This is a genomic window from Novosphingobium sp. AAP1, from assembly GCF_001295765.1.
In the GTDB taxonomy this organism is placed as follows: domain Bacteria; phylum Pseudomonadota; class Alphaproteobacteria; order Sphingomonadales; family Sphingomonadaceae; genus Novosphingobium; species Novosphingobium capsulatum.
The window spans coordinates 227,613-283,291 of record NZ_LJHO01000004.1 but is presented as its reverse complement, the minus strand read 5'-3'; the positions used below and the strand labels follow the sequence as shown (position 1 = coordinate 283,291).

The 55,679-nt window shown below is 67.3% G+C and carries 55 protein-coding genes, 2 tRNA genes and 1 pseudogene (2 of these 58 cut by a window edge); 32 read left to right on the top strand and 26 right to left on the bottom strand.

The genetic code is table 11. From position 1 onward, the window contains the following. The 9 genes from IP65_RS11020 to IP65_RS10980 form a co-directional block, all read left to right on the top strand. Positions 1-691, top strand: the 3' portion of a protein-coding gene (locus tag IP65_RS11020) for a glutamate-5-semialdehyde dehydrogenase (RefSeq protein WP_054131745.1). It extends 590 nt beyond the left edge of the window; only the last 691 of its 1,281 coding nucleotides appear in the window; the start codon falls outside the window, past its left edge; its stop codon occupies positions 689-691. Next, positions 655-1,422, top strand: coding sequence for a nicotinate-nucleotide adenylyltransferase (locus tag IP65_RS11015; RefSeq protein WP_082350087.1), 768 nt, complete (start codon positions 655-657; stop codon positions 1,420-1,422). The genes IP65_RS11020 and IP65_RS11015 overlap by 37 nt, the downstream gene beginning before the upstream one ends. Positions 1,423-1,579: 157 nt before the next feature. Then, the gene (gene rsfS / locus IP65_RS11010) at positions 1,580-1,978 is read left to right on the top strand and encodes a ribosome silencing factor (protein WP_022675756.1); all 399 of its coding nucleotides are present in this window, start codon (positions 1,580-1,582) and stop codon (positions 1,976-1,978) included. An 81-nt stretch (positions 1,979-2,059) separates the two neighbouring features. After that, the gene (locus IP65_RS11005) at positions 2,060-2,485 is read left to right on the top strand and encodes a 23S rRNA (pseudouridine(1915)-N(3))-methyltransferase RlmH (RefSeq protein ID WP_054131744.1); all 426 of its coding nucleotides are present in this window, start codon (positions 2,060-2,062) and stop codon (positions 2,483-2,485) included. Beyond that, positions 2,482-3,699 carry a murein hydrolase activator EnvC gene (locus IP65_RS11000; protein ID WP_054131743.1) on the top strand — a complete coding sequence of 406 codons (1,218 nt, stop codon included), beginning with the start codon at positions 2,482-2,484 and terminating at the stop codon, positions 3,697-3,699. Before IP65_RS11005 ends, IP65_RS11000 begins: the two co-directional genes overlap by 4 nt. Positions 3,700-3,856: 157 nt before the next feature. Then, the gene (locus IP65_RS10995; protein ID WP_043609469.1) at positions 3,857-5,191 is read left to right on the top strand and encodes a S41 family peptidase; all 1,335 of its coding nucleotides are present in this window, start codon (positions 3,857-3,859) and stop codon (positions 5,189-5,191) included. A 22-nt stretch (positions 5,192-5,213) separates the two neighbouring features. Further along, positions 5,214-5,711, top strand: a complete 498-nt coding sequence (locus tag IP65_RS10990) for a disulfide bond formation protein B (RefSeq protein WP_022676694.1) — start codon at positions 5,214-5,216, stop codon at positions 5,709-5,711. A 4-nt stretch (positions 5,712-5,715) separates the two neighbouring features. Further along, a complete protein-coding gene (locus IP65_RS10985; RefSeq protein ID WP_054131742.1) occupies positions 5,716-6,246 on the top strand; it encodes a demethoxyubiquinone hydroxylase family protein in 531 nt (176 codons plus the stop codon). 171 nt (positions 6,247-6,417) lie between these two features. Continuing rightward, complete coding sequence (locus tag IP65_RS10980) at positions 6,418-7,056, top strand: hypothetical protein (RefSeq protein WP_054131741.1); 639 nt, start codon at positions 6,418-6,420, stop codon at positions 7,054-7,056. Between the two features lie 107 nt (positions 7,057-7,163). On the opposite strand, the gene fabI is transcribed toward IP65_RS10980, so the two are convergent. The 3 genes from fabI to IP65_RS10965 form a co-directional block, all read right to left on the bottom strand. Then, on the bottom strand, positions 7,164-7,967 hold the full coding sequence (gene fabI, locus IP65_RS10975; RefSeq protein ID WP_022676699.1) for an enoyl-ACP reductase FabI: 804 nt from the start codon (positions 7,965-7,967) through the stop codon (positions 7,164-7,166). 91 nt (positions 7,968-8,058) lie between these two features. Continuing rightward, entirely contained in the window at positions 8,059-9,114 is a 1,056-nt protein-coding gene (locus IP65_RS10970) for a YihY/virulence factor BrkB family protein (RefSeq protein ID WP_082350085.1), read from the bottom strand. A gap of 68 nt (positions 9,115-9,182) precedes the next feature. Beyond that, on the bottom strand, positions 9,183-10,142 hold the full coding sequence (locus IP65_RS10965; RefSeq protein ID WP_054131740.1) for a DnaJ C-terminal domain-containing protein: 960 nt from the start codon (positions 10,140-10,142) through the stop codon (positions 9,183-9,185). A 153-nt stretch (positions 10,143-10,295) separates the two neighbouring features. Here IP65_RS10965 and pdxH point away from each other — a divergent pair, with 153 nt between their 5' ends. Together pdxH and IP65_RS10955 are read left to right on the top strand one after the other, a co-directional pair. After that, a complete protein-coding gene (gene pdxH, locus IP65_RS10960) occupies positions 10,296-10,946 on the top strand; it encodes a pyridoxamine 5'-phosphate oxidase (RefSeq protein ID WP_231627653.1) in 651 nt (216 codons plus the stop codon). Positions 10,947-10,955: 9 nt separating this feature from the next. After that, on the top strand, positions 10,956-11,966 hold the full coding sequence (locus tag IP65_RS10955; RefSeq protein WP_054131738.1) for a cation diffusion facilitator family transporter: 1,011 nt from the start codon (positions 10,956-10,958) through the stop codon (positions 11,964-11,966). Positions 11,967-12,004: 38 nt separating this feature from the next. On the opposite strand, the gene IP65_RS21320 is transcribed toward IP65_RS10955, so the two are convergent. Continuing rightward, the gene (locus tag IP65_RS21320) at positions 12,005-12,175 is read right to left on the bottom strand and encodes a hypothetical protein (RefSeq protein ID WP_156306531.1); all 171 of its coding nucleotides are present in this window, start codon (positions 12,173-12,175) and stop codon (positions 12,005-12,007) included. On the opposite strand from IP65_RS21320, the gene IP65_RS10950 reads away from it, so the two are divergent. Then, positions 12,174-13,463: a glycosyltransferase family 39 protein gene (locus IP65_RS10950; protein WP_054131737.1), complete on the top strand. Its 1,290-nt coding sequence runs from the start codon at positions 12,174-12,176 to the stop codon at positions 13,461-13,463. The two genes, IP65_RS21320 and IP65_RS10950, sit on opposite strands and share 2 nt — an antisense overlap. Before the next feature lie 230 nt (positions 13,464-13,693). Then, entirely contained in the window at positions 13,694-15,685 is a 1,992-nt protein-coding gene (gene thrS, locus IP65_RS10945; protein WP_054131736.1) for a threonine--tRNA ligase, read from the top strand. An 81-nt stretch (positions 15,686-15,766) separates the two neighbouring features. On the opposite strand, the gene IP65_RS10940 is transcribed toward thrS, so the two are convergent. Beyond that, on the bottom strand, positions 15,767-16,393 hold the full coding sequence (locus IP65_RS10940) for an LON peptidase substrate-binding domain-containing protein (protein ID WP_028657962.1): 627 nt from the start codon (positions 16,391-16,393) through the stop codon (positions 15,767-15,769). A gap of 5 nt (positions 16,394-16,398) precedes the next feature. Continuing rightward, positions 16,399-17,316 carry a tetratricopeptide repeat protein gene (locus tag IP65_RS10935; protein ID WP_082350107.1) on the bottom strand — a complete coding sequence of 306 codons (918 nt, stop codon included), beginning with the start codon at positions 17,314-17,316 and terminating at the stop codon, positions 16,399-16,401. 284 nt (positions 17,317-17,600) lie between these two features. Between IP65_RS10935 and IP65_RS10930 the strand changes: the two genes are divergently transcribed. From IP65_RS10930 to IP65_RS10880, 11 genes are all read left to right on the top strand, one after another. Further along, positions 17,601-17,675: transfer RNA gene (locus tag IP65_RS10930), tRNA-Gly, on the top strand. A gap of 46 nt (positions 17,676-17,721) precedes the next feature. Next, positions 17,722-17,796, top strand: a tRNA-Gly gene (locus IP65_RS10925). A gap of 356 nt (positions 17,797-18,152) precedes the next feature. Continuing rightward, complete coding sequence (locus tag IP65_RS10920) at positions 18,153-19,070, top strand: LysR family transcriptional regulator (RefSeq protein ID WP_054131735.1); 918 nt, start codon at positions 18,153-18,155, stop codon at positions 19,068-19,070. A gap of 103 nt (positions 19,071-19,173) precedes the next feature. Further along, entirely contained in the window at positions 19,174-20,406 is a 1,233-nt protein-coding gene (locus IP65_RS10915; protein WP_054131734.1) for an amidohydrolase family protein, read from the top strand. Then, the gene (locus IP65_RS10910; RefSeq protein ID WP_054131733.1) at positions 20,407-21,933 is read left to right on the top strand and encodes a bifunctional 3-(3-hydroxy-phenyl)propionate/3-hydroxycinnamic acid hydroxylase; all 1,527 of its coding nucleotides are present in this window, start codon (positions 20,407-20,409) and stop codon (positions 21,931-21,933) included. After that, the gene (locus tag IP65_RS10905) at positions 21,933-22,367 is read left to right on the top strand and encodes a heme-binding protein (RefSeq protein ID WP_054131732.1); all 435 of its coding nucleotides are present in this window, start codon (positions 21,933-21,935) and stop codon (positions 22,365-22,367) included. The genes IP65_RS10910 and IP65_RS10905 overlap by 1 nt, the downstream gene beginning before the upstream one ends. Further along, a complete protein-coding gene (locus IP65_RS10900; RefSeq protein WP_054131731.1) occupies positions 22,364-23,257 on the top strand; it encodes a VOC family protein in 894 nt (297 codons plus the stop codon). The genes IP65_RS10905 and IP65_RS10900 overlap by 4 nt, the downstream gene beginning before the upstream one ends. A 35-nt stretch (positions 23,258-23,292) precedes the next feature. Next, entirely contained in the window at positions 23,293-24,126 is an 834-nt protein-coding gene (locus IP65_RS10895; RefSeq protein ID WP_054131730.1) for a fumarylacetoacetate hydrolase family protein, read from the top strand. 89 nt (positions 24,127-24,215) lie between these two features. Further along, a complete protein-coding gene (locus IP65_RS10890) occupies positions 24,216-26,492 on the top strand; it encodes a TonB-dependent receptor (protein ID WP_054131729.1) in 2,277 nt (758 codons plus the stop codon). Between the two features lie 81 nt (positions 26,493-26,573). Next, positions 26,574-27,434, top strand: a complete 861-nt coding sequence (locus IP65_RS10885) for an alpha/beta hydrolase (RefSeq protein WP_054131728.1) — start codon at positions 26,574-26,576, stop codon at positions 27,432-27,434. 28 nt (positions 27,435-27,462) lie between these two features. Beyond that, on the top strand, positions 27,463-28,782 hold the full coding sequence (locus IP65_RS10880; protein ID WP_054131727.1) for a family 1 glycosylhydrolase: 1,320 nt from the start codon (positions 27,463-27,465) through the stop codon (positions 28,780-28,782). Here IP65_RS10880 and IP65_RS10875 read toward each other — a convergent pair whose 3' ends face one another. Beyond that, positions 28,783-29,241: a nucleoside deaminase gene (locus tag IP65_RS10875; protein ID WP_022676717.1), complete on the bottom strand. Its 459-nt coding sequence runs from the start codon at positions 29,239-29,241 to the stop codon at positions 28,783-28,785. Between the two features lie 132 nt (positions 29,242-29,373). Here IP65_RS10875 and rpmB point away from each other — a divergent pair, with 132 nt between their 5' ends. Beyond that, positions 29,374-29,664 carry a 50S ribosomal protein L28 gene (rpmB, locus tag IP65_RS10870; protein ID WP_022676718.1) on the top strand — a complete coding sequence of 97 codons (291 nt, stop codon included), beginning with the start codon at positions 29,374-29,376 and terminating at the stop codon, positions 29,662-29,664. Positions 29,665-29,760: 96 nt separating this feature from the next. On the opposite strand, the gene IP65_RS10865 is transcribed toward rpmB, so the two are convergent. The 4 genes from IP65_RS10865 to IP65_RS10850 all read right to left on the bottom strand — a co-directional run bounded on the left by IP65_RS10865 (position 29,761) and on the right by IP65_RS10850 (position 33,666). Beyond that, positions 29,761-30,747, bottom strand: coding sequence for an esterase-like activity of phytase family protein (locus IP65_RS10865; RefSeq protein ID WP_054131726.1), 987 nt, complete (start codon positions 30,745-30,747; stop codon positions 29,761-29,763). Between the two features lie 49 nt (positions 30,748-30,796). Further along, positions 30,797-31,318, bottom strand: a complete 522-nt coding sequence (gene msrB / locus IP65_RS10860; protein ID WP_022676720.1) for a peptide-methionine (R)-S-oxide reductase MsrB — start codon at positions 31,316-31,318, stop codon at positions 30,797-30,799. 99 nt (positions 31,319-31,417) lie between these two features. Further along, entirely contained in the window at positions 31,418-32,710 is a 1,293-nt protein-coding gene (locus IP65_RS10855) for an ABC transporter permease (protein WP_054131725.1), read from the bottom strand. Next, complete coding sequence (locus IP65_RS10850) at positions 32,707-33,666, bottom strand: ABC transporter ATP-binding protein (protein WP_054131861.1); 960 nt, start codon at positions 33,664-33,666, stop codon at positions 32,707-32,709. Before IP65_RS10850 ends, IP65_RS10855 begins: the two co-directional genes overlap by 4 nt. Before the next feature lie 61 nt (positions 33,667-33,727). On the opposite strand from IP65_RS10850, the gene queG reads away from it, so the two are divergent. After that, a complete protein-coding gene (queG, locus tag IP65_RS10845; RefSeq protein ID WP_369801277.1) occupies positions 33,728-34,777 on the top strand; it encodes a tRNA epoxyqueuosine(34) reductase QueG in 1,050 nt (349 codons plus the stop codon). A gap of 16 nt (positions 34,778-34,793) precedes the next feature. Here the strand turns inward: queG and IP65_RS10840 are convergent, their stop codons facing one another. The 8 genes from IP65_RS10840 to IP65_RS10805 are packed head-to-tail and all read right to left on the bottom strand — an operon-like array spanning position 34,794 to position 40,705. Then, positions 34,794-35,156 carry an iron-sulfur cluster assembly accessory protein gene (locus IP65_RS10840; protein WP_054131724.1) on the bottom strand — a complete coding sequence of 121 codons (363 nt, stop codon included), beginning with the start codon at positions 35,154-35,156 and terminating at the stop codon, positions 34,794-34,796. Between the two features lie 3 nt (positions 35,157-35,159). Beyond that, positions 35,160-35,657, bottom strand: coding sequence for an SUF system Fe-S cluster assembly protein (locus IP65_RS10835; protein WP_022676725.1), 498 nt, complete (start codon positions 35,655-35,657; stop codon positions 35,160-35,162). Beyond that, complete coding sequence (locus IP65_RS10830) at positions 35,654-36,874, bottom strand: cysteine desulfurase (RefSeq protein WP_054131723.1); 1,221 nt, start codon at positions 36,872-36,874, stop codon at positions 35,654-35,656. The genes IP65_RS10835 and IP65_RS10830 overlap by 4 nt, the downstream gene beginning before the upstream one ends. After that, positions 36,871-37,608 carry a SufD family Fe-S cluster assembly protein gene (locus IP65_RS10825; protein ID WP_054131722.1) on the bottom strand — a complete coding sequence of 246 codons (738 nt, stop codon included), beginning with the start codon at positions 37,606-37,608 and terminating at the stop codon, positions 36,871-36,873. The genes IP65_RS10830 and IP65_RS10825 overlap by 4 nt, the downstream gene beginning before the upstream one ends. Beyond that, positions 37,605-38,345, bottom strand: coding sequence for a Fe-S cluster assembly ATPase SufC (sufC, locus tag IP65_RS10820; protein ID WP_054131721.1), 741 nt, complete (start codon positions 38,343-38,345; stop codon positions 37,605-37,607). Before sufC ends, IP65_RS10825 begins: the two co-directional genes overlap by 4 nt. Further along, positions 38,329-38,721, bottom strand: a complete 393-nt coding sequence (locus tag IP65_RS10815; protein ID WP_022676728.1) for a hypothetical protein — start codon at positions 38,719-38,721, stop codon at positions 38,329-38,331. The genes sufC and IP65_RS10815 overlap by 17 nt, the downstream gene beginning before the upstream one ends. Next, complete coding sequence (gene sufB, locus IP65_RS10810; protein WP_022676729.1) at positions 38,718-40,211, bottom strand: Fe-S cluster assembly protein SufB; 1,494 nt, start codon at positions 40,209-40,211, stop codon at positions 38,718-38,720. The genes IP65_RS10815 and sufB overlap by 4 nt, the downstream gene beginning before the upstream one ends. Further along, a complete protein-coding gene (locus IP65_RS10805) occupies positions 40,208-40,705 on the bottom strand; it encodes an Rrf2 family transcriptional regulator (protein ID WP_054131720.1) in 498 nt (165 codons plus the stop codon). Before IP65_RS10805 ends, sufB begins: the two co-directional genes overlap by 4 nt. 215 nt (positions 40,706-40,920) lie before the next feature. Between IP65_RS10805 and IP65_RS10800 the strand changes: the two genes are divergently transcribed. The 5 genes from IP65_RS10800 to IP65_RS10780 all read left to right on the top strand — a co-directional run bounded on the left by IP65_RS10800 (position 40,921) and on the right by IP65_RS10780 (position 45,984). Then, complete coding sequence (locus IP65_RS10800) at positions 40,921-41,664, top strand: sterol desaturase family protein (RefSeq protein ID WP_022676216.1); 744 nt, start codon at positions 40,921-40,923, stop codon at positions 41,662-41,664. Continuing rightward, positions 41,661-42,122, top strand: a complete 462-nt coding sequence (locus IP65_RS10795) for a DUF2141 domain-containing protein (RefSeq protein WP_231627652.1) — start codon at positions 41,661-41,663, stop codon at positions 42,120-42,122. The genes IP65_RS10800 and IP65_RS10795 overlap by 4 nt, the downstream gene beginning before the upstream one ends. After that, positions 42,119-43,423: an MFS transporter gene (locus IP65_RS10790; protein WP_231627651.1), complete on the top strand. Its 1,305-nt coding sequence runs from the start codon at positions 42,119-42,121 to the stop codon at positions 43,421-43,423. The genes IP65_RS10795 and IP65_RS10790 overlap by 4 nt, the downstream gene beginning before the upstream one ends. 4 nt (positions 43,424-43,427) lie before the next feature. Continuing rightward, complete coding sequence (locus tag IP65_RS10785) at positions 43,428-44,303, top strand: CoA ester lyase (protein ID WP_255352186.1); 876 nt, start codon at positions 43,428-43,430, stop codon at positions 44,301-44,303. Positions 44,304-44,415: 112 nt separating this feature from the next. Further along, entirely contained in the window at positions 44,416-45,984 is a 1,569-nt protein-coding gene (locus IP65_RS10780; protein ID WP_054131719.1) for a hypothetical protein, read from the top strand. A gap of 30 nt (positions 45,985-46,014) precedes the next feature. On the opposite strand, the gene metK is transcribed toward IP65_RS10780, so the two are convergent. The 7 genes and pseudogenes from metK to hisS all read right to left on the bottom strand — a co-directional run bounded on the left by metK (position 46,015) and on the right by hisS (position 54,029). Next, positions 46,015-47,232, bottom strand: a complete 1,218-nt coding sequence (metK, locus tag IP65_RS10775) for a methionine adenosyltransferase (protein WP_054131718.1) — start codon at positions 47,230-47,232, stop codon at positions 46,015-46,017. Between the two features lie 41 nt (positions 47,233-47,273). Then, positions 47,274-48,908, bottom strand: coding sequence for an apolipoprotein N-acyltransferase (lnt, locus tag IP65_RS10770; RefSeq protein ID WP_171794919.1), 1,635 nt, complete (start codon positions 48,906-48,908; stop codon positions 47,274-47,276). A 130-nt stretch (positions 48,909-49,038) separates the two neighbouring features. After that, positions 49,039-50,043 carry a DUF4167 domain-containing protein gene (locus IP65_RS10765; RefSeq protein ID WP_369801276.1) on the bottom strand — a complete coding sequence of 335 codons (1,005 nt, stop codon included), beginning with the start codon at positions 50,041-50,043 and terminating at the stop codon, positions 49,039-49,041. 200 nt (positions 50,044-50,243) lie between these two features. Further along, a complete protein-coding gene (gene prmC, locus IP65_RS21695) occupies positions 50,244-51,107 on the bottom strand; it encodes a peptide chain release factor N(5)-glutamine methyltransferase (protein WP_255352197.1) in 864 nt (287 codons plus the stop codon). 159 nt (positions 51,108-51,266) lie between these two features. Then, positions 51,267-51,704, bottom strand: a pseudogene (locus tag IP65_RS22110) (endonuclease domain-containing protein); the annotation flags it as partial. Next, a complete protein-coding gene (gene prfA, locus IP65_RS10755; protein ID WP_054131716.1) occupies positions 51,697-52,767 on the bottom strand; it encodes a peptide chain release factor 1 in 1,071 nt (356 codons plus the stop codon). The pseudogene IP65_RS22110 and the gene prfA, both read right to left, overlap by 8 nt. Further along, a complete protein-coding gene (gene hisS / locus IP65_RS10750; RefSeq protein ID WP_054131715.1) occupies positions 52,767-54,029 on the bottom strand; it encodes a histidine--tRNA ligase in 1,263 nt (420 codons plus the stop codon). The genes prfA and hisS overlap by 1 nt, the downstream gene beginning before the upstream one ends. A gap of 114 nt (positions 54,030-54,143) precedes the next feature. On the opposite strand from hisS, the gene IP65_RS10745 reads away from it, so the two are divergent. Continuing rightward, a protein-coding gene (locus IP65_RS10745; RefSeq protein ID WP_054131854.1) for a M61 family metallopeptidase crosses the window boundary here: on the top strand, positions 54,144-55,679 show its 5' portion. The gene runs 486 nt beyond the window's last position; 1,536 of the gene's 2,022 nt are visible here — the first part of the coding sequence; the start codon lies at positions 54,144-54,146; the stop codon falls past the right edge of the window.

Genomic DNA, 55,679 nt, shown 5'->3' with positions numbered 1-55,679 from the left:
CGCCGTGGGCGCGATGCTGACGGCAGCCGGCCTGATCGACATGATCGTGCCCCGCGGCGGCAAGAGCCTGGTCGCCCGCGTCCAGGCCGATGCCCGCGTGCCGGTGCTCGCCCACCTCGATGGCATCTGCCACACCTTCGTCCACGCGGCGGCAGATCCGGCCATGGCCCAGGCCATCGTGCTCAACGCCAAGATGCGCCGCACGGGCATCTGCGGGGCGATGGAAACCCTGCTGATCGACGCGACCTATCCGGCGGCGGCAGCGCTGATCACCCCGCTGATCGAAGCCGGTTGCGAAGTGCGCGGCGATGCCCGCGCCCGCGCCATCGATCCGCGCATCGTGCCGGCGGCCGACAACGATTGGGACACCGAATACCTCGATGCCGTGCTCTCGGTGGCGGTGGTCGATGGCCTCGACGCAGCGCTCGCGCATATCGCCCGGCATTCCTCGGGCCATACCGATGCGATCATCACTGCCGATGCCGCAGCCGCCGCGCAGTTCCTGGCCCAGGTCGACAGCGCGATCGTCATGCACAATGCCTCCAGCCAGTTTGCCGATGGCGGCGAATTTGGCCTGGGCGCGGAAATCGGCATTGCCACCGGCCGCCTGCACGCGCGCGGCCCGGTCGCGCTGGAAGGGCTGACCACCTACAAGTGGCTGGTCCACGGCAGCGGGCAGGTTCGCCCCTGACACGCGGTGCTCCCCGGCTGACCGGCCTTCTGGGCGGCAGCTTCAATCCGGCACACGGCGGGCACCGCCGGGTGAGCCTGTTTGCGCAGGCCGCATTGGGGCTGGACGAGGTGTGGTGGCTGGTTTCGCCCGGTAACGTGCTCAAGCCCGCCAAGGGCATGGCGCCATTGCCGGCGCGGGTGGCCTCGGCGCGGGCAATGGCCCGCCGCGCCCCGATTCGAGTGACCGCGATCGAGCGCGAACTGGGCACCCGTTTTACCATCGACAGCCTGCGCGCGCTGGTGCGGCGATACCCGCGCCGGCGCTTTATCTGGTTGATGGGAAGCGATAATCTGGCCCAGTTCCACCGCTGGAAAAACTGGCGCGGCATTGCCCGCACCATGCCGATTGCGGTTATCGCCCGTCCGGGCTATGATGCAGCTGCGATGGCGAGCCCCGCCATGGTATGGCTGCGCCGATGGCGCCGGCGGTGCAGGCAGGAATGTGATGGCGCTCTTTGGTCCGATACGGGGCCAACCGGGGGTGCCGCCCTGATCGCCAGTTTCCCGCATGATCCGATGCAGGGCGTCCCAGCGCTCTCCATCCTGCGGTTCGATCCCGATCCCCGTTCCGCCACGGCCCAGCGCCTGGCAGAGCCTGATTGGGCGGACCGTATTTCCGTGACCGGCCTGCGCGATGGTGTCACCCACCGCCGCATTGTACCGGACCTGCGCGGAAGGAGCGGACGCTGAGCGTCTTGGCCGCCATCCCTGCTTCCCGGCACGCTTTTCCGGTTTTTCGGCTCTCCCGCCGTGCGCCCTGGCGCAAGGCGGCTTTGCCGTTGGATCGGGATGCGCGACCGGGCGTTGCGACCTTAGCCATCTTTCGATCGGAGTTTACCGCAAGCCAATGACCAGTGCCCAACCCCAGCCGGCAGATGCCGGCGCCGCTACCCCGGCCCCTTCTGCCGGCGCTCCTGCCAGCCTGTTCGAACTCGTCCTGCAATCTCTGGATGACGACCAGGCCCAGGACGTGGTGTCGATCCCCCTGGAAGGCAAAAGCTCGATCGCCGATTACATGGTGATCGGTTCGGGCCGCTCCACCCGCCAGGTCGCCGCCATGGCGCAGAAGCTGGCCGAGCGCGTCAAGCAGGCCGGTTATGGCCATGTGCGCATCGAAGGCCTGCCCGCGGCCGACTGGGTGCTGATCGATGCCGGCGACGTGGTCGTCCATCTGTTCCGCCCGGAAGTGCGCAGCTTCTACAACCTCGAGCGCATGTGGGGCTTCGGCGACGCCGGCTCTGCCTGACATCGTCCTTCCCCTCCTCTCCAGAGGAGGGGTGAGGAGGGTGGCGGACGCCACCACCACCAACGCCTGAACCGGACGCTCATGCTCCTCCACATCATCGCCCGGGGAAAGATCGGCCGCTCGCCCGAGGCAGAGCTGGTCGATCGCTATGGCAAGCGGGTGACGTGGGGTTTCAAGGTGACCGAGCTTCCCGATCGGGGCGGCGCCTTGCCGCCGGTCACGGCCAATCCCACCCGCACCGTGGTCATGGACGAGCGCGGCAAGCAGCTGACCTCGGCCGAATTTGCCAAGGTGCTGGGCCGCTGGCGCGACGATGGCGTGCGCGAGGCACGCTTCCTGATCGGCGCGGCCGATGGCCATGACGATAGCCTGCGCGACGGGGCCGATCTGCTGATCGCCTTTGGCGCGGCCACCTGGCCACACATGATGGCCCGCGCCATGCTGGCCGAACAGCTGTGGCGCGCCACCAGCATCATTGCCGGCCACCCCTATCACCGCGAGGGATGATGGACGCGCGCCGCTCCCTGCTGCTGGCCACCGCCTTGCTGCTGCCGCTGGCTGCCTGGCAGATCGCCGGGGCCGGCGCCGCGCCCACCTATCAGACCGCCGGCGAAGCCGCTGCCGCCCTCGCCCAGGCGCAGACCGCCCTGGCCCAGGCCCGTGCCCGCGGTGAAAAGCTCGAAGCCCAGGCCCAGGCCGCCACGGCCGCTGCCGACAAGACCGCGCAGGAAGCCGCCGCGATCGCCGCGCGCATCCAGCAATCCGAGGCCGAGATCCGCATCGGCGAGGCGCGCATCGCCCTGATCGACAAGGAACGCGCCGACTTGCGCCTGCGCATGGCCGCGCGGCAGGAGCCGCTAGTGCGGCTGACCGCCGCGCTGCAGTTGTTTGCCCGCCGGCCGCTGGCCTTCAGCCTGCTGCGCGCCGAATCCCTGCGCGATACGGTCTATCTGCGCGCCGTGCTGGAAACCATGGTGCCCGAAGTGCGCCGCCGCACCGCCAGCCTGCGCAGCGCGATCGTGCGTGGCCGGCTGTTGCAGGAACAAGCACGCAGCGAGGCCGCCCGCCTGCGCGCCAGCCAATCGGGCCTGGCCGAGCGGCGCCAGCAACTGGCCGCGCTGGAAAGCCGCCAGCGCATCGCCAGCCGCGCCGCCAACGGCACCGCCGGGCGCGAGGCCGACCATGCCCTGGCCCTGGCCGAACAGACGCGCGACCTGGCCGCGCTGATGCAGCAACTGGGCCGCGACGGGCAGATGCGCGATGTCCTGGCCGGGCTGCCCGGCCCGCTGCAACGCCCCGATCGCCCCGGCGCCGTGCTGATGGTCGAAGATGTCGACCCGCTGCTGCGCACCAGCAGCACGCTGATGTGGATCATGCCCGTTTCCGGGCGGGTGGTCTCGGGCTTTGGCGAAGCGGGGCAGACCGGGCCCAACCAGGGGCTGACCATCGCGCCCGTTCCCTCGGCCCAGATCGTGGCGCCGGCCGCCGGGCGCGTGGCGTTTGCCGGGTCTTATCGCGGCTATGGCCAGATCGTGATCGTCGAGCACGCTGGCGGGTGGACCTCGCTGATCACCGGCCTGGGCCGGATCGACGTGGCCGTGGGCGATCGCGTGGTGCAGGGTTCGCCGCTGGGCATCGCTGCCCCGGCCAGCCCGGTGGTGAGCGTGGAACTGCGCAAGGACGGCGTGCCGGTCAACCCCTTGGCGGCCTTGCGCAATTGATCGCTTGGTGCGGCCCACGCGGCCTGTAACACGCCGCCCACGCACAAACGGGAATCGGGTGCGCTCCATCTGGCATTCAGGCTTGCGGGGCTATACAAGCGGGCTGTCTAGCCCGCGCCGCGGCGCTTGGTTCTTTATCGAAGGTTCGATTGCAAACATGGCAAAACCGCTTGCTTCCCTGCTGCGTGCAACGGCCCTGGTCACGGCCGTGGCGGTTCTGCCCGTGGCCACGGCCGGCCTGGCAGCGGTGGATTCCCGCACCGCGCCGCAGTTCCAGAAGCTCGAGATGATCTATGCCAAGATCAAGGAGAACTATGTCGAGCCGGTGAACGACGACACGCTGATCAAGGGCGCGATCGACGGCATGCTGGCCACGCTCGATCCGCACAGCGCCTATCTCGAAGCGCGCGATTTCGAAAATCTGCGCACCCAGACCGAAGGCGCTTATGGCGGCCTGGGCCTGTCGGTCACGCTCGATGATGGCGCGGTCAAGGTGATCGCCCCGATGAAGGGCACGCCGGGCGACCTCGGCGGGATCAAGGCCGGCGACTATATCACCCACCTCGATGGCAAGCTGATCTATGGCGGCTCGCTTGACGATGCGGTGGACCAGATGCGCGGTGCACCGGGCACCAAGATCAAGCTTACCGTCTATCGCCCCGGCCGCGACGAGCCGCTGGACTTCACCCTGACCCGCGAGGTGATCAAGCTGCGTCCGGTGGAATGGAAGGTGAAGGACAACATCGGCGTCATCGCCGTGTCGAGCTTCAGCGAAAACGTCGGCAGCGAAGTCGCCCAGGCGGTCCAGTCGATTCGCGCCCAGCTGGGCAACAACCTGGCGGGCATCGTGCTCGATCTGCGCGGCAATCCCGGCGGCCTGCTCAACGAAGCAGTCTCGCTGTCCGACGATTTCCTCGACAAGGGCACGATCGTGTCGCAGCGCGGGCGCGATCCGCAGGACAACGATATCTATTCCGCTCATCCCGGCGACGTGGCGCGCGGCCTGCCGATGATCGTGCTGATCGACGAAGGCTCGGCCTCGGCTTCGGAAATCGTGGCAGGCGCGATGCAGGACCAGCACCGCGCGCTGATCATGGGCCAGCGCAGCTTTGGCAAGGGCAGCGTGCAGACGCTGATCCCGCTGGGCAAGGATTCCGCGCTCAAGCTGACCACCGCGCGCTATTACACGCCCTCGGGCCGTTCGGTGCAGGAAGGCGGGATCGAGCCGGATATCACCGTGCCGCAGATTTCCGATCCCGACCTGCGCAAGCGAGCGCTGCGGTCCTATCGCGAAAGCGACCTGCGCCGCCACCTGATCAACGAGATCAAGGAAGACAAGGATCTCGAAAAGGACAAGATCGACGATCCGCGCTTCAAGATGACGCCCGAGGAGTTGAAGGCCAAGGGCATCGACGATTTCCAGCTCTATTATGCCGTCCAGACGCTCAAGCGCACCGCGCCCGGCGCGCTGGCTGCGCTGCGCAAGCGCTGATCCGGCCAGGAACCGCGCCATCATGACGATCGACCGCCGCTTTTCCGATGATCTTGCCCTGGCCCATGGCCTGGCCTTGGGCGTGCCGCTGGTAGCCATGGCCACGGCACTGGTGGCCCAATACGGTTTCGGCCTGCCGCCGTGCGAGATGTGCTGGTGGCAACGCTATGGCCACCTGGCGGCGATCGCGCTGGCGATCCTCGCGCTGTTGCGCCGTGGCCGCCCCGAGGCGCGCTGGCTGGTCCTGCTGGCCGCACTCGGCATCCTGTCGAGCGGCCTGATCGGCGCCTTTCACGCCGGGGTGGAATACCACTGGTGGGAAGGCCTCACCACCTGCTCGTCCAGCCATATCGAGGGCGATCCGCTCGCCGCGATCATGGCCGCACCCCTGGTGCGCTGCGACACCCCGGCCTGGACGCTGATGGGCGTGAGCATGGCCGGTTTCAATTTCCTGTTTTCCACTCCGGCCGCGCTGGCAATCCTGGGATTGCTGGCCAAGGGCCGCGGCAAGGGAGCCTGAAGCGATGTCCCGCCCCGATATTGGTCATCCCGATACGTCCCGCATGATCCGCGTGGACCAGGCCGGCGAATTTGGCGCCACCCGCATCTATGCCGGCCAACTGGCGGTGATGGGCGATCGCGGCCCGGATTCGGCCGAGATCGTCGAAATGGCCCGGCAGGAGGAAGACCACCGCGCCAAGTTCGACGCGATGATCGCCGAGCGCGGCGTGCGCCCCACCGCGCTGCAGCCGGTGTGGTCGGTCGCGGGCTTTGCCCTGGGCGCTGCCACCGCGCTGCTCGGCCCCAAGGCAGCAATGGCCTGCACCGCCGCGATCGAGACCGAGATCGACCGCCACTATACCGAACAGTTGGAGGAACTGGGCGACAGCGATCCCGAACTGGCCGACACCATCCGCCAGTTCCGCGATGATGAACGTGCCCATCGCGATGCCGCGCTGGCCGCTGGCGCCGAACAGACCCCGGCCTATCCGCTGCTGTTCAACGCCATTCGCCTGGGCTGCCGCGCGGCCATCAAGCTGTCGGAACGCATCTGACGGAAAGCTGGTGAAAATCCGCGCCTTGCCCGGTGGTGGCACAGGCGCCGGAGACCTTTTCACCGGTCTGCGCGTTGCCCCTTCATCTATCATTCACCGCCCCGTCAGCTTATGATGGGGCGACATGGGGGCGGCCCGCCCGCCTTTCCACGCGCTGGAGACGAACCGACAATGCGCCTTGCTGCCCACCCCCTGCGCCTGCTGGCCCCGGCCCTGCTGCTGTTTCCCGCGGTCCTTCTTGGTGCCACCCCGGCAGAGGCAGCCCGCGCCCGCACCGCGGTGCCCAATGCCCAGCCGGCCGACGATGGCCCCGAGCAGGGCGACGAAAAGGTCAACCAGCTGATCATTTATGGCGATGACCCCTGCCCGGTTTCCACGGCCGAGCAGATCACCGTCTGCGCCCGCAAGGACGAGGCAGAACGCTTCCGCATTCCTGCCCCGCTGCGCGACAATCCCAACGATCCCAAGAACCAGACCTGGACCGATCGGGTAAAGGCCTATGAAACCGTAGGCGCTGCCGGGATCAATTCCTGTTCGCCGGTCGGCTCGGGCGGGGCCACCGGCTGCACCGCGCGCCTGATCCACGATGCCTATGCCGAAAAGAAGCAGAGCAGCGACGTGCAGTTCGGCAAGCTGATCGAGGAAGAACGCCAGCGCCGCCTGTCGACGATCGACAAGGACGCGGCCGAGGAACAGGCCCGCGTCGAAACGCTGGAAAAGGAATACGAGGCCCGCCTCGCCCGCGAACGCGATGGCACGCCCGCCCCCAGCACGCCGAAGCCGGGCGAGACCACTCCCACACAGAACTGATCGCAGGGCAGCGCGGTTCACGCGCCGACCTGGCCTCGAAACGAAAACACCCCAGGCCTTGGCCCGGGGTGTTTTTGCAGGTGGCAGTGGCCGCCGCGAGCGGCTGATCAGCTCAGCGCGATATCGGGCGCGTCTTCCTGCTTCATGCCGACCAGGTGATAGCCCGCGTCGACATGGTGCACTTCACCGGTGACGCCGGCCGACAGGTCCGACAGGAAATAGAGGCCGGAGCCACCTACGTCCTCGATCGTGGAGTTGCGGCGCAGCGGCGCGTTCAACTCGTTCCACTTGAGGATATAGCGGAAATCGCCGATGCCGCTGGCAGCCAAGGTCTTGATCGGGCCGGCCGAGATGGCATTGACGCGGATGCCTTGCGGGCCGCAGTCGTTGGCGAGATAGCGCACGCTGGCTTCCAGCGCGGCCTTGGCCACGCCCATCACGTTGTAATGCGGCACGACCTTTTCCGCGCCGTAATAGGTCAGCGTGAGGATGGAACCGCCGTTGGGCATCATTTCGACCGCGCGCTTGGTCACGGCGACCAGGCTGTAGGCCGAAATGTTCATGGTCATCAGGAAGTTGTCGAGCGTGGTATCGTAATAGCGCCCGCGCAGCTGGCTCTTGTCGGAATAGCCGATCGCGTGGACGACGAAATCGATCGTGTCCCAGCGCGCCTTGAGTTCATCGAACGCCGCATCGAGCGCGGCCATGTCCGACACGTCGCAATCGATCAGGAAATCGCTGTCCAGGCTTGCCGCCAGCGGCCGCACGCGCTTGGCCAGCGCCTCGCCCTGGTACGAGAAGGCGAGTTCGGCCCCCTGTTCGTGCAACTGGCGGGCAATGCCCCAGGCCAGAGACTTGTCATTGGCGAGGCCCATGATCAGGCCGCGCTTTCCCTTCATCAATCCGGTCATGCGCCCTCGTACGCTCCTGCACCTTCGGGCCAGCATCTGTTCGGGCGTTCCATCAGGAATGGCGCTGAACGGACCTTGGCCAACCGGGTCTTCATTCTGGTTTGGTCGCGCCAGCCTGGCGAATGGCCCGCGCGCGATTATCTACCTGGCCCAGCATGTCTTGCTCCTCCGGTGTTTCGGCGAGCGCGGCATTGAGTTCGGCACCTATTACCATCCCTATGCCGACCAGCCAGAAAAAGAAAAGAGCGATCATCACCCCGGCGAGGCTGCCATAGGTCAGATCATACGAGAAAACCGAAGCGAGGAGTTTGGGCAACAGGATGGAAACGCCCAGCCACCACGAGGAGACGAACAGCGCGCCGGGCCACTTGGGATAGCGATTCGAACGATAGGCGCTGGGCGTAAGCGACAGGAACAGCAGCCACAGCGCGCCGAACAGCACCAGCGTGGGCAGGAAGCGCCCGGCTGCCAGTCCATCGACCCAGGCGCCGAACTGCGGCACGCGCGCCACGATCACTTCCTGCGCGGCGCCGATCGCCACCTGCGCCAGGATCGAGACGAGAATCAGCACGACCGAGGCGATGATCAACCCGGTGGACATCAGGCGATAGCGCCAGAACGCATGCTCCCACTGCGTGCCATAGGCGCGGCGCAGGATATCACGGATGGTTTCGACCAGGCTGCTGACCGTCCACAGCCCGACCAGGCCGCCGATCCACAGCAGATGCCCGGTGCGCGCCTCTACGGCGGCACGGGCCACCGGTTCGATCGTGGTTGCCACCACGCGCGGCAGGGCCATCAGCACGGTGTTGATCGCGGCCGTGCGCTGGCTCGTCTCACCGATCAGCGAAAACAGCGCCGCCCCGGTGATGAAGAACGGAAACAGCGCGATCAGCACCATGTAGGCGAAATTGCCGGCATGGATGAAACCGTCGTTGATCACCCCGGTCCACACCCGCTTGAGCAGTTCATAGGCGCGGGCACCGGGGCGCAGCTCGTCGCGCACCTCGTTGAATTCTGCGCGGAGGCGGTGGTGCAGGGCGGCGCGGCGCCGCGCCTCGGGCGAAAGATCGGGCACGAGCGGCTTGGCGCCCTGCGGCACGCCGGGCACCTGATCGGCGTAATCAGGATCGATTTCGTTGTTCATCAAGTGCGTAATGCACAAAGGCGCTGCCTGGCTCCCGCCCTTGGGGCCGGCAGCGCCCGCACCAGCGGTCAGACGCCCAGGCGGGCGCGGGGATTGCGCGTATCGTGCCAGCCGGCCAGCCGCGCCTTGAGATCGGCATCATCGGCCGGCAGATCGATCTGCAAGGTCACCAGTTGGTCACCCCGCTCGCCGTCCTTGCGCGAGAATCCCTTGCCCTTGAGCCGCAGGGTGCGACCGCTGCTGCTGCCCGGCGCCACGGTGAGCATGACCGCACCATCGACGGTGGGCACCTTCACCTTGGCCCCGCCAACCGCCTCTTCCAGGGTGATCGGCAGATCGAGGCGGATGTTGTCGCCATCGCGCACGAAGAACGGATGGGGCGCGATCTCGATCGTGACCAGTGCATCGCCCGCGCCGCCCGGGCCGGGTTCGCCCTTGCCGGCCAGCCGCATCTGCTGCCCGGATTCGACGCCGGCAGGCAGCTTCAGCTCGATCGTGCTGCCCGAAGACAGCGTGACCCGCTGCGCCGCGCGCGCTGCCGCTTCCACGAAAGGCACCTGCAGGCGATAGCTGACATTGGCGCCCTTTGGCGGGGGAGGCCGCCGGCCCCCGCCAAACCCGCCGAAGCCGCCGCCTGCGCTGCCGCCGCCCATGCCGCCGCGCCCACCGAACAGGCCCTCGAACAGGTCCGAGAGGTCTGGCCCGTCGCCGCTTTCAAAGCCGCCATCGTGGCGAAAGCCGCCCTGCCCGCCGCGAAAACCGCCCGCGCCGCCGCCGAACCCGCCGCCAAACGGCATGGCCGGATTGCCATCGGCATCGATCTCGCCACGGTCGAACTTGGCCCGCTTGTCCTTGTCGGACAGCAGGTCATAGGCGCGCGTCACTTCGGCAAAGCGCTCGGACGCCTGGGGATTGTCCTTGTTGTGATCGGGGTGCAGCTCCTTGGCGAGCTTGCGATAGGCCGATTTCACGTCCTTTTCGCTCGCACTGCGCGCCACACCGAGAATGGAATAAGGGTCTGCTGCCATGGTGACCTAGCTAGGGATAGGGGCGCTTGCCCGCAAGGCTCGCTTTCAAGATGATATCTTGGCGCTTACACGGCATTGACCCAAGTCATCGCGGGAATGGATGCATGGCTTCCATACTGCCCGCCTCCGATGCCGCAGACAGGACCATTGCCCGTGACCGAACAGACCGCCTTTGAACCGGGCCAGGACGCCATTCCCCACGGCGATCCCTTTGCCATCTTCGAAGACTGGTTCGCCGCCGCCAAGGCCAGCGAACCCAACGATCCCAATGCCATGGCCCTGGGCACGGCCACGCCCGACGGCGCGCCATCGCTGCGCATGGTGCTGCTCAAGGGCCATGGCGCCGATCTGGGACCAGCCTTCGGCGGGGCCGGCGGCTTTGTCTTCTATACCAATTTCCACAGCCGCAAGGGTGGCGAACTGGCCGCCAACGCCCAAGTCGCACTGCTGTTCCACTGGAAAAGCCTGCGCCGCCAGGTGCGCATTGAAGGGCCGGTGGTGGAAGTGAGCCCGCAGGCCGCCGATGCCTATTTCGCCAGCCGCCATCCCGAATCGCGCCTGGGCTCGGCCGCGTCGGACCAGTCGCGCGTGCTGCCCTCGCGCCAGGTCTATCTCGATCGCGTGGCCGCCCTGCGCGCGCAATATCCTGACGGGAACGTGCCCCGCCCGGCGCACTGGTCGGGCTATCGGGTAGAGCCGCGCGCCATCGAATTCTGGCAGGACCGCGATTATCGCCTGCACGAACGCCGCCGCTTCGTGGCCGATGGAAACGGCGGCTGGACCAGCAACCTGCTTTATCCGTAAAGGGGCAGGATGACCCAGACTGCCCGCGTCCCTGGCCCCGCCCCTGGCCCCGCCACCACCACCCACGCAGACCTCAATCGCCGCGCGGCCATGGCCAGCAGCGCCGTGGCGCTGCTTTTGCTGGGGCTCAAGGGCTGGGCCGTGGTGCAATCGGGCTCGCTCGCCATGCTGGGCAGCCTGGCCGATACCGCGCTCGATCTGGTGGCGAGCCTGGCCACGCTGCTGGGCGTGTGGATCGCGGCCATGCCCGACGATCACAACCACCGCTTCGGCCATGGCAAGGCCGAGGCACTGGCGGCGCTTTTCCAGGTCATCCTGATCTCGTTTTCGGCGCTCGGCCTCGCGTGGCGCGCGGTGACGCAGTTCCTGGCCGGCGCCCCGGCGATCGAGGCCGAATCAGGCATCGTCGTCTCGGTGATCGCGATGGTCGCAACGATCGCCCTGCTCGCCTACCAGCGCATGGTCATCGCCCGCACCGGCAGCCTGGCGATCAGCACCGACAATGTACACTACAAGTCAGACCTGCTGCTCAACCTGGCGGTGATCGCCGCGCTGGTGATCGAGCATTACCTGCATCTTGCCGGCACCGACGCGGTCTTTGCCTTTGGCATCGCGCTATGGCTGGCGTGGGGTGCATGGAACGCCTCGCAAGAGGCCGTCGATCAGCTGATGGACCACGAATGGCCGATCGAAAAGCGCGAGCGCTTTCTCGAAGTGGTCGCCCAGCATCCCGAACTCAAGGGCCTGCACGACCTGCGCACCCGCACCAGCGGCAACCGCGATTTCGTACAGTTCCACGTCTGGGTCGATGGCACGATGACCGTGGCCCAGGCCCACCGCGTGATGGACGAGATCGAGGCGCAGCTGATGGCCGAATTCCCCGGCGTGGAAGTGCTGATCCATCCCGATCCCGAAGGCCACGTCGATGAAGCGGGTCTGGGCGCAACCGATCTGCTCGCGCCCGGTCCCAATGGCGAAAGCCCCGCCCTTGCGGTGCAGGGTGGGCCGGCCGAGGGATAGGGCCGGCGCGCCCTTCGACAGGCTCAGGGCGAACGGGATCATGGCGCAATATTGAAACCCGTTCGGGCTGAGCTTGTCGAAGCCCCTAGGAAGTCGAGCGCAGCGCTGATGCCCTTCGACAAGCTCAGGGCGAACGGAGGTTGGGTGATTTTCGCCAACTCTGAAGACGATGGGGCTTTTTTAACGCTGGCGTTGTAGGTCAGGGTCATGGGGTTTCATCGGGCTTGGGCTTGGCTGGCGGAGGGGCGCCGCACGGTGATCGTGCTGTTCGCGCTGGTGCTTGGCTTGCGCGCATTGGCGATTCTGGCAGCGGTGGAGCCGACATCGGACGCCGCCTGGTATTTCTCGCGCGCGGCGATGCTGGCGCAGGGCCGGGGTTATCTGGGCGATCATGGCGCGCCCACGGCCTATTGGCCGCCGGGCTGGCCACTGGCGCTCAGCCTGGTCTTGCGCATCTCCGGTCCGTCGATCTGGGCGGTCGGCCTGTTCAACCTGGCGCTCTCTGCGGCAGCGGGCTGGTTCACGCTCGATCTCGGGCGGCGGCTGGGTGGCAGCGAGGCGGCGGGGCGCATCGCGCTGCTGTTGTGGGCGGTCTATCCCAACGCCGTGCTCTATGTGCCGCTCGCACTGACCGAGGTGTTCTATACCACGCTGCTGCTGGCGCTGTGCTGGATCGTGGTGGCGCGCAGCGGGTGGGGCTGGACGATCCTCGCGGGTCTGGTGCTGGGCCTCGCCACGCTGGTCAAGGCGCAAAGCCTGATCCTGGCGCCGCTGCTGCTGGGCATTGCCTGGCTGCGCGCGCCCGCCTTGCGGCAGCGCCTGCCCGGTATTGTCGGCCAGGGCCTGGTAATGGGCGCCGCCGCCCTGCTGGTGATCACGCCCTGGACCGTGCGCAACCATCGCGCGCTGGGCGCCTGGGTGTTTGTTTCCACCAACAGCGGCATTACCCTGCTGACCGGCAACAATGATAGCGCGCGCGGCACGTTCACGCCCGATGATCCAGTGGTCAAGGCGCTCGACGCCCGCACCGACCTGTCGGAACTGGCCTATGACGCGCAGGCCAAGGCGCTGGGAATGGACTGGATCAAGGCCCATCCAGCGCGCTTCATCGCGCTGATGCCGGCCAAGTTCGTGCGCCTGTGGGGCCCGGATGGCGAAGGGCAGTGGGCCTATGAAACCGGTTCGTGGGCCTTTGCCGCTGCGCCGCACGCTTTCCTCGCGCTGCGCCTGGCCAACCAGGCGTGGTACTGGGCGCTGCTCGCGCTGTTCGTGGCGGCGTTTCCCGTGATGATCCGCGCCCGCCGCCGCGCCGGCCTTGGCCTGATCGACTGGTGGCTGCTGCCCTATGGCATTGCCGCCTATCCTAGCCTGATCGCCGTGGTCTTTTCCGGGCAATCGCGCTTTCACTATCCGGCCATGCCGTTCGTGTGCATCATGGCCGCCTGGCTGATCGCGCGCCTGCTGCTGGCGCGTGACAGAGCCGCCGCGCTGCGCTAAAGGCGCTGGCCATGCACCCGGCGGTTTGCCTTTGCACGCTCACTACCACCACCCCGGCTTGCCGGGGGTGGAATCGCCTGCGCGCCTGACCGGCGCCCGCGCGAAGCCACCGCCCCGGTTCGGGCGGAATGGCATCTTCCTCCCGGATCACGCGAAACCCCAGATGCCGCCCCTTTTTCCGCCGCGGCACTTGTGCCATGGCCCGCGCCATATTCCGTAAGAGAGATCCGATGTCAGACCTGCTCAAGATCACCCTGCCCGATGGCTCGCTGCGCGAAGTGGCGCCGGGCACCACGCCGGCCGATATTGCCGCCGCGATCGGCCCCGGCCTGGCCAAGGCCGCGATCGGTGCGCGCGTGAACGGCGAGCTGTTCGACATCACCCGCCCGTTCGAAGGCGACGCGCAGCTGGCACTGGTCACCGCGCGCGACGAGGCCGACGCGCTGGAACTGGTGCGGCACGACTATGCCCACGTTCTGGCCGAAGCGGTGCAGGCGCTGTTCCCCGGCACCCAGATCACCTTCGGCCCGGCCACGGACGATGGGTTCTATTACGATTTCGCGCCGGTCCGCCCGTTCACCGAGGAAGACCTGCCGGCGATCGAGGCGCAGATGCGCAAGATCATCGCCGCCGACAAGCCGCTGCGCCGCGAGGCCTGGAGCCGCGCCGACCTGATCGCCCGCTGGACCGAGCAGGGCGAAACGTTCAAGGCGCAATGGGCCGCCGAACTGCCCGAGGGCGAGGAGCTGACGGTCTACTGGTCGGGCAACGACTGGCTCGATATGTGCCGTGGCCCGCACCTGGCCTCCACCGGCAAGCTCGATCCCAATGCTTTCAAGCTGACGCGCGTGTCCGGCGCCTATTGGCGCGGCGACCAGAAGAACGCGATGCTCAGCCGCATCTATGGCACCGGCTGGCTCAACAAGAAGCAGCTCGATGCGCACCTTCACCGCCTGGAAGAAGCCGCCAAGCGCGACCACCGCAAGCTGGGCGCGGAGATGGACCTGTTCCACCTTCAGGCCGAAGCGCACGGCTCGGTGTTCTGGCACCCCAAGGGCTATCGCATCTGGCGCGAGCTGGAAGCCTATATGCGCCGCGCGATCGACGGCGCCGGCTATCGCGAGGTCAAGACCCCGCAGGTCATGGACGCCCGCCAGTGGGAGCAGTCCGGCCACTGGGGCAAGTATCGCGAAAACATGTTCGTGATCCCCGACGAGGTGCCCAACACCGATGATGAAGGCCCGGTGATCAGCGGCGAGGCCGACTGGATGGCCCTCAAGCCGATGAACTGCCCGGCGCACGTGCTGATCTTCCGCCAGGGCCTCAAGTCCTATCGCGAGCTGCCGCTGCGCCTCTATGAAAACGGCTGCTGCCACCGCAACGAGCCGCATGGCGCGCTGCACGGGCTGATGCGCGTGCGCCAGTTCACCCAGGACGACGCGCATATCTTCTGCCGCGAAGACCAGATCGTGGACGAAGTGCGCGCGTTCTGCGAACTGGCCGACCGCATCTACAAGGACTTCGGCTTTACCTATTCGATCAAGCTCGCCCTGCGCCCGGAAAAGCGCTTTGGCAGCGAAGAGATGTGGGACAAGGCCGAGGCCGAACTGCGCGACGCCGTGGCCACCGCTGGCCTCGCCACGCCGGAATATGGCTGGGAAGAGCTGCCGGGTGAAGGCGCGTTCTATGCGCCCAAGCTGGAATGGCACCTGACCGACGCGATCGGCCGCACCTGGCAGGTCGGCACGATCCAGTCTGACCGTGTGCTGCCCGAACGGCTCGACGCCGGCTATATTGCCGAAGATGGCGAGCGCCATCGCCCGGTCATGCTGCACCGCGCGATCTTCGGTTCGTATGAACGCTTCATCGGTATCCTGATCGAGCATTTCGCCGGCAAGCTGCCGACCTGGCTGGCGCCGACGCAGGCGGTGGTCGCCACCATCGTGTCGGACGCCGATGGCTATGCCGCAGAAGCGACCGAGGCGCTGCGCGCCGCCGGCATCCGCGTGGAGAGCGACACCCGCAACGAAAAGATCAACTACAAGGTGCGCGAGCACTCGCTGCAGAAGGTGCCGTACCTGCTGGTCGTGGGCAAGCGCGAGGCCGAGGAAGGCACCGTGGCGATCCGCCGCCTGGGCGAACAGGCACAGCAGGTGCTGCCGCTGGCCGAGGCCATCGCCCTGATCAAGCAGGATGCCCTGGCGCCCGACCTACGCGGCTGACGCGCCAGCCAGACACCAAATATAACGGAAAAAGGGCGCGTCGGCTTGGCCGGCGCGCCCTTTTTCGGTATGGCCAGAGCCTTATTGCAGGGTTACCGCGCCATCATCGGAATCGCGGCGGCCAAAGAACTGCATCAGCTGGATCAGCAGTTCGCACCGCGTCGCCAGGTTGGGCGCTTCGAGCAGGGCCTGCTTGGCCGCCACGTCGAACGGGGCGATCTGCGACACGCCATTGATCAGCGACTGGTCATCCAGCCGCGCCACCGAATCCCAATCCACGGCATAGCCCTGGGCATCGGCAAACGTGCGCGCCTCGCGCTCGAAGCCGGCACGCTCCACCGCGCTCAGCGCCTCGCCCAGGTCATCGCTGAGCAGTTCGGCCTCCACCTGGCGGAACGGGGTCTTGGCATCGAGTTCGCGCAGCACGCGAAAGCGCGCGATGCCCGAGAGGACGATGTTGTAGCGTCCGTCTTCCAGCGCCTCGACATCCTCGATCTTGCCCACGCAGCCCACCTGAAACAGCGGCGCGCCATCGTTCGCCGACTGGGGCTGGATCATGGCGATGCGGCGATCACGCGCCAGGGCATCAGACACCATGGCGCGATAGCGCGGCTCGAAGATGTGCAGCGGCAGTTGCAGGCCGGGAAAGAGCAGCGCGCCCGATAGCGGGAAGATCGAAAGCCTGACCGTGCCGATCGCGCCACCCATCGCCATCACCCGAACAGCACGGTGGACAGCTTGCGGCGGGTGCGCGCCACCCACGGATCTTCCAGGCCGATCGCCTCGAAAATCTGGAGCAGGCGGGCGCGCGCCGCGCCGTCGTTCCAGGCGCGATCGGCCGCCACCATGGCCAGCAGGGTATCGGCCGCGCCATCGCGGTCACCGGCGGCAAACAGGCCATTGGCCAGCGTCAGGCGCGCGTCCATGTCATCAGGCGCGGCGGCCACGGCGGCACGCAGGGTGGCCAGTTCGCCTTCCTCGGGCACGTCTTCGGCCAGGGCCAGCGCCGCACGGGCCTGGTCCAGCGCATGATCGGCCGCCAGCGCGGGATCGAGCGATTCGAGCACCTGCACGGCCTCGGCCTTATGCCCGGCGAGCAACAGCGCACGGATCAGGCCGGCATGGGCCACGGCATTGTCGGGCGCGATTTCCACGATCTGGGCAAACACGCTGGCCGCGCGCTCGCCATCGCCTTCGCCCAGGATTTCCTCGCCCATCGCCAAAAGCGGCGTCACGTCCTGTGGCGCTTCCTCGCCCAGCGCGCCGGGCTGCACCGGCAGCTGCGACAGGATCTGGTCGAGATACTGCTTGAGCTGCGATTCGCCGCGCGCCTGGGTAAGGTCGGCTACCGGCTGCCCCTGGAACATGGCATAGACCGTGGGGATCGAGCGCACCTGGAACTGGGCGGCGATGAACTGCTCTTCATCGACATTGACCTTGGCCAGGACCACGCCCTTGTCGGCATATTCGGCCGCGACCTTTTCCAGCACCGGGGTCAGCGCCTTGCACGGGCCGCACCATTCCGCCCAGAAATCGAGGATGACGAGCTTGGTCATCGAAGGTTCGACGACAGTCTTGCGGAAGCGGTCCACCGCCTTCTGTTCGTCGAGGTTGAGGCCCAGGCTTGCCACTATGCGTCTCCACTTCCATTCGGTCCGGTGCAGCGCCGCGCGGGCACTGCTGCGGTCACCATGTGGGAAAGCCTGGCAGTTCGGCAAGGGGCAGTGCAGCAAGAGCTGCGAATCTGCACCAAGGCCAGCCAGTGGAGCATCGCCATCCACAGCTGCATCCACAGGGCGCGCCGGGTTTGTCTGGAAAAATGCAACTTTGCTGTTGCGCCGCCCCCAATCCCCCGTTATTGGCCCGCCTCACCCCAGCGGGATGGCCCTTGCGCCCCCCCACTGAAAACGCCAGAGCGGGCGTAGCTCAGGGGTAGAGCACAACCTTGCCAAGGTTGGGGTCGAGGGTTCGAATCCCTTCGCCCGCTCCAGTTTTCAAGACCTGCACGGCCGGCTTCCGGCCCGCGCAAACGCCGAGCGGGCGTAGCTCAGGGGTAGAGCACAACCTTGCCAAGGTTGGGGTCGAGGGTTCGAATCCCTTCGCCCGCTCCAGTTTGCCCATGCGTGGCATATTTCAACAGCGATGGCCCAAGATTTCGGGGAACCCTCGAGTCTTCTTGTTGGCCCTACGCGCAACAGCGCTTCGGGCGTGGTTCGAATCCCTTCGCCCGCTCCAGTTTGCCTTTTCTCATCATCGCGTTCGTCACCGCGCTTTGGTCGCGGTTCCCCCGCACGCCATCAAGCGGGACCCTGGGTCAAGCCCGGGGTGACGAATAAGTGGGTTCAGTGTGTGGGTCGCGCTGGAGTAAGATATTCCAGAACACCGTCACCCCGGGCTTGACCCGGGGTCCCGCTGCCTTTGAGCCGCCCCTTGCCGGTCTAGGCGATCGCGCCCATAGCTTGGCGCTATGGACAAGCGCCCCAGCATCGATCCGCGTGCCTTGCTCACATTTCGCACGGTATGCCGCGAAGGCTCGATCTCGGCAGCGGCGCGCGTGCTCAACATTGCCCAGCCTTCGGTATCGGCCGCCATCGCCCAGCTGGAAGCAAGGCTGGGGGTGCAACTGTTCGAACGCCGCCAGACCGGGGTGCGCCCCACCGCACAAGGCGCCCTGCTGGCCGAGCGGGCCGAGGCGATGCACCATGTGCTGATCGGCGCACAGGAGGAACTGGACAATCTGTCGCGCGGGCTGGCGGGCCCCTTGCGCATCGGCGGCACGCCCGGCGCGCTGGTGAGCCTGCTGCCCTTCGTGATCGGCCGGCTCGAAGCGCGCATCGGCCCTTGCGCGCTGAGTGTGGTGGAACGGCCCGATGGCGTGCTGATCGACCTGCTGCGCCAGCGCCAGATCGATCTGGCCTTCGTCACCACCGAGATGGAGGCGCCGCCACCCGACATAGCCGAACGCACCTTTGCCCGTGATCCCTTTGCCCTGATCGTCGGGCGGCGCCACGATGCCCTGCCCTCGGCCGTGTCGCTGCGCGAGGTGGCGGGCCTGCCCTGGGTCTTGCCCGAGGCACAAGGCGCGTTCCGCCGCCAGGTCGATGCGCTGTTCATCGCCGCGCAGGCGCCGGTGCCGGCCAACGTGGTGCGCTGCGATTCACTGCTGACCACCAAGGCGATCGTGCGAATGAGCGACCGCATCACCGTGCTGCCGCGCCAGGTGGCCGCGTCAGAACTGTCGATCGGGGTGTTGCGCGGCATCGAGATTCGCGAGGCGGCATTCCAGCGCAGCATCGGCGTGCGTCTGCGCCATGGCGAGCAGCCCTCGATCGCCGCCCAGGCCCTGCTCGACGTGATGGCATCCAAGTATAGTCCTGAGCTATAGCAGGATAGAGAGATAGTATTTTCCCCCGATAGGCATCGCGCGCACATAGGCGTCCAGCGTGCCCAGGCCACCCCGGAGCCAGGCCAGCGCGGGAGAGCAAGCGATGCGGACCCTTATCCGCGATGTCAGGATTTTCGATGGGAGCGGCAGTGCTCCTTATGCCGGCAGCGTGCTGGTGGATGGCGAACACATCGCCCAGGTGGCGCAGGGCGCCGACGCGCTGGATGGCGCAGCCCATGACCAGCGGATCGAGGGCGCTGGCCGTACGCTGATGCCCGGCATGGTCGATGCGCATACCCATCTGACCTGGGGCTCCTCGATCGAGAAGATCTATCACCAGTTCATCCTGCCGCCCGAGGAACTGAAAGTGGCAGCCTGGCGCAATGCGCGCGTGCTGCTCGACCAGGGCTTTACCAGCCTCTATTCGGCCGGCGCCCTGGTCGACGGGATCGAGCCGGAACTGGCCGCGGCCATCGCCGCGGGGGAAACCCCTGGCCCGCGCTATGTGCCCTCCACCATCGAGCGCAGCCCCGAAGGCGACGAAGGCGTCGACACCGGCAATGTGTTCAACGGCCGCGGCCCCGACGCGATGCGCGCCTTCGTGGCTTATTGCGCTGACCAAGGCGTGAAATCGATCAAGCTGGTGGTCTCGGGCGAAGACGCGCTCAAGCCAGGCACGGCGCAACACGTGCTCTATACCGAAGCGGAAATGGTCGCCGCCGGGCAGGCCTGCCGCGAAGCCGGCCTGTGGATCGCAGCCCATGCCTATTATCCCGAGGCGATCGGCCTGGCACTCGATGCCGGGGCGCGGGTGATCTATCACGCCTCTTACGCCGACGAGGCGGCCATGGCGCGCATGATCGCAGCCAAGGATACCACGTTCTATGCCCCGGGCCCGGGGGTTTCGGTGGGCGCGCTGGAAGCCAGCCCACCCCCGCATATCGACATGAGCGCGATGAAGGCGAGCGCTGCCGAGCGGCTGGAGCGTGAAAAGGTCATCGTCCCCGCGCTCAAGGCTGCTGGGGTCAAAGTGCTGATCGGCGGGGACTATGGCTTCCCGTTCAATCCCAACGGCCGCAATGCCCGCGATCTGGCGCACTTCGTGGAATACTATGGCTATACCCCGGCCGAAGCGCTGGTTGCGGCAACGCGCCTGGGTGGTGAGCTGATGGGCCTGGCCGTGGGCGAGGTGCGCGAAGGCTTCCTGGCCGATCTGCTGCTGGTCGATGGTGATCCCACGCAGGACGTGGCGATCATGCAGGACGCCGCCCGCCTTTCCATGATCATGAAGGGCGGCGCCCTGTACAAGGCGCCTGCCGCTGCCGAGGCCGCGTAAATGACCGAGCGTTGCGATGTGGCGGTGATCGGCTGCGGGCCGGTGGGGGCACTCGCCGCAAATCTGCTGGGCCGCGCCGGGCTGCGCGTGGTGGTTCTGGAAAAGGAACTGGACCACTATCCGCTGCCGCGCGCGGTGCATCTCGATCACGAGATGATGCGCCTGTTCCAGACGGCCGGGGTGATCGATCGGGTGCTGCCCGACATGGTCGCCACCGATGGCCACCTGCACGTGGGCGCCGATCACGGCGTAATCCGTTACATGGGCACGGTGGGCAAGCCCAAGCCGTTCGGCTGGTCCAACGACTATTTCTTCTATCAGCCCGAACTGGAAGCGCACCTGCGCGCCGCCTTTGCCGAAAACGGCGCGATCACGCTGCGCCTGGGCGCCACGTTTACCGCGCTGGACCAGCACGATGACAGCGTGACCGTGCAGTTCGAAACCGATGGCGCCCCGCAGGCGCTGACTGCGCGCTGGGTCATCGCCGCCGATGGCGCGCGCAGCCCGGTGCGCAAGGCTCTGGGCATCGCGCTAGATGACCTGCAGTTCGAGGAACCCTGGCTGGTCGTCGACGCCGAAGTGGAAGGGCCAGTTTCGTTTCCGGCGCTTACCGGTGTGCCGGCCGATGCCGATCTGCAGCGCCTGTCGGTGATGATGTGCGATCCGGCGCGGCCCGCCACGGTGGTGCCCGGCCGCGGCAACCACCGCCGCTGGGAATTCATGCTGCTGCCCGGCGAAGACGACCAGGCGATGATGCAGCCCGAACAGGTTGGCGCGCTGGTCGGCGCGTGGATGAAGGACGTGCCGCACACCATCGTGCGCGCCGCCACCTATCGCTTTCATGGCCTGGTGGCCGAGCGCTGGCAGGCCGGCAACGTGTTCCTGGCAGGTGATGCCGCGCACCAGACGCCGCCGTTCTTTGGCCAGGGCATGTGCCATGGCCTGCGCGACGTCGCCAACCTCGCCTGGAAGATGGACGCGATCGTCAACCATGGTGCCGATCCCGCGATCCTGGCCAGCTACCAGCCCGAACGCGATCCCCATGTGCGCGGGGTGATCGGCGCGGCCGTGGCGGCCGGCCGCTATATCTGCGAACTGGATCCGGCCAAGGCGGCCACGCGCGATGCCGGCATCCGCGCCGCTGCGGCGCAGAAGGCTGGCGAAACCGCGCATGACCTGATCCCCGCCATTACTGCTGGCATCGTGCTTGCCGGCACGGCCGGCGCCGGCACCCGCTTCATCCAGCCGATCCTGGCCGATGGGCGCAAGCTGGATGACGCGGTTGGCCAGGGTTGGCGTCTGTTCGTGCGGGATGACAGCGTGACGGGCTCCTCTCCCCTCGTCACGCGCACGGTGGCCGCGTCGCTTGACGATGCCGGCGCGGTCACCGCCTGGCTCGATGATCATGGCGTCGATGCCGTGCTGCTTCGCCCCGATCACTGCGTGTTCGGCACGGCCAGTGGCACCGCGATCGACCTGATCGAGGCCCGCGCCCGCGCGCTGGGCCTGGCCCTGGAGACCGCATGATGACCACACTCGATCTGACCGCGGCCCAGGCCGTGATCGCCGCCGCGCTGGCCAGTGCCCGCGCCCGCGCGGCCAAGCCGCTGGCGGTGATCGTGCTCGATGCCGGCGGCCATCCCATCGCCTTTGCCCGCGAAGACGGCGCCACCTTTGCCCGGCTGGAGATTGCCCGGGCCAAGGCCAAGGGCGCGCTGGGCATGGGCGCCGATACGCGCATCCTGGCCGAGCGTGCCAAGGGCAACCCGGTATTCTTTCAAAGCGTGGCCGTGGCGCTGGGGGGCGACATGGCCTTTTCGCCCGGCGGTGTGCTGGTGCGTGGTCCGCAGGGCCTGGTGCTGGGATCGGTGGGCGCCAGTGGCGATACCGGCGATTGCGACGAGGAATGCGTGACTGCCGGCCTGCACGCCGCCGGCTTTAACCAGGAGCAAACCCGATGAAACTGCGCAGTATCGAACTGGCGCTGCCCGATCCGGCCGCCGCGGCCCGCTTCATGCGCGATATCTGGGGCATGGCGCCTGGCGAGGTGCGCGGCGATACCCATTACCTGCGCGGCTCGGGCTCCTATCCCTACCTCGTTGCCTTCGAAAAAGCCGACGCGGAATTCGTGCGGTCGACCACGTTTGTCTGCACCGCGGCCGAGCTTGCCGACATCCGCAGCCGCGCCGCCGATCGCCGTTGGCCGCTGATCGATACGGTTTCGGTCGATCCAGGCGCAGGCGAAGGCGTGATCGTGGAACTGCCCGAGGGCGAGCTGCTGCGCTTCCTGGTCAACACGACCGAGGTGGAACCGATCACCGGGCGCGACCTGCCGGTCAAGCTGACGCACATCGTGTTCAATTCCGCCGATGCCGAAGCGTCGGGCCATGCCGTGGAAGACGTGCTGGGCTTTCGCGTGTCGGACCGCACCAAGGGCATGGTCTTCGTGCGCTGCAACGACAGCCACCATTCCACCGCCTTTGCCCGCGCCGGCTTTTCCAGCCTCAACCACATCGCGTTCGAGATGGAAGACCTCGACGCGGTGATGCGCGGCATCGGCCGCATGCGCGACCACGGCTTTGCCCCGGCCTGGGGGCCGGGCCGCCATGGGCCGGGCGCCAATGTCTATGCCTATTACATCGCGCCGTTCGGCCCGGTGATCGAATATTCCACGGCCGTGGAGAAGGTGCCCGAAGATTACCGGGCGGGCAGCCCCGAAGACTGGACCTGGCCGCCAAACCGCATCGACCAGTGGGGCATTTCCGACAAGGATTTCGACGGCTTGCGCCAGGCCGAAGAGCGCTTCCGCTTTCGCCGCGCCTGGCAGCCGGCCGATCCCGCCCAGGCCTGAACGCCCTGCTTTCGTTTTTCGGAGTTTTCGATCCCATGACCCGTCTCATCAGCTTCCGCCGCCCAGATGGCCTGCCCAGCTTTGGCCGTCTCGATGGCGATACCGTGCACGACCTCGGCACGGCTGGCAGCGCCGCCTTTCTCAAGGACGTGGCCGACCAGGATCTGGCTGCGCTGCCTGCCACGGGCCAGTTTGCCCTGGCCGATGTGCGCCTGCTGCCGGTCGTGCCCAATCCCGGCAAGATCCTGTGCGTCGGCCTCAACTATGCCACGCACGTGGCCGAGACCGGGCGCGAGCAGAAGGAATTTCCGGCGATCTTTACCCGCTGGGCCGATACCCTGATCGCCGATGGCGAGCCGCTGCTGCGCCCGCGCGAAACCGAGCGGTTCGACTATGAAGGCGAACTGGCGGTGGTGATCGGCAAGGGCGGACGCCGCATCGCCCGCGCCGATGCCATGGCCCATGTCGCCGGTTTCTCCATCTTCAACGATGGTTCGGCGCGCGATTGGCAGCGCCACAATATCCAGTTCACCCCGGGCAAGAACTATCCGGCCACCGGCGCGTTCGGCCCGGCGCTGGTCCTGCCCGATGAAGTGGCGGACCTGGGCAGCCAGCGCGTGCAGACGCGTCTCAATGGCGAACTGGTCCAGGACCAGCCGATCAGCGACATGATCTGGGATATCCCGTTCGTGATCGAATATTGCAGCACCTTCACCCCGCTCGCCCCTGGTGACGTGATCGTCACCGGCACGCCGGGCGGTGTGGGCGATAAGCGCAAGCCGCCGCTCTACATGAAGGCCGGTGATGTCTGTGAAATTTCCGTGGGCGTGATCGGCACGCTGACCAATCCGGTCATCGACGAAATCTGACCCGCCGTTTTGTTCCAATCCAGCCGACCGCGCCCGCATAACGGCGGGCGCGGACCGATAAACGCACGATTTTTGGGGAGAGAACCATCATGATCTGCCACACCCGCGCCGCGCTGCTTGCCGGTCTTTCGCTTTCCGTCCTGGCCACGCCAGCCCTGTCGCCATCAGTCCTGGCCCAAACCGCGCCGCAGGCTGCCGACAACGGCCCCGATGCCGGCATCATCGTGACCGCGCAGCGCCGCGCCGAAAAGGTGACCGAGGTTCCGATCTCAATCACTGTCGCTGGCGCCGACCAGCTGGAACGCCAGCAGGTCAACACCGTCAACGATCTCAACCGCATTGCCCCAAGCCTGGAAATCCAGTCGGCCCCCGGCCAGAACACCGGCGGCGGCGGCGCGATCCGTGGCATCGGCACGCAGACCTTCTCGGCCGGCGCCGTGGCCTCGGTGGGCGTGGTGGTTGACCAGGTCAGCCAGGGCAACGCCAACATTTCCGACCTGTTCGACGTGGCGCGGATCGAAGTGCTCAAGGGCCCGCAGGGCACCCTGTTCGGCCTCACCACCTCGGCCGGGGTGATCAACATCACCACCAACAAGCCCGAATTCGACAAGGTATCGGTGCGCGTGCGCAGCGAGCTTTCTGCCGCCGGCTTTGCCGGTTCCAAGTCTGGCAACCAGATCCTGCAGGGCGTGGCCAACGTGCCGATCGCCAGCAATGCCGCGATCCGCGTGGCCGCCTATGGCAACATGCGCCAGGGGCCGGACTACAACGTGACCACCGGCCAGTATGACAAGAACGAAACCATGGGCGGCCGCGCGCGCCTGCTGTGGGAGCCGACCGACAAGCTGACGGTCAACCTGATCGGTGACTATACCGACACCCGCACCACCAACGGCGGCAACTTCTTCACATTCGTGAAGACCAGCGGCGCTGGCATCCTGCCGCTGCCCACGCCCTTCCCGATCCCCGACAACGTCACCGCCAACCTGGCAAGCTGCGGCGTGACGGCGGGCGAAGGCAACCGCAACTATTGCACCAGCGAGCAGTACACCGACCGCATCAAGACCGGCGGCGCCTCGCTCCAGCTGGATTACCAGTTCGCGCCCTTCACGCTCACCTCGATCACCGCCTACCGCAGTACCCATGAAAAGGGCTATGGCGCGGCATCCAACGTGTTCCGCGCCGATCCGCTGGAACTGCAGGTGCACAATTCGCCGGTCGATCGCCCGATCGACCTGTTCACCCAGGAAGTGCGACTGTCGTCGCCGGCCAACCAGACCGTGGAATACACGTTGGGCGGGTTCTATTCGCGCCAGGTGATGACGCGCACGCCCGAAACCGTGTCGGTCGCCATCCACCCGGCACCGGGCGTCTACATCCCGGCCTTCTCCAGCACGGTGAACGCCTATCGCGTGGTCGACGAATCGATCGCCGCGTTCGGGCAGATGACGATCCACGCCGGCGACAAGCTGCGCCTGATCGCGGGCGGCCGCTATACTGATGATGTGCTCTCGCTCGGCATGCAGAACGCGGCCGGCACGGCGCTGGACAGCTTTACCCGCCTGCACGTCGGCAAGGTTTCGTGGAAGGGTGGCCTGCAGTATGACGTCGATCCGCGCACGATGGCCTATGCCACCGTGGCACGCGGCTTCAAGGGTGGCCAGATCGCCACGCCGTCGGGCGCAGCGCCCTATGTCGTCCTGCCCGAAGTGCCGACCTCGTACGAAGTGGGCTTCAAGACCACGCTGCTGCGCAGCTGGGTGCTCGATGCCAACCTGTTCTACCAGAAGATCGAGAACTTCCAGGCGCAGCAGTGCACGGTCGACCAGAACGCGGTGATCTCGTGCGTGCAGACCAACATCAACGGGGTCAAGTCGCGCGGGGCGGAAATCAACCTGTTCGGCAAGGTGACGCGCAATCTCTCGCTCAACACCGGGTTCATCTATGCCAAGGCCACCTATCCCAAGGGCTTCCTCGGCACCGATGGCAGCGATATCGGCAATACCCAGCTGGCTTATGCGCCGAAGTACAAGTTCACCGTCTCGGGTGAATATGCCCATGACCTGGGCGAAAACCTCAAGGGCTTCCTCGCGGCCGACGCGGTGTGGAAATCGCGCATCCGCTATGAAGCCAATTCGGTGGCCGATACCACGTTCCGTCCGCACTGGACGGTGGGTGGCCGCATCGGCGTGCGCACGGCCGATGAGCGCTTCACCCTGGCCGTATTTGCCCGCAACCTGTTCAACGTGAACGAGCCCTCGCTCTATCAGTCAAGCTTCCCCTATGGCGGTGCGGCCAACATCGGCGCCATCTATGGCCCGCAGTCGTTCCGCACCGTGGGTCTGTCGCTCGACGGCAAGTTCTGATCCGATACCCGCCGCCCCTGTCTCACGATGGGGGCGGCCAACACGTTCTCAGGCGATCCGCTCCCTTGAAGGAAAGCATCGATGCCGTTTGACGCCACCCGCGCCGCAATCGCCGCCATGGGCACCACGCTGACGCCCGATCTGCTAGGCCAGGTGCGCGCCCTGTTCGATGCCGAGCAGGCGGCGCTGACCCAAGCGGTTCCGGCTGCGGCGGTGGACCTCGCCTATGGTCCCCACGAACGCCACCGGCTCGATCTCTATGGCACGCCTGGCGATGCGCCCAAGCCGGTGCTGGTCTTCGTGCACGGCGGCGGCTTCCTGCGCGGCGACAAGGGTGGCAGCGAGGCAGAAACCTGGCCCAACGCTGCGGTGGGCCGCATGGCGGCGCAGGCCGGCATGATCGGCGCGGTGATCAACTATCGCCTGGCGCCCGATCACATGTGGCCCGCCGGATCGCAAGACGTGCTGGCCGCGCTCGACTGGCTGGTGGCGCATGTCGCCGATCATGGCGGCGATCCGCAGCGCATCGTGCTGGTGGGCACGTCTGCCGGCGCCGTGCATGTGGCCGGCGCGATCCGCCTGCGTCCCGATCTGGCGGCGCGCGGCGCGGTGCTGCTGTCGGGCCTCTATGGCCACACCCCGCTCGATGAACGCGACCAGCTCTATTACGGCAACGCGCAGGACTATGCCGGGCGTGCCCCGCGCGAGGCGATGGCCGCAACCACGCTGCCGCTGCTGGTAGCGATTGCCGAATTCGATCCGCCGCGCTTCCAGGCAGAGTTCCTGGGCCTGATGGCCGATCGGCTGGCGCGCCACGGCACCATGCCGCGTGGATACATCGCATCGGGCCACAATCACTATTCAATGGCCATGCACCTGGGCACGTCAGACCGCCGCCTGGCGGATGAGATCATCGCCTTCGTGCACGCCATCTGCGCCTGACATTTCGATCTACCTGAAAGGCAGTTCCATGCTCGATCGCCGTACCATGCTCGCGGCCGGCGCCGCGCTGGCCGCGAGTGCCACGCCCGCCCTGGCCAAGGCCGCCAAGGCCGCCGTTTCGTCGCAGTTTCCCCAGGGCTTCCTGTGGGGCGCATCCACTGCCCCGCACCAGATCGAAGGGAACAATACCAGCAGCGACCTGTGGTTTCTGGAAAACCAGCAGCCCACGGTCTTTGCCGCGCCATCGGGCGATGCCGCCAACAGTTTCCTGCTGTGGGAACAGGATCTCGACCTGGCCAAGGCGATCGGCCTCAATACCTATCGCTTTGGCATCGAATGGGCGCGGATCGAGCCGGAAAAGGGCCTGTTTTCGCAGGCGATGCTCGATCACTATGCCCGCGTGATCGATGGCTGCCGCGCCCGTGGCCTGGCGCCGGTCGTCACGTTCAGCCACTTTACCGCGCCGCGCTGGTTTTCCGCGCAGGGCGGCTGGGCCAACCCGGAAAGCGCCGCGCTGTTTGCCCGCTTTGCCGACAAGGCCACGCGCCACTTTGGCGATCGCATCCATGCCGCGATCACTTTCAACGAGCCCAATATCCTGTTGCTGCTGCAAAATGCCAATGTGCCGCCAGAACTGTGGGCGATCCAGAAGCTGACGCTGGAAACCGCGGCCAAGCGGCTGGGCGTGCCGCGCTTCCTCTGCGCCAATGTGGCCGGCCTGGCCGATCTGCCCGATCTGCAGGCTGGCCTGCTGGCCGCGCACAAGGCGGGCAAGGCAGCGATCAAGGCTGCCGCGCCGCGCCTGCCGGTGGGGCTTTCGCTGGCGATGATGGACGATCAGGCGGTGGGCAAGGGCTCGCTGCGCGATGCCAAGCGCCAGCAGATGTACGGCACCTGGCTCGACGTGGCCAAGGCCGACGATTTCCTGGGCGTGCAGAACTATGAACGCGCGCTGTGGGGGCCGCAGGGCCGCCTGCCGGCACCGGCCGATGCGGTACGCAACTGGTCAGGCAGCGAAGTCTGGGCGCCGTCCCTGGCGGGCGCGGTTCGCTATGCCCACCAGGCCACCGGCGTGCCGATCCTGGTATCGGAACATGGCGTGGGCACCGATGACGATACCATCCGCGCCGCCTTCATCCCGGCCGCGCTCACCCACTTGAAGGCCGCGATCGACGATGGCGTGCCGGTGCTGGGCTATTGCCACTGGAGCCTGATCGACAATTTCGAATGGGTCTTTGGCTACAAGCCCAGGTTCGGCCTGGCCAGCTATGATCCGGTCACCTTTGCCCGCACGGCCAAGCCCAGTGCCGCCGTGCTGGGCGCGATCGCCCGCGCCAACCGGGTCTGATCACCCCCGGCGGGCGCGGAAGAAGTCGCGCAGCAGCGCGGCGCTTTCCGCCTCGCCCAGGCCGGCATAGACTTCGGGGCGGTGGAGGCAGGTGGGCTGGTCGAACAGGCGCCCACCGTGTTCCACCGCGCCGCCCTTGGGATCGGGCGCGGCGTAATAGACCCGCGCCAGCCGGGCGTGGGCAATCGCCCCGGCACACATCGGGCAGGGTTCCAGCGTGACCCACAGGTCGCAGCCCTCCAGCCGTTCCTGGCCCAGGGCAGCCGCCGCGGCGCGAATCGCCAGCACTTCGGCATGGGCGGTGGGATCGCACAGCCCACGCGGCCGGTTGTGCGCGGCGGCAATCACCTGCCCCCCCTTGACGATCACCGCGCCGATCGGCACTTCGCCCGCAGCAGCGGCGTCATGCGCCTGTTGCAGCGCCAGTTTCATCGGTTCGGGCAGGGGCCAGCGGGTCATTGTTCCTGCGGGTAACACAGAATCGGCAGGCAGCAAGGCATTCGGGCAAGCGAATCCTTGACTTCCCCGGTTGATTCGATCATGGCGCCACCTTCCAGATAGATCATCAGAACACGAAGCGAGTTTTTAGCCATGTCGCGCATTTGCGAACTGACCGGTAAGGGCCGCCAGATCGGTCACAACGTGAGCCACGCCAACAACAAGACCAAGCGCGTGTTCCTCCCCAACCTGCAGAACGTCACCCTGATGTCGGAGAAGCTCGATCGCAGCTTCAAGTTCCGCGTCTCGACGCACGGCCTGCGCTCGGTGGAGCACAACGGCGGTCTCGACAACTGGCTGCTCAAGCAGGACAACACCAAGCTCAGCACGCGCGCCCTCAAGGTCAAGCGTGAACTGGTCAAGGCTGTCGCCACCGCCGCCTGAACGGCTGCGGCACGCTGATGCCTACAAAGAGGCCGGGGTTCTCCCCCGGCCTTTTTTGTTGCCTGCCGTCGCCGCGCACGCTGCGTACCTGGCGGATCAGACGCCGCGCGCCAGCCGCAGTTTGAGCAGCAGCGTGCGTTGCAGCCAGACCATCTCGTTGCTGTCGGAAATCAGCCAGATCGCGGTGCTGCCATCGGCCTCGGGCGTGGCGACCATGCCTTCATAGTTGTCGCGGATGCGCGGATCGGCGATCCAGGCGATCGGGCGCGGCTCCACCTGCGCACCGGGGCGAATCGCCGCCGGATCGTCAATCATGGTGACCACGGTGCGAAACCCGCCCAGCGTGAACTTGCGCCCCAGCACCAGCAGGCGGCCATCGGGCGCCTGGGCCAGTTCCACCGGGCGATAGCCTTCGGGCATGACCAGCTCGAACCGCGCCGGCGCCTGGCCACCACGCGGCAGGCTTGGCCAGATCAGGCCAGGATGGCGGCGGCGCGACCACCAGTGGGCAAAGACTTCGCCGATTACCACGGTGCGCCCGTCGGCCAGCTGGCGCATCGCCTCTGGCCCCTGGTTGTTGGGCCATTCCAGCAGCACGGGCGCGGCGATCGGGCGATCGCGGCTGAAATCCGGGCTGAACAGGTGAAACGCGCCCGCCCCTTCATAGCCGATCAGCACCCGGCCATTGCGCGGATCGACCGAGACCGATTCGCTGTCGGTGTCGATTTCCTGGCCCGACCATGCCGGATGAATGGTTTCGCGCTGCCAGGTGCGCCAGGGCAGCGGCTGATCGGGCCGGGTGAACACCATCACCGCATTGCGATCGCTCACCGCCAGCAGATCATGCGTGTTGCGCACCGCCAGTGCCGAAAAATTGCCGAATTCGCGATCGGGGCTGGTCAGTTGCCAGGCCCCCACCAGCGTCAGGGCGCCATAGCGCGGCAGCGCGCCACCGGCACGCAGGCCAGGCAGCAGATCGTGATAGAACACCCGGTCGTCGGGATTGGGCGGGGGAAACGGCTGGCGCACATAGATCGTGGGCACCAGGGCCAGCACGAGCAGGAAAAGGGCGATACGGCGCATCGCCTGTGGCCTTGGCACGGATGGCCGGGGCGGGAAAGCCCTGCGGCGCTCAGGCCGGCAGGAAAATCATGCCCTTGCCGTTCATGCAATAGCGCTTGCCCGTGGGCGGCGGGCCATCGTCGAAGACATGGCCAAGATGCCCGCCACAGCGGCGGCAATAGACCTCGGTGCGGTCCATGCCGAACGAGCTATCGCTGCGCAGGCCCACCGCATTGGGCAGGGGTTTCCAGAAGCTGGGCCAGCCCGTGCCGCTGTCAAACTTGGTGGTTGAGGAAAACAGCAGCTGGCGATCAGCGGCGCAGGCAAATGTGCCCTTGCGATGCTCGTTCAGCAGGGGTGAGCTGAACGGACGCTCGGTGCCCGCCTCGCGCAGGATGAAGAACTGTTCGGGGGTGAGCAGGCGGCGCCATTCCGCCTCGCTGTGCTGCACCGGAAAGACTTCCTTGGGGGCAGCCGGGCGGGCGCGGCAGGCGCTGGCCATGGGCAAGGCAAGCCCGGCGCCCAGCCAGCCCAACAGGCGGCGGCGCGACGGATGGGCGGAAGGGGGGGCTGAGCCGTTCGTCATCACCATGAACGCCTTGTCGGGCTGGCAGGCAGCCGGGGCAAGATGGCCTCGCGGGCAGGGCGGGGGGGCGTGCCATGATGGCAACCTGCCCGCGAGACCTGATCGTTATGCTTCACCCTGGCTGAACCGATCCTGAGCGGTGCGGTCAGGCTTCAGCAAGCCAAGCAGCCCGCCCTTGCGCACCTTGCGCCCCCTGGCCGGGCCAGACTTCATCACGGTGCGGCGGAACAGCTGTGCGCCGGTGCGCACGATCAGCATCACGCACAATGCCTGCCAGCCCAGCGCCAGCAGGTGCGGCCAAATCACCGGATCGCGCGCGGCGCGCGCCAGCATGGCAAAGGGCGAGGACAGCGGAAACACCCGCGCCGCCCAATCCACCCAGCTGCCCGGCCGCGCCAGGGCATAGCTGGCAAAGAAGAACACCATCAGCTGCAGCATGGTGACCGGCATCGACAGCGTCTGCACCTCGCGCACGGTGGTGGCCATGCCGCCGATCGACAGGAACAGCGAACCCAGCAACAGGTAGGCCATGGCGAAATAGAGGAAGCCCAGCAGGATGAACACCGGCCAACCCACCGCCGGCGCGGCCAGCAGCGGCAGCGATTTCATGCCCATGACCATCAGCCCGCCCCAGGCCGCGCCCCACACCGCCATACCCACCAGGCTCACGCCGAGCATGGCAAAGAGCTTGCCCAGGAACAGGGCGTCCATGGGAATGGAGGCGGCCAAGACCTCGATGATCTTGTTGGCCTTTTCCTCCACCAGGTTGGACAGCACCATGCCCGCCAGCAGCATGGTGAGCAGGAACAGCGCCACTTGCCCGGCTTGCGCGGTGCTGACTTGGCCGGTCTGTACCGAGGCGGCGCTGCTGGCCACCTCGTCCACCGCCACGGGTGGCAGGGCGGCCGGCGCCACGCTTTGCGCATGGGCGGCAAACAGCGCGATCATGCCCTGCCACATCCGCGCCCGCTCGGGCGTGGCGGTCAACACCGGATGGGCCAGGCTGCCCGAAACCACGGCGGCAAGCTGGCCGACCGGCTTGCCATGCTCGGTAGCACCAGCGCGATGGGCACCGGTCAGCGCGGCCCGCGCATCATAGGTGCGCCCGCCCCATGGCGCATCGAGCACCACGAAATCGGGCACATCGCCCGGCATGGCATCGGCCAGGGCATGGTGGGCGTCGATCATCCGCGCCGCCTCGTCTGCCGGCAGGGCAATGCCGATCTGCGGGTTGTCCAGATCGCGCTGCACCTTGGCGCCGATCGCGCCGGCCATGCCGCCCACGATGATCGGAAACAGCGGCCCGAGCAGGAAGAAGACAAAGCTCTTGGAAAAGATCACCGCCACGAAATCGCGGCGGGCGATCACCCAGGCGGCGCGCAGTTTCTCGGGAATCATGCCGCCTTCTCCTGGCCAGCTGCGTTTTCTTCCAGCGCGCGCGCCGCCGCTTCTCCGGCGATGGCCACGAACGCGTCGTGCAGGCCGGGCCGCTCGATCGACAGCGAAAGAATGCCTGCGTCCCCTTCGATCAGGGCGCGCAACAGGGGTTCAACCCCGCTTTCGGGCAGGGTGAAATGCCAGAAGGCGCCCTCGCCCCGCGCATCGGCCGGCAGCGCCGCCCGCCAGGCGCCATCACGCGCGCGGGTTTCCAGCCGCACCTGCGGGCGCAACCGGTCGCGCGCATCGTCGACCAGCCCGGCAAACGGCACCTTGCCCCCGGCGATGATCGCCACCTGGTCGCACAGGCGTTCGGCATGGGCGATGACATGGGTGGAAAAGATCACCGTGGTGCCGCCCTGCGCCAGGGCGCGGATCATCTTTTCCAGCCTGCCCTGGTTGAGCGCGTCGAGCCCTGAAAACGGTTCATCGAACACCACCAGCTCAGGCTGATGAACCAGCGTGCCGAGCAGTTGCACCTGCTGCGCCATGCCCTTGGACAGCTGGCGGATCTGGCGATCGGCGGCATAGCCCAGGCCATGCTCTTCCAGCAGTTCGCGCGCCCGCGCCCGCCCGGTCTTGAGCGGCACCCCGCGCAGCGCGGCCAGAAAGGCGATCGCCTCGGTCGCTTTCATCGCCGGATAGAGCCCGCGCTCTTCGGGCAGATAGCCGATTCGCCGCGCCACGTCGGTCGGGCGTTCATGGCCTAGCACCCGGCGCATGCCCGCATCGGGATCGATAATGCCCAGCAGCATGCGAAGCGTGGTGGTCTTGCCCGCGCCGTTGGGGCCAAGAATGCCATAGATCGCGCCGCGTGGCACGCGGATGTCCACCCCGTCCACGGCGGTGAAGCCATCGAACCGCTTGATCAGGCCACGCGCCTCGATCGCCCAATCGCCGTCTTGCCCAATCGTCATCGCCACGCCATGCCCCTTTTGATTGGTCCACATAGCCCCATGAACGCAAGAGACGGAAGACTTGGTTAAAACCCCGCCTGCCCCCCTGGAACAGCGCCTGCGCGAAGAGGCGCTGCGCCTGGGCTTTGCCACTTGCGGCATTGCCCCGGCCACAGACGATCCGCAGCGCAGCGCGCACCTGCACCAGTGGCTGGACGATGGGCGCCATGGCAGCATGGAATGGATGGAAACCCGCAAGGAACAGCGCCAGGGGCCGCAATCACTGTGGCCGCAGGCGCAAAGCGTGATCGCCCTGGGCATGAGCTATGCTCCCACGCACGATCCACTGGCCCTGGCCGATGTGCCCGATCGCGGCCGGATTTCCGTCTATGCCCAGGGCGTGGATTATCACGACGTGATCAAGCGCGCGCTCAAGGCGCTGGCCCGCTGGCTGGTGGCGACCGAGCCGGGCGCCGAGGTCAAGGTCTTTGTCGATACCGCGCCCGTCATGGAAAAGCCGCTTGGCCAGGCCGCCGGGCTGGGCTGGCAGGGCAAGCACACCAACCTGGTCAGCCGCCGCCACGGTTCATGGCTGTTCCTGGGCGCGATCTATACCACGCTGCGCCTCACGCCCGATGCGCCCCACGCCGATCGCTGCGGCAGTTGCACCGCCTGCCAGGATGCCTGCCCCACCGGCGCCTTTCCCGCGCCCTATCAGCTCGATGCGCGGGCGTGCGTGTCGTATCTCACCATCGAGCACAAGGGGCCGGTGGACGAACGCTATCGCGCCGCGCTGGGCAACCGCATCTATGGCTGTGATGATTGCCTGGCGGTGTGCCCGTGGAACCGCTTTGCCCAGGCCGCGGCCGACAACCGCGCGTTCCTGCCCCGCGCCGAACTGGTGGCGCCGCGCCTCGCGGAACTGCTGGCGCTGGATGACGCCACGTTCCGCCAGGTCTTTGCCGGCTCTCCGATCAAGCGGATCGGGCGGGATCGCATGGTGCGCAACTGTCTCTATGCCGCGGGCAACAGCGGCGACGCGGCACTGGTGGCGCCAGTGCGCGCGCTGCTGGATGATCCCGATCCGGCCGTGGCCGATGCCGCGCGCTGGGCCCTCGCGCGGCTGACTTAGATCAGGCTGCCCCAGATCAGATCGTGAAGCTCTCGCCGCAGCCGCAGGTGCCCTTGGCGTTGGGATTGGCAAAGACGAAGCCGGCCTGGAAATCGTCTTCCACCCAATCCATCGTGCTGCCGATCAGGTAGAGCACCGAGGCGCCATCGATGAACAAGGTGCCACCGGGCGTATCGATGCGCTCGTCCATCGGGTTGGCGGCGTTCACATAGTCCACCGAATAGGCGAGGCCCGAGCAGCCCCGGCGCGGGGTGGACAGCTTGACGCCAATGGCGTCGGCCGGCGCGCTGGCCATCAAGGTGGCGATGCGCGCATGGGCAGACTGGGTCAGATTGACCGCCGCAGGGCGCTGGCGGGTGCGGGTGGGGGCATCGGTCATGGCTTAGAGCATCCCGAGTTCGAGCTTGGCATCATCGCTCATCTTCTGCGGATCCCACGGCGGATCCCACACCAGGTTCACTTCGGCGTCGCGCACGCCGGGCACCGCGCTCACGCGCAGTTCCACTTCGCCGGGCATCGATTCGGCCACCGGGCAATGCGGCGTGGTCAGCGTCATGGTCACGGCCACGTGTCCGTCTTCGGCCACGTCGACGCCATAGATCAGCCCCAGGTCATAGATATTGACCGGGATTTCCGGGTCGAAGATGTCGCGCAGCGCGGCAACCACGCCTTCATAGATTTCGCCGCCCGGCTCGCCAGGGTTCACCCCTTGCGGCTTTTCCGCCAGGAAGCCCGACAGATAGTCGCGCTTGCGCTCGCCGGCCGTTTCAACCGGGGCAGCTTCTGGTGCCGGCTCGGGAATATCGTCCACATGGGCCCGGCGCGGCGGGTTCACCGCATCGACTTCCTCAACCGTGAAGCGGGGGGTATCGGCGCTCATCCGAAGATCCTCAAGGTTCGCGCAATGCCGCGCACGAGCGCTGCGACATCGCTTTCATCGTTATAGGCGCCAAAGCTGGCGCGGGCCGTGGCCGGCACGCCCAGATGCTCCATCAGCGGCTGGGCGCAGTGGTGTCCGGCGCGGATCGCCACGCCTTCCTCGTCCAATATGGTGCCAAGGTCGTGCGGATGCACCCCCTCGATCACGAAACTGACGATCCCGGCGGCATCATCCGGGCCAAACAGGCGCACGGCGTTGAATTCGCGCAGCGCCTCGCGCGCGGTGCGCACCAGGGCGGTTTCGTGGGCATGGATGGCATCAAGCCCCAGGCCCTGGACGAAATCGACCGCCACGCCCAGGCCGATCGCCTCGACGATGGCGGGGGTGCCCGCCTCGAACCGCTGCGGCGCGGGGGCAAAGGTAGTGCCGGCAAACGACACACGATCGATCATCGCCCCGCCGCCCTGCCAAGGCGGCATGGCATCGAGCAGCTCGGCCTTGGCATAGAGTGCGCCGATGCCGGTCGGGCCATAGAGCTTGTGCCCGGAAAAGACGTAGAAATCGACGTCGAGCGCCTTCACGTCCACTTTCAGGCGCGGCACTGCCTGGCAGCCGTCGATCAGGATCTTCGCGCCCACGCCATGGGCCAGCGCCACCGCGCGTGGCACATCGAGCACGCTGCCCAGCACGTTGGACACATGGCCCAGCGCCACCAGCTTGTGCGCGCCGGTCAGCATGCGTTCGGCCGCATCCAGATCGATCTGGCCATCGGCGGTCAGCGGGCAGACATCGATGGCAATGCCGGTGCGCTGCGCCAGCAATTGCCAGGGCACGATGTTGGAATGATGCTCCAGCATCGAGAGCAGCACGCGGTCCCCGGCCTTGAGATTGGCCAGGCCCCAGGTCTGCGCCACCAGGTTGATCGCCTCGGTCGCGCCGCGCGTGAACACGATCTCGCCCTCGTGCGCGCCGAGCATGCCCGCCACCTTGCGCCGTGCCGCTTCAAAGCCCAGCGTCATCTCGGCCGAGCGGGTATAGACCCCGCGATGCACCGTGGCATAGTCCACGCCGATGGCGCGGGTTACCGCATCGATCACCACCTGCGGCTTTTGCGCGGTGGCGCCGGTATCGAGATAGTGCCAGCGCGTGCCGTCAGGATTGGCGAGGCCCGGCCAATCGGACGCCTGCGTCAGCGTGGTGGCGGCAAGCGTGGTCATAGCAACCCTCCCAGCGCGGCGAGTGCGGCCTGCGTCAGCACGTCTTCCTCGGGCGCATCGACAAAGGCTTCGGCGATGAAGGCCTGCAGCATCAGCTTCTTGGCCTCTGCCGGCGGCAGCCCGCGCGATTGCAGGTAGAACAGGCCCTGCGCATCCAGTTCGCCCACGGCGCAGCCATGCGCGCACTTCACGTCGTCGGCATAGATTTCCAGTTCCGGCCGGGCATTGGCCGTGGCGGTGCGATCGAGCAGCATGGCGCGGATCGACTGTTCGCCATCGGTGCCGACCGCCCCACGATCAACCACCACGCGGCCGAGATAGGTCCCGGTCGCGTGGCCCGCCAGAACGGAGCGGACCACCTGGCTCGACACGGCGTCAGGCTCGGCGTGGACCACCTCGGTGACGATTTCGACCGTCTGGTTGCCGCCGCCCAGCTGCGCCGCGCCCAGGTGGAACCGCGCGCCCTTGGCCAGGCGCACTTTCACCGCGATGCGGCCATAGGCACTGCCGGCATTGAGCAGGCGCAGATCGTAGTGCGCGCCTTCGCCCAGGGTGATCACCAGATCGCGCGCCTCGGGCGCATCACCGGTCAGGACCACCGAAAGGCAGCCGCTGGCGCCCGCCGCCACGTCCACCGCCTGCGTCGGCAGCGGCCACAGCGTGGCCAGCGCGGCCAGATCGGCATAGCGGAACGCCTCGTCCGCCCGCGTTGGCACAAGCGTGGCGGTGGTCACGCCACCGCCTCGTAACCGTGCTGTTCCAGTTCCAGCGCGAGTTCGGCCCCGCCCGAGCGCACGATGCGACCGCCGGCCAGGACGTGGACGAAATCGGGCTTCACATAGTCGAGCAGGCGCTGATAGTGCGTGATCAGCAGCACGGCCTTGTCGGCCTTGCGCATGATCGCGTTGATGCCTTCGCCGCAGATGCGCAGCGCATCGATGTCCAGGCCCGAATCGGTTTCATCCAGGATCGCCAGCTTGGGATCGAGAATGCCCATCTGGACCATCTCGGCGCGCTTCTTCTCGCCGCCGGAAAAGCCCACGTTCACCGGGCGCTTGAGCATGTCCATGTCCATGCGCAGCAGGTCGGCCTTTTCGCGCGCCAGCTTGAGGAAGGCGCCGCCCGACAGCGGCTCTTCCCCACGCTGCTTGCGCTGCGCATTGAGCGCCTCGCGCAGGAACTGCACGTTGGAAACGCCGGGGATTTCCACCGGATATTGGAAGCCCAGGAACAGCCCGGCCGCGGCGCGCTCGTGCGGGTCCATGGCAAGCAGGTCCTGGCCCTCGAAATCCACGCTGCCGCCGGTCACGTCATAGCCGGGGCGGCCGCCCAGGGTATAGGCCAGCGTCGATTTGCCCGCGCCGTTGGGGCCCATGATCGCGTGGATCTCGCCCGCCTTGATGGTGAGCGAAAGCCCCTTGAGAATGGCCTTGCCGGCGATTTCGTTGGAGAGGTCACTTATCGTCAGCATTGCGTTTTCCGCTCGAGCAATTGGCTAGGAAGTCGGCGCGAACCTCGTCGAACAGGTCGCGCCACGATTTTTCGATGGCTTTCACGTCGTCCAGCTCCTTTTGCCGGGCGTCGATCTGGCCAAGGGCAGTGGCCGCCGTGGCCGCGCCGCTGGGGCTGGGCGTGCCAGCGATCTGCGCATCGAGCAGCGCGGCGCGTTCCTGCGCGATCGCGCGCTGCTCGGCATAGACGGCGGCGGCAAATTCGGTGCGGCGGTGCGGCTCGCCCGTCGCCATGGCGCGCATGGCCTGCTTGTCGCACTTCTGCACCGCTGCCAGCGCCGGGGCGCTGTCAGGCGCGGTGACCGTGGCCAGCGCCATGATCAGCAGCGCGCTCATCCCACGCTGCCTTCCAGGCTGATGCCCAGAAGCTTTTGCGCTTCCACGGCAAATTCCATCGGCAGCTGCTGCAGGACTTCCTTGGCAAAGCCGTTGACGATCAGCGCCACGGCCTGTTCCTGGTCCAGCCCGCGCTGCATCGCGTAGAACAGCTGGTCATCGCTGATCTTGCTGGTCGTCGCCTCGTGCTCGATCGTGGCCGAAGGGTTCTTCACCTCGATATAGGGCACGGTGTGCGCGCCGCATTCCGCGCCCAGCAGCAAGCTGTCGCACTGGGTGAAGTTGCGCACGCCCTCGGCCTGCGGCGCCACGCGCACCAACCCGCGATAGGTGTTGTTGGACTTGCCCGCGCTGATCCCCTTGGACACGATGGTCGAGCGGCTGCGCTTGCCGTTGTGGATCATCTTGGTGCCGGTATCGGCCTGCTGATAGTTGTTGGTGACGGCGACGGAATAGAATTCGCCGACCGAATCCTCACCGTTCAGCACGCAGCTGGGATACTTCCACGTGACGGCCGAGCCGGTTTCCACCTGGGTCCACGACACCTTGGACCGGGCGCCCTGGCACAGCGCGCGCTTGGTCACGAAGTTGTAGATGCCGCCCTTGCCTTGCGCGTCGCCGGGATACCAGTTCTGCACCGTGGAATACTTGATCTCGGCATCGTCGAGCGCGACGAGTTCGACCACGGCGGCATGGAGCTGGTTCTCGTCACGCTGCGGCGCGGTGCAGCCTTCCAGGTACGAGACATAGGCGCCCTTGTCGGCCACGATCAGGGTGCGTTCGAACTGGCCGGTATTTTCCGCATTGATGCGGAAATAGGTCGACAGCTCCATCGGGCAGCGCACGCCTTCGGGAATGTAGACAAAGGTGCCGTCGGAAAAGACCGCGCAGTTCAAGGCCGCGAAATAGTTGTCGTGCATCGGCACGACCTTGCCCAGCCAGCGCCGCACCAGATCGGGAAACTCGCGGATCGCCTCGCTGATCGAGCGGAAGATGACGCCGGCCGCTTCCAGTTCCTTGCGGAACGTGGTGGCCACCGAGACGCTGTCGAACACAGCGTCCACGGCGATCTTGCGCGCGCCTTCCACGCCGGCGAGCACTTCCTGCTCGGCCAGCGGGATGCCCAGCTTTTCATAGACGCGCAGGATTTCGGGATCGACCTCGTCCAGGGACTTGGGGCCATCCTTTTTCTTGGGCGCGGCCCAGTAATAGGCGTCCTGGTAATCGATCGGCGGAATGTTCAGCTTGGCCCAGTCGGGCATCGGCATGGTCAGCCAGTGGCGATAGGCCTTGAGCCGCCATTCCAGCATCCACTCCGGCTCGTCCTTCTTGGCCGAGATGAAGCGCACGGTGTCTTCCGACAGGCCCTTGGGGCCATATTCCTGCTCGATGTCCGAAGCCCAGCCGTGCTCGTATTCCGCCACGCGGGCGGCCGCGTCGCGCGCGGCCTGGTCCTTAACCGGCGTGTCGTTCAGGGTTTCTTCGGTCATGCGGGCAACTCGGCAGGAATGGGGGATGCGGCAGGCATCATGGCCGCCGCAGGGGTGGCCAGATGGCCGGTTTGGGCCGGGCGGGCAAGCTGCACCAGCGACACGCTTGAAAGCGCGGCGCGCAGCGCGGCATCCACCGCCGGCCAGTGCGGGCGCACCATGCAGGCGCCTTCCAGCGTGCAATCGCCGCGCCCATGCCCGCTGCACGCGGCCATGGCAATCGGCCCTTCGACCGCCTCGATCACATCGGCCAGGCTGATCGCCGCGGCCGGGCGCGCCAGCTTGAGCCCGCCGCGCGCGCCGCGCACCGATTTCAGCAGGCCGGCGGCCGACATCTTGCTGACCAGCTTCTGCACGGTGGGCGCGGGCAAGCCGGTTTCGGCAGCGAGCTGCTGGGCCGAGAGCAGGGGGCGATCGGCCGCGTGGCAGCCGCAATGGCGCGCGGCAGCGCACATCATAACAACGGCATAGTCAGCCATGCTCGACAATCGCATCGCACCTGCTCGCAACCGTGGGTGGGGTCGGCCCGATTCCGCCGTTTCGACAGGCGTGCGCAAATCAGACCGAATCGCTCCGGTTATCTAGGCGCGCCGCCCCGCGCTGGCAAGGGCACCTTGTCTATGCTGCATGGGCGAAAATCAGGCTGGGCAGCGCCGGCCCGGCTTGGCATAGGGGCAGCCAGGCGCATCGTGCGCCGCTCGGGAAAAGCATGACCAGTCCAACGCTTGCCGCGCTGCTGCTGTCGGCGCTCGCCATGACCGCGATCGTCGCGGTGCGCTATGTGGCGGCCAGCGGGCTGTTTGCCTGGCTTACCCAGCGGCGCCTGCCCGGCCATTATGCCGGGCTCGAGGCGCAGATCCGCCGCGAGATCGGCTGGAGCCTGGCCTCTGCGGCGATCTATGGCGTGCCCGCCGGGATCATCGCCTGGGGCTGGCAGCAGCACGGGTGGACCCGCATCTATGCCGATCCCCACGCCTATCCGCTGTGGTGGATGCCAGTATCGCTGCTGGTCTATCTGTTTGCCCACGATACCTGGTTCTATTGGACGCATCGCTGGATGCACCGGCCGCGCGTGTTTCGCAGCGTGCATGCCATCCACCATGCCAGCCGCCCGCCCACGGCCTGGGCAGCGATGAATTTCCACCCGATCGAGGCGGCCGTGGTCGGCCTATTCATTCCCGCGCTGGTCTTCGTGGTGCCGATCCAGGCGGGCGTGCTGGCCTGCGTTCTGGTGGTGATGACGGTGATGGGCGTGACCAACCACATGGGCTGGGAGATCTTTCCGGCCGGGCTGGTTCATTCCCGGGCAGGGAAGTGGCTGATAACGGCCAGTCACCATCATCAGCATCACGAGCGGTATCGGTGCAACTACGGCCTCTATTTTCGCGTATGGGATCGCCTTTGCGGCACGGACGCCGGCCTGGCCGGCTGGCAGGAAAGGAAAGTTCGGTGAAGGCACAGGCGATTCGCCGCGCCGCGACACGCGGCCTGGTGCTGGGCGCACTCGCGCTCAGCCAGGGCGGCGCCGTGCTGCCCGATCGCACCACGGTGCTGGTCGATGTGGTCGGCCTGCGCTCGCACAAGGGGCTGATCCAGGCCTGCCTCACCGCCGATCCGGGCACCTTTCCCGATTGCGAAAAAGACCCGCAGGCACTGCACCAGACCGTGCCCGCCGCCGGAAACGATGTGATCGCGTTCCAGCACGTGCTGCCCGGCCGCTATGCCGTGGCGCTGTTCCACGATGAAAACGCCAATGGCCGGCTCGACAAGATGTTCATGATGCCGCGCGAAGGCTTTGGCTTTTCGCGCGATGCGCCGATCCGGTTTGGCCCGCCGCGCTTTTCCGCCGCCGCCTTTACCCTGGGCGAAGCGCAGATGACCACGTCGATCCGCATGCGCTATCTGCTTTGACCCAGGGCGATTCTTCTTCCCAGCTGCAACCGGGTGAGGCCCAGCCCGGCGGCGCCTTGGCGCCGTTTCGCTATCCCGCGTTCCGCGCGATCTGGACGGCCAACCTGGTCTCCAACCTGGGATCGATGATCCAATCGGCCGCGGCCGCCTGGCTGATGACCGAGTTGACGCGCAGCCATGTGCTGATCGCCCTGGTGCAGTCATCGTCCAGCCTGCCGATCCTGCTGCTGGGCCTGTTCGCCGGGGCGATTGCCGACAACTTTGACCGCCGCCGCGTGATGATCTGGGCACAGACCGCCATGCTGGTGGTTTCCGCCGTGCTGGCGGTGCTGGGCTATCGCGGCGCGCTGGGGCCGCTGTCGCTGCTGCTGCTCACCCTGATGGTCGGCATGGGCACCGCGATCAACCAGCCGGCCTGGCAGGCTTCGGTGCGGTTGCAGGTGGGCAAGGCCGATCTGCCCCAGGCGATCGCGCTCAATTCCATGTCCAACAATCTGGCGCGCAGCGTCGGCCCGGCGCTGGGCGGGGTGCTGATCTCGATCCTGAGCGTGAGCGCGGCCTTTGCCGCCAATGCGATCAGCTATGTCGGGATGCTGGTGGTGCTGGCGCGCTGGCGGCCAGAGGCGCGCGCGCCGCAGCGCCAGCCCATGCTGCAATCGATCAAGGTGGGCCTGGTGTTCTGCGCCGGCTCCGTCCCGATCCGCAAGGTGCTGTTGCGCGGGGCGGCCTTCGGCTTTGGGGCCAGCGCTTTCCAGGCGCTGATCCCCGCCGTGGCGCACGATACCCTGGCCGGGACCGAGCTGGACTATGGCCTGATTCTCGGATCGTTCGGCGTGGGGTCGATCGTCAACGCGCTGTGGATCACCAAGGCGCGCCGCCGCTTTGGCGCAGAAGTGATCATCACCGGCGCGACGGTCGGCTTCATCGGCGCGCTGCTCCTGCTGGCCCAGGCCCACAGCCTGCCAATCGCCATGGTCGCCGGCTTTATCGGCGGATCGGGCTGGGTCGCGGCGCTCACCAGCCTCAACGTCGCCATGCAGTTGCGCTCGCCCGAGGCCATCCTGGGGCGCTGCCTGTCGCTCTACCAGGCGATCACGTTCGGCTCGATGGCGGTCGGCGCGTGGGTCTGGGGCTGGGTCGCCGATCAGCGTGGCCTGACCTTCGCACTCCATGCCGCCGCGCTCTGGCTGGTCGGCAATCTCGTGCTGCGCCTGTTCGTGCCGATGCCCGCGCGCGAGGAAGGCCGCGTCGATACCGTCAAGGAACCCGCGCCGCGTGGCGCCGCCCCTCGCAAAGGTTGATGCCGTGACCGATACCCGTCCCTTGCGTTCCGCGCTCTACATGCCCGCCAGCAATGCCCGTGCTCTCGCCAAGGCGCGCAGCCTCGATTGCGATGCGGTGGTGCTCGATCTGGAAGACGCGGTCGCGCCCGATCACAAGGCGCAGGCCCGTGCCGCCCTGGTGGCCGAGGCGCAGGCGGGCGGCTTTGGCCATCGCCGCCTGATCGCGCGCTGCAACGGGCTCGATGGCCCATGGGGACACGATGACCTCGCCGCCCTCGCTGCCGCGCCGCTTGAGGCCGTGCTGGCACCCAAGGTGGCAGACGCTGCCGATATCGTGACGCTGTCGGCAGCGATGGACCGTGCCGGCTTTGCCAACGACGTGCGGCTGTGGGTGATGATCGAAACCCCGCGCGCCGCCCTGGCGCTGGAACGGATCGCCGATTGCGCCGCCACCACGCGCCTGGCTGGCCTGGTGCTGGGCCTTAACGATCTGGCCAAGGACACCGGCATGGCCCAGGCGCCGGGCCGCGCCGCGTTCGTGCCGCTCCTGGCCCAGGCCGTGCTGGCTTCCCGCGCCAACGGCCTGATCGTGCTCGACGGGGTGTGCAACGCGATCGATGACCTTGCCCTGCTTGAGGCCGAATGCACCCAGGCACGCGCCTTTGGCTTTGACGGCAAGACCCTGATCCATCCCGCGCAACTGCCCGTGGCGAACCGCGTGTTTGCGCCGGGCGAAGCCGAACTGGCCGAGGCAAAAGCGATCGTCGCGGCCTTTGCCGATCCCGCCAACGCCGGCCAGGGTGCGCTGCGCGTCAACGGCAAGATGGCCGAACTGCTGCACCGTGACATGGCCGAGCGGCTGCTGGCCAAGGCCCGCGCCATCGCCGCGCGGGGTTAGGCCAAGCCCCGGCAACACCTTCCCAACACCCGGAAATCCATCGGCGCAACTTAATCGCTTCTTCACCATGTTGCGCCAGACTGGGGCAAGGAGCGTGACGAAGGGCTTGGTAATGGACAGCATGCGCGGATTTGCCGACGAACCCGGCCCCTTGGGCCTGTTTGCCGGCAGCGATCCCGACGATGACCTGCTCGACGGCGATCTGGTCGATCAGCCGCTGCCGCCGCTGATGGGCGCGGACGAGCGGCGCATGCAGGTGCGCGCCTACAACTTCTGGGCCGGGATGCTGGGCGACAGCCGCCTGCCGCTGGTCGGCCCGCTGCTGGCCGGGCAATGGCCTGACTTTGCCGATCATGCCGTGCTGCTGCAGTTCGACGCTGGGCTTGATGATCCCGCCATCGCCTATGTTGGCGAGGCATTGCTGGCCGATTGCGCGGGCGAAGGCCCGTTGACGCGGTTGAGCCAGGTGCCGGGCCGCTCGATCCTGTCGCGCATCACCGATCACTACATGCAGATCGTGGCCAACGAGGCGCCGATCGGGTTCGAGGCGGAATTTGCCAACCAGCGCGGGCGCACGATCCTCTATCGCGGCATCCTGCTGCCGTTCTCGTCCAGCGGTGACACGCTCGACTATATCTTTGGCGTGATCAACTGGAAGGAACTGGCCGACCAGGCGACTACCAACGAGCTGATGGCCGAAATCGGCCTGGTGCTGGGCGAGAAGAAGCCGCGCCGCAAGGCGGTGACCGCTCTGCGCGGGGGCGATGGCGCAGACAGTGCCGCCACGCACGCACGCCCCGATCTGCCGCTGCCCGCCTTTGCCGATCCCGCGCCGGCCGGTGCCGAACCGGGCGAGCCTTGGGGCAGCCTGGCCGATTCGCTGGGCCAGTGGGCCGATGGCCCGGTGCGCCCGCGCGATCCGCGCAACCTGGCCCCGCAAGACGCCGGGGCAGACGCCGATGAACTCGATCTGGGCGAAGTGGCGCTGGAAATCCTGCCCGCGCTCGATCTGCCGCCACTCGATCCCTTTGCCCAAGGCGCGTTTCCCACGGCCGCCTTTGCCGAAGGGCTGGACCAGCCCGAGCCCGACAGCCTGGCCGATTGGCTGGCCAGCGCCCGCGCCATGGCTGACCTCGCCCTGGGCAGCGAGGACCGCAGCCGCCATGCGCTCTACGCCGCGATCGGCCGCGCCTGGGACTTTGCCCTGGCGGCAGAGGCGGAACCCGATGATCTGGCCGCGCTCGTGGCCGATGCCGGGCTGACGATCCAGGCGCGCGCCCCGCTGATCCCGGTGGTCAAGCTGGTGTTTGGCGCGCAGTACGACAAAACGCGGCTGACCGAATATGCCACGGCCCTGGCCCATGCCCATCGCCTGGGCCTGTCACGCGGGGAACTGGCCGGGTTCCTGGCCAATACGCCGGGTGGCCTCAAGGGCGTGGTCGCGGCCGAGCGCCGCCTGCGCCGCAGCGAGGAAGGCCAGGCGCGCAGCGATCCGCGTGCCGCGCTCGAGGCCTCGCTGCGCACCCTGCCGGCACGCAGCCTGGCCGATATTCCTGCCGACGGCCGCGAATTTTCGCTGGTGATGGTGCGGCGCATGCCCGACGGCACCCAGGCCGTGCTGGGCGAAGTGCTGGACGATGAACCGCTGCTGGAGCGTGCTGCCCGCCGCCTGATGAACTGACGGCTATCGAACTGACGGCGGGCTTGAGCGTCAGGCCAGTGCGGCCTTGAGATCATCCACCAGGTCGGTGCGTTCCCACGGGAACAGGTCACCTTCGGGCGTGCGGCCAAAGTGGCCATAGGCGGCCGTCACGCCATAGATCGGCTTGTTGAGCGACAGACCGACGCGAATGCCGCGCGGCGTCAAGCCGCCCAGGCGCTGCTTGGCGACGAGTTCCACCGCGCGTTCCAGCGTAGCATCGTCCACCGTGCCGGTGCCGTGGGTATCGACATAGAGCGACAGCGGCTGCGACACGCCGATGGCATAGGCCACCTGGATCGTGCAGCGCTTGGCCAGGCCCGCCGCCACGATGTTCTTGGCGATATAGCGCGTGACATAGGCGGCCGAACGATCAACCTTGGTCGGGTCCTTGCCCGAAAACGCGCCGCCGCCATGAGGCGCTGCGCCGCCATAGGTATCGACGATGATCTTGCGCCCGGTCAGGCCAGCGTCGCCATCGGGGCCACCGATTTCAAAGCTGCCGGTGGGGTTGATGTGATAGACGGTCTGGTCCGACAGCAGCTCTGCCGGGATCACCGCGGCCACGGCCTGCTTCACCCAGGCTTTCAGTTCGGCATCCTTGGCGCCTTCGTCATAGCCCGGCTTGTGCTGGGTGGAGACGACGATCGCGGTGCAGGCCGCCGGGCTGCCGTCCTTGAAGCGCAGGGTCACCTGGCTCTTGGCATCGGGCTCCAGGAACGGCGCGGCGCCGGAATGGCGATCGGCGGCCAGGCGCTGCAGGATCTTGTGGCTGTAGTCCAGCGTCGCGGGCATGAGATCGGGCGTCTCATCGCAGGCAAAGCCGAACATGATGCCCTGGTCGCCGGCGCCTTCGTCCTTGTTCTCGCCAGCATCCACGCCTTGGGCAATGTGGGCCGACTGGGCGTGAAGGTTGTTTTCGAAGCGGAAGTTTTCCCAGTGGAAGCCTTCCTGCTCATAGCCGATGCGCCGCACGGTGGCGCGCACCACGGCTTCCACTTCCTCGCGCACGCCGGGCGCCCATTCGCCCGCAGCGTCCATGATGCCGCGCCCGCGAATTTCGCCGGCCAGCACCACCAGATTGGTCGTCGTCAAGGTTTCACAGGCAATGCGCGCCTCGGGATCCTTGCTCAGGAACAGGTCGACGATGGCGTCGCTGATCTGGTCCGCCACCTTGTCGGGATGGCCTTCGGAGACGCTTTCGGAAGTGAACAGGTAATCGCTGCGCATGGGCAAAGGGTCCGATATAAAGCAATCTTTATGTGCCGCCTCTAGCGCGGGCGACGGCGGGAGGCAACCAGCGCGGCCAAAAGAAGCGCTGCAGCCCACAAAAGCGGCAATATGTTGCCCATTCGCGCAAACGGCGTAGGGGGCAGCGCGGGTGGCACCAGCCCTTCGATGCGGCTCGCCACGTGCTGCGGGGCAAAGGCGCGCACGCCGCCACGGGCATCGATCACCGCCGAAATGCCGTTGGTGGTAGAGCGCAGCACCGGCAGCCCTTCCTCGATCGCGCGCAGCCGGGCCTGGGCCAGATGCTGTTGCGGGCCCCAGGCGCCGAACCAGCCATCGTTGGTCGGGTTGAACAGCACATCCGGGCGGTGGGCGCGGTCGATCACCTGACCCGAAAAGATGATTTCATAGCACACCTGCACGCCCACGCGCGGCAGGCCCAGCGCCGAAAAATCCAGCGTGCGCGGCCCTGGCCCCGACCAGTAATCGAAATCGCCCGCCACCAGGCGCGACAGGCCCAGCGGCGTGAGCAGCCCGCGCATCGGCAGGTATTCGCCATAAGGCACAAGGTGCGCCTTGGCATAATGGCCCTGGATCACGCCCTGGCTGTCGATCGCGGTCACCACGTTCCACGCGCCGATCGGCATTGCGGCCGGGGCCGGATTGGGCGGAAACACCAGGTCGACCGCGCCGGTCAGCAGCAGCGCGCCCGGCCCGACCACGCGGCCCATGCGCGCCCGCGCCAGCAGTGGGTCGCCGCCATAGGTGGTGCCGGCATACCAGGCGCGGGGATAGCCTTCCTGCAGATAGTCGGGCACGCCGCTTTCGGGCCACAGCACCAGGCGCCGCTGCCCCGGCTGGCGCGGCAGGCTGAGTGCGGCGGCGCGCTGGAACTGTTCCTCATAGCGGCTGGCGTCGTTGATCTCGTCCTGGCCGATATTGGGCTGGACCAGGGTGAACGGCACGCTGCCCGTGGCCGTTTGCCCGCCCAGCGGTAGCAGGAACAATACTGCCGGCAGCGCAAAGTGAGCCGCCGCCAGGCCCCAGCGACGCTGCGCCCCGGCGCGCAGGGCAAACAGCCATTGCCCGGCAAGCAGCACGACCAGGCCCGACAGTGCATAAGTGCCTAGCCACGGCAGCACGCGCGCCAGGCCGGGCCGATCGAACCCGCCCAGCGCCGTGGCGGCCAGCGGGTTCCACGGGAAACCGGTGCAGACCCAGCCCCGCGCCCATTCGGTCACGATCCACAGCGCGGCCAGCGCCGGCACCGGCGCCAGACGCCAGCGCCGCCCCAGCCACCATGCCGCCAGCGTGGCCACGGCAGGAAACAGCGCAAGATAGACCGCCAGCAGCAGCACCGCGATCCAGCCCAGCCAGGCCGGCATCTGCGCCTGATAGGTAAAGGCCGTGGCGATCCAGCCATTGCCCACCGAAAAGTGGCCCCAGCCCCACAGCTCGCCCACCAGCAGGGCATGAACGGGACCACGCGCGCGCTGCATCCGCGCCGCCAGCACGGCCAGCGCCAGCAGCGTCAGCGGCCACCAGTTGAGCGGGGCGAAGCCCAGCGCCCCCAGGCCGCCGGCCATGACAAGCACGGCCGCTTCGCTGCGGCGGGACAAACGATCATCGCCCAGCGCAACCAGCGCGGCGAAACGGGAACGGAGCCAAGCCTTCATTGCCCGGTTCTATGCGGCGGCGGCCCAGCAAGGGCAAGCGCGGTTGCGCCAGGGCGTGCGCCGCAACGAAAAAGGCGCCCGGAGTGCGGGCGCCTTTGTCATATTACCAGGCCTGGATTGGCCAAAGGGTTCAGCCTTCGGCGCTTTCCGGCAAGGGGTTCTTGCGCGGGCGGCCACGGCGCTTGGGCGCCGGTGCGGCTTCGGCCGAAGCGTCGCTCGCCGGCTCGGCCGCAGGGGCAGGAGCCGGAGTAACGGCCGGAGCGGGCGCGGGCGCCGGGGCTTCGGCAGCCGGCTCGCTGCGCACGCCGATGGCGGGCGGCAGGCTGGCCGGGTCGAGCCCTTCGGAGGCCACCGCGCTGCGGCGCGGGCGGCGTTCGGTGCGCTGCTGGCGCGGCCCACGCGGGCTGCGGCTTTCGCGGATGAACGGGTTGTCGCTCACATCGGTGACCGGCTCGCCTTCATCGGCCCGCACGCCTTCGAGCGGCACGGGCTGATCGGCATCAGCGGCGCTGGGCGCAGCGGCCGAGGGGCGGCGATCTTCAAAGCGGCGGCGGCTGCCCGAGCGTTCCGAAGCGCGATCAGCGCCACGGTCGGAACCGCGATCGTTGCCGGTTTCACCCTGGCGTTCGGTGCGGTCTGCCCGCTCCTGGCGTTCCGGGCGATCCTGGCGGTCAGACCGTTCGGGCCGCTCCTGGCGATCCTGACGATCTTGGCGTTCGGGCCGATCCTGCCGATCGGCGGTGCGCACTTCGCGTTCCTCGCGGCGGACATAGGGACGATCGAACGCGGGGAAATCCCCTTCGATCGAGAAGTCCATGCCGTCGTCTTCGGGCTCGCCCTCGCTCCAGCGCTCGCCATTGCCGCTGTGGCGCTGGCGGGCTTCTTCCTGGCGCAGCCGGGTATCGGCAATCACGCGGAAATAGTGATCGGCAAATTGCAGATAGTATTCTGCCTGGACACGATCCCCGTTGAGGTGGGCATCCTGCGCCATCTTGCGATACTTTTCGAGCAGCTGGGGGGCATTGCCCCGCGCGCGGCTGTCGATACGGTTGAGCTGCTGGCCGCCACCTTGCGGACGATTGTTACCGCGGCCGCGCCGGCGGTTGTTCCCACGATTGTTGTTCAACTCAGGCACGTCCTTGTTTGGGGCGGCTGTCGGTAGCTTTTGCCGATCCTGTCGCCGCGCAACCCTCCGCCACGCGCCCGCAACGCGCGGGTGCGCAGATTCCCAGCATCTGCCAGCCGAAAGCCCCTGGTAAGAGGCCGATGCGGGCGCAAATGGTGGAGTCGGCCGGGACGGGAAGCCTTCATCCGTCGCCCTGCCTGCTGGGACAATTAGTGATCGCTGGTCGGCTTGCCAAGCGAAATATTGTGGCAAAGCGTCATTTCCACAGCCCTGTCACGCCCGGCAAGATCGGGATGGACGCGCGCCACCATGCCATGGTCCTGCGCCAGGGCCATCACGGCGTCGCCCTGCTGCCAACCGATTTCGACCACGGCCATGCCGCCCGGCGCCAGCAGATCAGGCAGTTGCGGCACCAGCACGGCATAATCGGCCATGCCGTCTGCCCCGGCAAACAGCGCGCTGGCCGGCTCGAAATCGCGCACACCGGGATCGAGTGCGGCATCGCTTTCCACATAGGGCGGGTTGGCCAGGATCAGGTCGAACCGCCCCAGCGCGGCGGCCCAGTTGGGCTTGGTCCAATCGCCCGGCTGCATGCGCGCCCGGCTATCCAGGCCCAGGCGCAAGGCATTGCCCGCCGCCACCACCCGCGCCGCATCCGACCGTTCGATGCCGGTGCCCATCGCATCTGGCCAGATCGACAGTGCCGCCAGCAGCAGCGCCCCCGAACCCGTGCCCAGATCGAGGATGCGCGCTGGCGGCCGCCCGGCCAGGGCCTGCCGCGCCACCTCGATCAGCGTCTCGCTATCCCCGCGCGGGATCAGCACCGCCGGGCTGACCGCCAGGTCCAGCCCATAGAACTCCTGGCTGCCAACGATATAGGCCACCGGCTCATGCCCCTGCCGGCGCGCCACCAGCCGGGCAAATCCGCCCGGCACCGGCGCGTCCATGTGGCGCAGCAGCACATCGGTGCGCGTGCAGCCCAGCGCATGGGCCATGAGCACCTCGGCATCGAGCCGCGCGGTATCGCTGGTGGAGGCGAGCATCTGCGCCGCCTGGAACAGCGCCTGGCGGATGGTTTGCGCGTGGTTTCCCCCACCCCCACCCCCCTCCTCTAAAGAGGATGGGGCTTTGCCGTTGTTCTCCCCCTCCTCTTCAGAGGAGGGGGTCGGGGGGTGGTGCGAGGCCGAGCGCCCAGGCCGGCGATCAGGCAACCCCGCCGCCACCTCGGCAATGCGTTGCAAAACCCCCTCAAGATTGCGCATCACCTCTTCATTGGTGAAACGCAGCGTCACCAGCCCATGCTCGCGCAGCAACGCAGCGTCGCGGCGTTCGTCCGCCTTGGTATCGTGGGTGATACCATCGATCTCCACCGCCAGGCCCTTGGCTGGGCACAGGAAATCGAGGATGCGCCGCTCCACCGCAGCCTGGCGGCGGAACTTGAGGCCAAGCTGGCTGGCCCGCAGCGCCTGCCACAGGCGGCGCTCGGGCTCGGTCGGCACGCGGCGCATGGTGCGGGCGTATTGGCGCAAGGTTTGCGCGTGGTTTCCACCACCCCCCGCCCCCCTCCTCTGAAGAGGAGGGGGAGATTCAGTGACGTTCTGCTCCCCCTCCTCTTCAGAGGAGGGGGTCGGGGGGTGGTGCGAGCCCTTGCGCAAGGCCGGATCAGTCATCCATAGCGGCCAGACGCTTGGCCTGGTCTTCGGCGGTGAGCGCGTCGATCAGTTCGGCCAGACCCGGTCCTGCCAGCACTTCGGGCAGGCGGTGGAGCGTCAGGTTGATGCGGTGGTCGGTGACCCGGCCTTGCGGGAAGTTGTAGGTGCGAATGCGTTCCGAGCGGTCGCCCGAGCCGACCAGGGCGCGGCGGGCCTCGGCCTCGGCGCCTTGGGCCTGCTCGCGGCGCAGGTCATAGAGCCGCGTGCGCAGCACCTGCATCGCCTTGGCGCGGTTCTTGTGCTGGCTGCGTTCGTCCTGCTGGGTCACCACCAGGCCAGTAGGCAGGTGGGTGATGCGCACGGCCGAGTCCGTGGTGTTGACGTGCTGGCCGCCCGCGCCACTGGCGCGATAGATGTCGATCTTGAGGTCCTTGTCCTCGATCGCCACGTCCACTTCGTCTGCCTCGGGCAGCACGGCCACGGTCGCGGCGCTGGTGTGGATGCGGCCGCCGCTTTCGGTCACCGGCACGCGCTGCACGCGATGCACCCCGCTTTCGAACTTCAGCCGCGCGAACACGCCCTGGCCGGCGACATGGGCGATCACTTCCTTGAAGCCGCCCAGTTCGCTGGCGTTGGCGCTGATAACCTCGACCTTCCAGCCCTGTTCGGCGGCAAAGCGCTCGTACATGCGAAACAGGTCTGCGGCGAACAGCGCGGCTTCATCGCCACCGGTGCCGGCGCGGATTTCCAGCATGGCCGGGCGCACGTCGGCCGAATCGCGCGGCAGCATGGCGATGGCCAGAGCGCGTTCGGCCTCGGGCAAGGCGCCGCGCAGCTGCTGCATTTCCTCTTCGGCCAGAGCGCGCATCTCGGCATCGGGCTCGTTGAGCGCGGCGAGGCTGGCCAGCTCGTCGCGCATGACCTGCACGGCGCGGGCCGCGCGGGCGACCGGCTCCAGCTCGGCATAATCGCGGCTGGCGGCGACGAATGCCTCTCCTTCCAGCGTGCCCGAAGCCAGGCGCGCTTCCAGTTCGGCAAAGCGCGCGCCGATCTGGCCCAGACGTGCGTCGGAAACGGCCATCAGGCGGCGATGTGCGCCGGAATCGCGTGCAGCGCCATGCGCTCCTGCGTGCCGGTCACGAGGTTCTTGACCGTCGCTTCACCGGCGGCCAGTTCCTCGTCCCCCACGATCAGGGCAAAGCGCGCGCCGCTTTCGTTGGCGCGGCTCATCCGCTTCTTCATGTTGCCGCGATAGCCCATGTCCACCGTCAGCCCACCGCGCCGCAGCGTGGCCGCCAGGCCCAGGCAGGCCGCCTCGGCCGCCGCGCCCATCGGCACGATCGCCACGTCGGCAGCCGGCTCGGTGATGGTGCGCGCATCTGCCACCAGCATGGCCAGGCGCTCGATCCCCGCGGCCCAACCCACCGCCGGGGTGGCCGGGCCACCCAAGGCTTCGAGCAGGCCGTCATAGCGCCCGCCGCCCAGCACGGTGCCCTGCGCGCCCAGCCGTTCGGTGATGAATTCGAACGCGGTGTGGCGATAGTAATCCAGCCCGCGCACCAGCGCCGGCGCGCGCACCCAGGCAACGCCTGCTGCATCGAGGCCAGCGGTAACCTTACCAAAGAAATCCTGCGCTTCGGCCGAGAGGAACTGGTCGATCATCGGCGCATCGGCCGTGAACGGCTTGTCGCGCGGGTCCTTGGAATCGAGGATGCGCAGCGGGTTGCGTTCCAGCCGGTCCTGCGATTCTTCCGAAAGCTGGTCCTTGTGCGCGCGGAAATAGTCGATCAGCGCGGCACGCCAGGCCTCGCGGCTCGGCGCATCGCCCAGGGTATTGAGGTTGAGCGTCACGCCATCGGCAATGCCCAGTTCGCGCAGCAACTGGTCAGCCATGACCAGCAGTTCCACGTCGGCCTGCGGTTCGGCCGCGCCGATCACTTCGGCATCGATCTGGTGAAACTGGCGATAGCGGCCCTTTTGCGGGCGTTCATAGCGGAACAGGGCCCCGTGCGTCGCGATCTTGAGCGGGGCGTGCTGCTGCCAGCCATTGGTGAGATAGGCGCGGGCGAGGCCAGCGGTGAATTCGGGCCGCAGCGTCAGCGATTCGCCGCCGCGATCCTCGAACGAATACATTTCCTTCGATACCACGTCGGTGGTTTCGCCCAGCGAGCGCGAGAACACCGTGGTCTTTTCGAAGACCGGCATTTCCACCCGGCGAAAGCGATAGAGCTTGCGCACGCGCTCGAACGTTTCCACGACATGGCCGAACGCTTCCGCCTCGGCGCCGAAAATGTCCTGGGTGCCACGAATGGCCTGAGGGGTCGGAATGGTTTGCTTGCTCATGGCGCGCGCGGATAGCGGCTTTCGCGCGGTGGGGGAAGCATCCGTGGCGATCCGCCGCGTATTGTGCCCATCTGGCCGTTGCAGATGAGACCGCTTGGCGGCATGAAAGGCGCCATGCGCAAAACCCCCCAAGGCATTGGCCTGCTTTCCGCCCTTTCGTCTTCCACCCTGGCGCTTGCCACCCTGATCGTGGCGCAGCCCGCGCTGGCGCAGGTGCAGCCGGCGAGCAACAGCCGCCCGATGGCCGTGCCGATCGCCCATGGGGTGCCCGATGCGCAGGACGTGCCCTATCCCGGCACGATCGGACTGCAGATCGACGCCACCGACCTGGCCACCGGTGCATTCCGGGTGGTGGAAACCGTGCCGGTGGCGGCCGATGCCAAGGAACTGATCCTGCAGCTGCCGGCCTGGCTGCCGGGCGAGCATGGCAATCGCGGCCCCGTGGCCGAGCTGGCCGGCATCACGTTTGAAGCCAAGGGCCAGAAGCTGGCCTGGACCCGCGACCCGGTGGAAGTGAACGCGTTCCACATCCCCCTGCCCGTCGGCACCAGCGAAGTGGTGGCCCGCTTCATCCACACCTCGCCGCTGCGCGACAGCGAAGGCCGCATCACCGTTACGCGCGAAATGCTCAACGTGCAGTGGGAGAAGATGAGCCTCTATCCCGCCGGTCACTATGTGCGGCAGATCAAGGTGCGTCCCACCGTCAGCTTCCCGCAGGGCTGGACCGTGTTCACCGCGCTGGATGGCAAGACGCAGAGCGGCAGCGGCAATACCGTGACCTGGGCCGAAACCGATTATGAAACCCTGGTCGATTCGCCGATCTTTGCCGGTCTCTATGCCGCGCGGCACGATCTGGGCCATGACGTCTATCTCGATCTGGTGGCCGACAAGCCCGAACTGCTGGCGATCAAGCCGGAAAACCTCGCCGCCTATCGCAACCTGGCCGACGAAGCCGTGGGCGCATTCGGCGCGCGTCATTTCGATCACTACGATTTCCTGCTCGCGCTGACCGATCGCATGGGCAGCATCGGCCTGGAACATCACCGTTCCAGCGAAAACCAGCAGGAACCCAAGAGCCTGACCGACTGGGCCGCCTATGACTGGGACCGCAACGTGATCGCCCACGAATTCAGCCACAGCTGGGATGGCAAGTATCGCCGCTCGGCCAAGCTGTGGACGCCCGACTATCGCCAGCCGATGCAGGACAACCTGCTGTGGGTCTATGAAGGGCAGACGCAGTTCTGGGGCCTGGTCCTGGCCGCACGCTCGGGCGTGCAGAGCAAGGACGTGGTCTTGGGCAGCCTCGCCAACTATGCTGGCACGTTCACCCAGACCGCCGGGCGCGACTGGCGCTCGGTGGAAGACACGACGATGGATCCCATCTTCGCCGCCCGCAAGCCCAAGCCCTATTCCTCGCTTACCCGCAACGAGGACTATTACACCGAAGGCGCACTGGTGTGGCTGGAAGCCGACCAGATCATCCGCGACGGCACCGCCGGCAAGAAGGGCCTGGATGATTTCGCCAAGGCGTTCTTTGGCGTGCGCGACGGCGATTGGGGCGTGCTGACCTATGAATTTGATGACGTGGTCAAGACCCTCAACGGCGTCTATCCCTATGACTGGGCCACGTTCCTCAAGACCCGCCTGCAG

Bases quoted from the DNA above. Each gene is read 5' to 3' on its own strand.
- IP65_RS21320 (WP_156306531.1), bottom strand. From the start codon at position 12,175: ATGACCCTGACCTACAACGCCAGCGTTAAAAAAGCCCCATCGTCTTCA.
- rsfS (WP_022675756.1), top strand. From the start codon at position 1,580: ATGACCAGTGCCCAACCCCAGCCGGCAGATGCCGGCGCCGCTACCCCG.
- IP65_RS10915 (WP_054131734.1), top strand. From the start codon at position 19,174: ATGCGGACCCTTATCCGCGATGTCAGGATTTTCGATGGGAGCGGCAGT.
- IP65_RS10875 (WP_022676717.1), bottom strand. From the start codon at position 29,241: ATGACCCGCTGGCCCCTGCCCGAACCGATGAAACTGGCGCTGCAACAG.
- hisS (WP_054131715.1), bottom strand. From the start codon at position 54,029: ATGAGCAAGCAAACCATTCCGACCCCTCAGGCCATTCGTGGCACCCAG.
- IP65_RS10880 (WP_054131727.1), top strand. From the start codon at position 27,463: ATGCTCGATCGCCGTACCATGCTCGCGGCCGGCGCCGCGCTGGCCGCG.
- IP65_RS10965 (WP_054131740.1), bottom strand. From the start codon at position 10,142: ATGGCAGCAGACCCTTATTCCATTCTCGGTGTGGCGCGCAGTGCGAGC.
- msrB (WP_022676720.1), bottom strand. From the start codon at position 31,318: ATGGTGATGACGAACGGCTCAGCCCCCCCTTCCGCCCATCCGTCGCGC.
- IP65_RS10940 (WP_028657962.1), bottom strand. From the start codon at position 16,393: ATGGGTGGCGCGATCGGCACGGTCAGGCTTTCGATCTTCCCGCTATCG.
- sufC (WP_054131721.1), bottom strand. From the start codon at position 38,345: ATGCTGACGATAAGTGACCTCTCCAACGAAATCGCCGGCAAGGCCATT.
- IP65_RS10850 (WP_054131861.1), bottom strand. From the start codon at position 33,666: ATGACGATTGGGCAAGACGGCGATTGGGCGATCGAGGCGCGTGGCCTG.
- fabI (WP_022676699.1), bottom strand. From the start codon at position 7,967: ATGACCGGATTGATGAAGGGAAAGCGCGGCCTGATCATGGGCCTCGCC.
- IP65_RS10970 (WP_082350085.1), bottom strand. From the start codon at position 9,114: ATGAACAACGAAATCGATCCTGATTACGCCGATCAGGTGCCCGGCGTG.
- IP65_RS10905 (WP_054131732.1), top strand. From the start codon at position 21,933: ATGACCACACTCGATCTGACCGCGGCCCAGGCCGTGATCGCCGCCGCG.
- IP65_RS10995 (WP_043609469.1), top strand. From the start codon at position 3,857: ATGGCAAAACCGCTTGCTTCCCTGCTGCGTGCAACGGCCCTGGTCACG.
- IP65_RS10890 (WP_054131729.1), top strand. From the start codon at position 24,216: ATGATCTGCCACACCCGCGCCGCGCTGCTTGCCGGTCTTTCGCTTTCC.
- IP65_RS10855 (WP_054131725.1), bottom strand. From the start codon at position 32,710: ATGATTCCCGAGAAACTGCGCGCCGCCTGGGTGATCGCCCGCCGCGAT.
- IP65_RS10805 (WP_054131720.1), bottom strand. From the start codon at position 40,705: ATGCGATTGTCGAGCATGGCTGACTATGCCGTTGTTATGATGTGCGCT.
- IP65_RS10985 (WP_054131742.1), top strand. From the start codon at position 5,716: ATGTCCCGCCCCGATATTGGTCATCCCGATACGTCCCGCATGATCCGC.
- IP65_RS10920 (WP_054131735.1), top strand. From the start codon at position 18,153: ATGGACAAGCGCCCCAGCATCGATCCGCGTGCCTTGCTCACATTTCGC.
- IP65_RS10955 (WP_054131738.1), top strand. From the start codon at position 10,956: ATGACCCAGACTGCCCGCGTCCCTGGCCCCGCCCCTGGCCCCGCCACC.
- metK (WP_054131718.1), bottom strand. From the start codon at position 47,232: ATGCGCAGCGATTACCTGTTCACTTCCGAAAGCGTCTCCGAAGGCCAT.
- IP65_RS10840 (WP_054131724.1), bottom strand. From the start codon at position 35,156: ATGACCGATGCCCCCACCCGCACCCGCCAGCGCCCTGCGGCGGTCAAT.
- IP65_RS10900 (WP_054131731.1), top strand. From the start codon at position 22,364: ATGAAACTGCGCAGTATCGAACTGGCGCTGCCCGATCCGGCCGCCGCG.
- IP65_RS10990 (WP_022676694.1), top strand. From the start codon at position 5,214: ATGACGATCGACCGCCGCTTTTCCGATGATCTTGCCCTGGCCCATGGC.
- sufB (WP_022676729.1), bottom strand. From the start codon at position 40,211: ATGACCGAAGAAACCCTGAACGACACGCCGGTTAAGGACCAGGCCGCG.
- thrS (WP_054131736.1), top strand. From the start codon at position 13,694: ATGTCAGACCTGCTCAAGATCACCCTGCCCGATGGCTCGCTGCGCGAA.
- IP65_RS11005 (WP_054131744.1), top strand. From the start codon at position 2,060: ATGCTCCTCCACATCATCGCCCGGGGAAAGATCGGCCGCTCGCCCGAG.
- prfA (WP_054131716.1), bottom strand. From the start codon at position 52,767: ATGGCCGTTTCCGACGCACGTCTGGGCCAGATCGGCGCGCGCTTTGCC.
- IP65_RS10980 (WP_054131741.1), top strand. From the start codon at position 6,418: ATGCGCCTTGCTGCCCACCCCCTGCGCCTGCTGGCCCCGGCCCTGCTG.
- lnt (WP_171794919.1), bottom strand. From the start codon at position 48,908: ATGAAGGCTTGGCTCCGTTCCCGTTTCGCCGCGCTGGTTGCGCTGGGC.
- IP65_RS10800 (WP_022676216.1), top strand. From the start codon at position 40,921: ATGACCAGTCCAACGCTTGCCGCGCTGCTGCTGTCGGCGCTCGCCATG.
- rpmB (WP_022676718.1), top strand. From the start codon at position 29,374: ATGTCGCGCATTTGCGAACTGACCGGTAAGGGCCGCCAGATCGGTCAC.
- IP65_RS10835 (WP_022676725.1), bottom strand. From the start codon at position 35,657: ATGAGCGCCGATACCCCCCGCTTCACGGTTGAGGAAGTCGATGCGGTG.
- IP65_RS10780 (WP_054131719.1), top strand. From the start codon at position 44,416: ATGGACAGCATGCGCGGATTTGCCGACGAACCCGGCCCCTTGGGCCTG.
- IP65_RS10830 (WP_054131723.1), bottom strand. From the start codon at position 36,874: ATGACCACGCTTGCCGCCACCACGCTGACGCAGGCGTCCGATTGGCCG.
- IP65_RS10885 (WP_054131728.1), top strand. From the start codon at position 26,574: ATGCCGTTTGACGCCACCCGCGCCGCAATCGCCGCCATGGGCACCACG.
- IP65_RS10815 (WP_022676728.1), bottom strand. From the start codon at position 38,721: ATGAGCGCGCTGCTGATCATGGCGCTGGCCACGGTCACCGCGCCTGAC.
- IP65_RS10950 (WP_054131737.1), top strand. From the start codon at position 12,174: ATGGGGTTTCATCGGGCTTGGGCTTGGCTGGCGGAGGGGCGCCGCACG.
- IP65_RS10865 (WP_054131726.1), bottom strand. From the start codon at position 30,747: ATGCGCCGTATCGCCCTTTTCCTGCTCGTGCTGGCCCTGGTGCCCACG.
- IP65_RS10910 (WP_054131733.1), top strand. From the start codon at position 20,407: ATGACCGAGCGTTGCGATGTGGCGGTGATCGGCTGCGGGCCGGTGGGG.
- IP65_RS11000 (WP_054131743.1), top strand. From the start codon at position 2,482: ATGATGGACGCGCGCCGCTCCCTGCTGCTGGCCACCGCCTTGCTGCTG.
- IP65_RS10895 (WP_054131730.1), top strand. From the start codon at position 23,293: ATGACCCGTCTCATCAGCTTCCGCCGCCCAGATGGCCTGCCCAGCTTT.